The organism is Vibrio sp. ER1A (assembly GCF_000733315.1).
Taxonomy (GTDB): domain Bacteria; phylum Pseudomonadota; class Gammaproteobacteria; order Enterobacterales; family Vibrionaceae; genus Vibrio; species Vibrio mediterranei.
The window spans coordinates 732,545-790,215 of sequence record NZ_JPJA01000086.1 but is presented as its reverse complement, the minus strand read 5'-3'; the positions used below and the strand labels follow the sequence as shown (position 1 = coordinate 790,215).

Annotated in this window: 42 protein-coding genes and 2 pseudogenes (1 of these 44 cut by a window edge); 32 read left to right on the top strand and 12 right to left on the bottom strand. The window is 42.7% G+C overall.

The features are described 5' to 3' along the window. Positions 1 to 133 carry the 5' end (the start) of a multifunctional acyl-CoA thioesterase I/protease I/lysophospholipase L1 gene (tesA, locus tag HW45_RS10780; RefSeq protein WP_038226973.1) on the bottom strand. Its footprint begins 476 nt before the window's first position, so only the first 133 of its 609 coding nucleotides appear in the window; it begins with the start codon at positions 131 to 133; its stop codon lies off the left edge, out of view. Here tesA and HW45_RS10775 point away from each other — a divergent pair. The 7 genes from HW45_RS10775 to HW45_RS10745 all read left to right on the top strand — a co-directional run bounded on the left by HW45_RS10775 (position 132) and on the right by HW45_RS10745 (position 8,886). Further along, positions 132 to 806: an ABC transporter ATP-binding protein gene (locus HW45_RS10775; RefSeq protein WP_006071725.1), complete on the top strand. Its 675-nt coding sequence runs from the start codon at positions 132 to 134 to the stop codon at positions 804 to 806. The two genes, tesA and HW45_RS10775, sit on opposite strands and share 2 nt — an antisense overlap. Positions 807 to 809: 3 nt before the next feature. Further along, positions 810 to 3,242 carry an ABC transporter permease gene (locus HW45_RS10770; RefSeq protein ID WP_038226972.1) on the top strand — a complete coding sequence of 811 codons (2,433 nt, stop codon included), beginning with the start codon at positions 810 to 812 and terminating at the stop codon, positions 3,240 to 3,242. A gap of 253 nt (positions 3,243 to 3,495) precedes the next feature. Continuing rightward, positions 3,496 to 4,911 carry an FAD-dependent oxidoreductase gene (locus tag HW45_RS10765; RefSeq protein WP_038226971.1) on the top strand — a complete coding sequence of 472 codons (1,416 nt, stop codon included), beginning with the start codon at positions 3,496 to 3,498 and terminating at the stop codon, positions 4,909 to 4,911. A 101-nt stretch (positions 4,912 to 5,012) separates the two neighbouring features. After that, entirely contained in the window at positions 5,013 to 6,026 is a 1,014-nt protein-coding gene (gene galE, locus HW45_RS10760) for a UDP-glucose 4-epimerase GalE (protein WP_038226969.1), read from the top strand. Positions 6,027 to 6,518: 492 nt separating this feature from the next. Then, entirely contained in the window at positions 6,519 to 7,424 is a 906-nt protein-coding gene (gene rimK / locus HW45_RS10755; RefSeq protein ID WP_038226968.1) for a 30S ribosomal protein S6--L-glutamate ligase, read from the top strand. Further along, positions 7,425 to 8,444, top strand: coding sequence for a succinylglutamate desuccinylase/aspartoacylase family protein (locus HW45_RS10750; RefSeq protein ID WP_038226967.1), 1,020 nt, complete (start codon positions 7,425 to 7,427; stop codon positions 8,442 to 8,444). A gap of 4 nt (positions 8,445 to 8,448) precedes the next feature. Further along, positions 8,449 to 8,886, top strand: a complete 438-nt coding sequence (locus HW45_RS10745) for an ATP-dependent zinc protease family protein (RefSeq protein ID WP_031495458.1) — start codon at positions 8,449 to 8,451, stop codon at positions 8,884 to 8,886. A gap of 122 nt (positions 8,887 to 9,008) precedes the next feature. Here HW45_RS10745 and HW45_RS10740 read toward each other — a convergent pair whose 3' ends face one another. After that, positions 9,009 to 9,377 carry a DUF413 domain-containing protein gene (locus tag HW45_RS10740; protein ID WP_031495460.1) on the bottom strand — a complete coding sequence of 123 codons (369 nt, stop codon included), beginning with the start codon at positions 9,375 to 9,377 and terminating at the stop codon, positions 9,009 to 9,011. A gap of 257 nt (positions 9,378 to 9,634) precedes the next feature. Between HW45_RS10740 and HW45_RS10735 the strand changes: the two genes are divergently transcribed. Beyond that, on the top strand, positions 9,635 to 10,522 hold the full coding sequence (locus tag HW45_RS10735) for a LysR family transcriptional regulator (RefSeq protein WP_038226965.1): 888 nt from the start codon (positions 9,635 to 9,637) through the stop codon (positions 10,520 to 10,522). An 80-nt stretch (positions 10,523 to 10,602) separates the two neighbouring features. Here the strand turns inward: HW45_RS10735 and HW45_RS10730 are convergent, their stop codons facing one another. Further along, positions 10,603 to 11,985, bottom strand: coding sequence for an MATE family efflux transporter (locus tag HW45_RS10730; RefSeq protein WP_038226964.1), 1,383 nt, complete (start codon positions 11,983 to 11,985; stop codon positions 10,603 to 10,605). Between the two features lie 72 nt (positions 11,986 to 12,057). Between HW45_RS10730 and HW45_RS10725 the strand changes: the two genes are divergently transcribed. Further along, positions 12,058 to 12,960, top strand: coding sequence for a helix-turn-helix transcriptional regulator (locus tag HW45_RS10725; RefSeq protein WP_038226963.1), 903 nt, complete (start codon positions 12,058 to 12,060; stop codon positions 12,958 to 12,960). A 23-nt stretch (positions 12,961 to 12,983) separates the two neighbouring features. Here the strand turns inward: HW45_RS10725 and trxC are convergent, their stop codons facing one another. After that, positions 12,984 to 13,418 (bottom strand): thioredoxin TrxC, encoded by a 435-nt coding sequence (trxC, locus tag HW45_RS10720; protein WP_038226962.1) that lies wholly within the window; start codon positions 13,416 to 13,418, stop codon positions 12,984 to 12,986. Positions 13,419 to 13,598: 180 nt separating this feature from the next. Between trxC and HW45_RS10715 the strand changes: the two genes are divergently transcribed. Further along, on the top strand, positions 13,599 to 14,687 hold the full coding sequence (locus HW45_RS10715) for a ketoacyl-ACP synthase III (protein WP_038226961.1): 1,089 nt from the start codon (positions 13,599 to 13,601) through the stop codon (positions 14,685 to 14,687). A gap of 87 nt (positions 14,688 to 14,774) precedes the next feature. On the opposite strand, the gene HW45_RS10710 is transcribed toward HW45_RS10715, so the two are convergent. After that, positions 14,775 to 15,977 carry a potassium/proton antiporter gene (locus tag HW45_RS10710; RefSeq protein WP_006073575.1) on the bottom strand — a complete coding sequence of 401 codons (1,203 nt, stop codon included), beginning with the start codon at positions 15,975 to 15,977 and terminating at the stop codon, positions 14,775 to 14,777. 184 nt (positions 15,978 to 16,161) lie between these two features. Here HW45_RS10710 and HW45_RS10705 point away from each other — a divergent pair, with 184 nt between their 5' ends. Next, entirely contained in the window at positions 16,162 to 16,503 is a 342-nt protein-coding gene (locus HW45_RS10705; protein ID WP_038226960.1) for a cupin domain-containing protein, read from the top strand. Between the two features lie 162 nt (positions 16,504 to 16,665). Continuing rightward, positions 16,666 to 16,881: a DUF3820 family protein gene (locus tag HW45_RS10700; RefSeq protein ID WP_038226959.1), complete on the top strand. Its 216-nt coding sequence runs from the start codon at positions 16,666 to 16,668 to the stop codon at positions 16,879 to 16,881. A gap of 38 nt (positions 16,882 to 16,919) precedes the next feature. On the opposite strand, the gene HW45_RS28365 is transcribed toward HW45_RS10700, so the two are convergent. After that, entirely contained in the window at positions 16,920 to 17,567 is a 648-nt protein-coding gene (locus HW45_RS28365) for a hypothetical protein (protein WP_051868007.1), read from the bottom strand. A gap of 265 nt (positions 17,568 to 17,832) precedes the next feature. Here HW45_RS28365 and HW45_RS10690 point away from each other — a divergent pair, with 265 nt between their 5' ends. Genes HW45_RS10690 through HW45_RS10665 form a run of 6 tightly spaced genes read left to right on the top strand, consistent with a single transcriptional unit; the run spans position 17,833 to position 33,444 of the window. Further along, the gene (locus HW45_RS10690) at positions 17,833 to 27,111 is read left to right on the top strand and encodes a T1SS-143 repeat domain-containing protein (RefSeq protein ID WP_038226958.1); all 9,279 of its coding nucleotides are present in this window, start codon (positions 17,833 to 17,835) and stop codon (positions 27,109 to 27,111) included. 26 nt (positions 27,112 to 27,137) lie between these two features. Continuing rightward, positions 27,138 to 29,282 (top strand): type I secretion system permease/ATPase, encoded by a 2,145-nt coding sequence (locus tag HW45_RS10685; protein ID WP_038226957.1) that lies wholly within the window; start codon positions 27,138 to 27,140, stop codon positions 29,280 to 29,282. Continuing rightward, on the top strand, positions 29,272 to 30,585 hold the full coding sequence (locus HW45_RS10680) for an HlyD family type I secretion periplasmic adaptor subunit (RefSeq protein WP_038226956.1): 1,314 nt from the start codon (positions 29,272 to 29,274) through the stop codon (positions 30,583 to 30,585). The genes HW45_RS10685 and HW45_RS10680 overlap by 11 nt, the downstream gene beginning before the upstream one ends. 18 nt (positions 30,586 to 30,603) lie before the next feature. Next, positions 30,604 to 31,920 carry a TolC family outer membrane protein gene (locus HW45_RS10675; RefSeq protein ID WP_038226955.1) on the top strand — a complete coding sequence of 439 codons (1,317 nt, stop codon included), beginning with the start codon at positions 30,604 to 30,606 and terminating at the stop codon, positions 31,918 to 31,920. Then, a complete protein-coding gene (locus tag HW45_RS10670; protein WP_038226954.1) occupies positions 31,920 to 32,537 on the top strand; it encodes an OmpA family protein in 618 nt (205 codons plus the stop codon). The genes HW45_RS10675 and HW45_RS10670 overlap by 1 nt, the downstream gene beginning before the upstream one ends. A gap of 7 nt (positions 32,538 to 32,544) precedes the next feature. Further along, a complete protein-coding gene (locus tag HW45_RS10665; RefSeq protein WP_038227741.1) occupies positions 32,545 to 33,444 on the top strand; it encodes a PstS family phosphate ABC transporter substrate-binding protein in 900 nt (299 codons plus the stop codon). Positions 33,445 to 33,493: 49 nt separating this feature from the next. Here the strand turns inward: HW45_RS10665 and HW45_RS10660 are convergent, their stop codons facing one another. Then, positions 33,494 to 35,548 (bottom strand): alpha-amylase, encoded by a 2,055-nt coding sequence (locus HW45_RS10660; protein WP_038226952.1) that lies wholly within the window; start codon positions 35,546 to 35,548, stop codon positions 33,494 to 33,496. Positions 35,549 to 35,718: 170 nt separating this feature from the next. On the opposite strand from HW45_RS10660, the gene HW45_RS10655 reads away from it, so the two are divergent. From HW45_RS10655 to HW45_RS10615, 9 genes are all read left to right on the top strand, one after another. Then, on the top strand, positions 35,719 to 36,294 hold the full coding sequence (locus tag HW45_RS10655) for a hypothetical protein (RefSeq protein ID WP_038226951.1): 576 nt from the start codon (positions 35,719 to 35,721) through the stop codon (positions 36,292 to 36,294). A 468-nt stretch (positions 36,295 to 36,762) separates the two neighbouring features. After that, positions 36,763 to 37,716: a TerC/Alx family metal homeostasis membrane protein gene (locus HW45_RS10650; protein WP_006073600.1), complete on the top strand. Its 954-nt coding sequence runs from the start codon at positions 36,763 to 36,765 to the stop codon at positions 37,714 to 37,716. A gap of 286 nt (positions 37,717 to 38,002) precedes the next feature. Beyond that, positions 38,003 to 38,191, top strand: coding sequence for a hypothetical protein (locus tag HW45_RS10645; RefSeq protein WP_006073603.1), 189 nt, complete (start codon positions 38,003 to 38,005; stop codon positions 38,189 to 38,191). A 448-nt stretch (positions 38,192 to 38,639) separates the two neighbouring features. Then, on the top strand, positions 38,640 to 39,869 hold the full coding sequence (gene pepT / locus HW45_RS10640) for a peptidase T (RefSeq protein ID WP_038226949.1): 1,230 nt from the start codon (positions 38,640 to 38,642) through the stop codon (positions 39,867 to 39,869). A gap of 28 nt (positions 39,870 to 39,897) precedes the next feature. Next, positions 39,898 to 40,752 carry a mechanosensitive ion channel family protein gene (locus HW45_RS10635; RefSeq protein WP_038226948.1) on the top strand — a complete coding sequence of 285 codons (855 nt, stop codon included), beginning with the start codon at positions 39,898 to 39,900 and terminating at the stop codon, positions 40,750 to 40,752. Between the two features lie 124 nt (positions 40,753 to 40,876). After that, positions 40,877 to 42,010, top strand: a complete 1,134-nt coding sequence (locus HW45_RS10630; RefSeq protein ID WP_038226947.1) for an efflux RND transporter periplasmic adaptor subunit — start codon at positions 40,877 to 40,879, stop codon at positions 42,008 to 42,010. Between the two features lie 3 nt (positions 42,011 to 42,013). Continuing rightward, positions 42,014 to 45,169, top strand: a complete 3,156-nt coding sequence (locus HW45_RS10625) for an efflux RND transporter permease subunit (RefSeq protein WP_038226946.1) — start codon at positions 42,014 to 42,016, stop codon at positions 45,167 to 45,169. A 326-nt stretch (positions 45,170 to 45,495) separates the two neighbouring features. Then, on the top strand, positions 45,496 to 46,203 hold the full coding sequence (locus HW45_RS10620) for a response regulator transcription factor (RefSeq protein ID WP_038227740.1): 708 nt from the start codon (positions 45,496 to 45,498) through the stop codon (positions 46,201 to 46,203). A gap of 11 nt (positions 46,204 to 46,214) precedes the next feature. After that, positions 46,215 to 47,507: an ATP-binding protein gene (locus HW45_RS10615; protein ID WP_038226945.1), complete on the top strand. Its 1,293-nt coding sequence runs from the start codon at positions 46,215 to 46,217 to the stop codon at positions 47,505 to 47,507. 33 nt (positions 47,508 to 47,540) lie between these two features. Here the strand turns inward: HW45_RS10615 and HW45_RS10610 are convergent, their stop codons facing one another. Next, complete coding sequence (locus tag HW45_RS10610; protein WP_038226944.1) at positions 47,541 to 47,837, bottom strand: hypothetical protein; 297 nt, start codon at positions 47,835 to 47,837, stop codon at positions 47,541 to 47,543. Positions 47,838 to 48,279: 442 nt separating this feature from the next. Between HW45_RS10610 and HW45_RS10605 the strand changes: the two genes are divergently transcribed. From HW45_RS10605 to yqfB, 4 genes and pseudogenes are all read left to right on the top strand, one after another. Next, positions 48,280 to 49,425, top strand: a complete 1,146-nt coding sequence (locus tag HW45_RS10605) for an exonuclease SbcCD subunit D (RefSeq protein ID WP_038226942.1) — start codon at positions 48,280 to 48,282, stop codon at positions 49,423 to 49,425. A 6-nt stretch (positions 49,426 to 49,431) separates the two neighbouring features. Continuing rightward, positions 49,432 to 50,154: pseudogene (locus HW45_RS30340) on the top strand (AAA family ATPase); the annotation flags it as partial. A 1,695-nt stretch (positions 50,155 to 51,849) separates the two neighbouring features. After that, a pseudogene (locus HW45_RS30335) lies at positions 51,850 to 52,476 on the top strand (SbcC/MukB-like Walker B domain-containing protein); the annotation flags it as partial. Positions 52,477 to 52,485: 9 nt separating this feature from the next. Further along, complete coding sequence (yqfB, locus tag HW45_RS10595; RefSeq protein ID WP_038226938.1) at positions 52,486 to 52,794, top strand: N(4)-acetylcytidine aminohydrolase; 309 nt, start codon at positions 52,486 to 52,488, stop codon at positions 52,792 to 52,794. 36 nt (positions 52,795 to 52,830) lie between these two features. On the opposite strand, the gene HW45_RS10590 is transcribed toward yqfB, so the two are convergent. Then, positions 52,831 to 53,700 carry a patatin-like phospholipase family protein gene (locus HW45_RS10590; RefSeq protein WP_038226936.1) on the bottom strand — a complete coding sequence of 290 codons (870 nt, stop codon included), beginning with the start codon at positions 53,698 to 53,700 and terminating at the stop codon, positions 52,831 to 52,833. Between the two features lie 233 nt (positions 53,701 to 53,933). On the opposite strand from HW45_RS10590, the gene HW45_RS10585 reads away from it, so the two are divergent. After that, complete coding sequence (locus tag HW45_RS10585) at positions 53,934 to 55,202, top strand: O-acetylhomoserine aminocarboxypropyltransferase/cysteine synthase family protein (protein WP_038226934.1); 1,269 nt, start codon at positions 53,934 to 53,936, stop codon at positions 55,200 to 55,202. 47 nt (positions 55,203 to 55,249) lie between these two features. On the opposite strand, the gene HW45_RS10580 is transcribed toward HW45_RS10585, so the two are convergent. The 3 genes from HW45_RS10580 to HW45_RS10570 form a co-directional block, all read right to left on the bottom strand. Further along, positions 55,250 to 56,266: an OmpA family protein gene (locus HW45_RS10580; protein WP_038226933.1), complete on the bottom strand. Its 1,017-nt coding sequence runs from the start codon at positions 56,264 to 56,266 to the stop codon at positions 55,250 to 55,252. A 175-nt stretch (positions 56,267 to 56,441) separates the two neighbouring features. Beyond that, complete coding sequence (locus HW45_RS10575) at positions 56,442 to 57,260, bottom strand: LysR family transcriptional regulator (protein ID WP_038226931.1); 819 nt, start codon at positions 57,258 to 57,260, stop codon at positions 56,442 to 56,444. Between the two features lie 66 nt (positions 57,261 to 57,326). Beyond that, a partial coding sequence (locus tag HW45_RS10570) for an RNA polymerase subunit sigma (RefSeq protein ID WP_081875798.1) occupies positions 57,327 to 57,671 on the bottom strand: 345 nt, incomplete at its 5' end.

The window sequence follows — 57,671 nt, the reverse complement described above, 5'->3', positions numbered from 1 at the left end:
GCCAGCTCTGTTCTGCGCGCATGTTGTAACCTGCGCTTAAGCTGTCCCCGAGAATGAGTAACGTTGCCGCTTTTGCATGAAAAGAGGCCAAGGAAATAACAATTAAAACGAAATAGGAAAGTTGCCGAATCATGAGTTCTTCCATAATCAAAGCTGAATCAGTGACCAAAGTAGTGTCTACGAAAACGGAGCATTTAACAATCCTAGAGAATGTAAATCTGTCTATTCAAGAGGGTGAAAGCATCGCAATCGTGGGAACATCGGGTGCAGGTAAGTCAACCCTGATGACTTTGTTGGCTGGACTAGATGTACCTTCAAATGGGACGATTCAGCTGCTCGAACAAAACATATCCAGTCTTGATGATGAGGCTCGAGCCAAGATACGCAGTGACCATTTGGGTTTCGTTTTCCAAAGCTTTTTGTTGATTCCGAGTCTATCTGCTTTGGGTAATGTGACATTACCTTGCCTGTTGAAGGGAGAAGATGAGGATACTGAGAAAGCTAAAGCACTTTTAGAGTCGGTTGGTCTTGGTCATCGTATCGATCACTTGCCATCGCAATTGTCAGGGGGAGAACAACAACGTGTTGCTATTGCTAGAGCATTCATGACCAGTCCCAAAATCCTTTTCGCCGATGAGCCGACTGGAAACTTAGACCAAAATACAGCGCATAAGATCGTTGAGTTACTTTTTAATCTTAACAAAGAACATGGCACGACATTGGTGTTAGTGACCCATGATTTAACGCTAGCTAAACGTTGTGATCGCGTGTTCCACATGAATGCTGGAAAGTTGGAAGAGGAATAAGCGATGGCTCAAGGAAGACTTAACAAAAGGCTGGTTAGTTGGAGCACTGATGAAATTAGGCAAGGACAGCTTTGGCCGATTGCTATCTCACTCACTCTAATCATTGCTTGTATCTTTGGCTTAGCAGCACTGGCAGAGCGGATGGAACAAGTCATTGTCAAGCAGGGCAAAGATGCACTTACCGCTGATACGGTATACATCACAGCGAACCCGATAACGCCAATCAATCAACAATATATTGAGTCCTCTGGACTCAACGTTTCTTTTTATACTCGCTTTGCCACGATGTCTTTTAGTGATAATGGCATGCAGCTTATTACCGTTAAGGCGGTTGACGATAGATTCCCTTTGAGAGGAACATTAACCCTTGCAACCGATACGGGTACCCAGCATCGCGTAAAGCCTGGAGAATTATGGCTGGACAGCCGGATCGCTGAGCAGCTTGGCGTTAGTCAAGGTGACGTTGTCACTGTTGGTGACGCAGATTTAGCGGTGAGTGGGGTCATCTTGGAGGAACCCGGTATTAGTTTTAATCCGTTCCAGCAAATGCCTACTGCATACATTCATCAAGATTCCGTAGATGCGACGGGCGCGGTGCAATTGGGCAGTCGTGTACAATTCAGGACTTATCTAACGGGTGACGATGCCGCGATTACAACATTAAAAGACCAGATAGAGTTAACGCCAAGTGATCGATGGCGAGATCAAAGCTCTGGTAGTCGTACTAATGAAATATTCGACCGAACTACTCAGTACTTGTCTCTTACGGTCGCTATCATCATTATTATGGCGGCAACAACGTTAGTTCTGACTTGTCAAAATTACGTTCAGAGCAGAAGGCAAACAGTCGCTATGTTAAAAAGCTTAGGAGCAAGCAAAGCATGGTTAGTTCGCTGGCTTAGCATTCAAACTTTGTTGCTGGTGGTATTAGCGATCTTTGCGGGTTTGGTATTGGGTACGCTTCTCGAAACGTTATTGCGATTGCCACTTACTGACTTACTGCCCGATCCACTTCCGAGTTATGGCATGACACCAGCATTCATTGCTGTTGTTTCTAGCTTATGTATCGGTGTGCCAGCTCTGGGTATACCACTTTATAAACTTATCTCAGTCTCTTCTGTAGAGGTGTTACAAAGCGCGGATGAGAAGCGTGGTGGGTTCATCTACCTATTGATTCTCGTTCCCCTTATTCCTTTGCTTATTGCGTATCGTGACAACAACTTAGTGTGGATAGTTCTCGCAGGCATTGTTGGTCTGTTTTTAGTTCTAGGGGCGATTAGCGTTGTTTTCACCTTGCTTCTTTCAAAAGTGTCGCTGCCTGTCTCTATGAAATTAGCGGTCAGTCGCATCAACCGTAGTAAGCGCCATACTGGACTACAATATGGTGCGCTAGGTCTGTCATTAATGTTGTTAACGACCATCTGGTTAGTTCGAAGTGACTTATTAAGCGATTGGCAGCGTACACTGCCAGCAGACGCTCCTAATGCGTTCGCGCTTAATATAGGCGGGCATGAGAAGCAAACTTACCTAGATGCACTCGACGGCAACAACATCCAGCGTTCAGAGGCGTTTCCTATCTCTAGAGGCAGACTGACTGAGATTAATGGGGAAGACGCTCAGTCTCGACAAAAACAAGGGCTAGAACAAGAAGATGCCTTAAGTAGAGAGCTTAACTTTACTTACGCTGCATCTCTTCCGACCTATAACGAGGTTCTTGAGGGTGAATGGACTGAAACTAACGGTGTTTCAGTAGAGAAAGAGGTCGCTGAAAACCTGAATCTTAAGCTTGGGGATAAACTTGGATTCACTATCAACGGGCAAAAAGTAACGGCAAAAATCAATTCCATTCGCTTTGTTGAGTGGCGCGATATGAAACCAAACTTTTACTTCATCTTTACCCCTGATGTGTTGGCTGATATCCCAAGCGCGTGGTTAGTGAGCTTTCGACTAGAAGACAAAGATAATGCTCTGATTGGAGAATTATCACGAAATCATCCAACGGTGAGTTTAATGGATATTCGTTTGATGGGAGAGAAGATTCAAGGGTTACTTAGCCAAATAGTCTGGTCAATTACCGTATTAGCTGCATTGGGCGTTTTATCTGGGGTGTTACTCATCTTTACTTTACTCCGTTTGAGCTTATCTCAAAGACAGGCAGAGATTCGTCTGTACCGTACACTTGGCGCCAGTCGAAAACGAATTGTTCGGACAATATGGGCTGAGTACGGCATTATGGCGATAACAGCTGGTTTCGTCGCTACTTTTGGCGCAGAAGTCGTAGTTGGATCGATCATGAAGTTCGGTTTTGAATTGCCGTGGAGTTGGCATTTATCCACGTGGGTAATGGTACCTGCAATCGCTTTCGTCACGTTAGCACTAGTGTTATTTTCATTGATACGACAGATGCTTACTACAAGTCAGAAGCAGTTTGCTTAATAGTTAGCCACCGATTTTGATGAGTTATCCACAAAATCGGTGGATAAAGTCTTGGATAACTCGATAGTAAAATTATTGGCATAAAACTGTAACCATTGATTTATCGGTAATGGAAAGGAATTTTACTCAAAGTACACATTGATTTGAGTTATGCACTGAATTACTGTCAAGAAAAACATCACAAAAATAGTGATTTTTTTTAATAAATTAAAAGGCTAAAATTGACCTCCTTTATAACGCCGATAACTAAGCGATGAACAGAGATTTAGCGGTGGCAACCAGCGGTAAAAGAGTTGCAATCATTGGTGGAGGTGTGGCTGGTTCGACAGTGGCACTTTACCTAGCAAAGCAAGGGCTAAGTGTTTCGCTGTTTGACAAAAACAACAACCTAGTTAGCGGCCCACCAATTTGTCATCTGCATGCTGGTGGCAATCTGTATCGAGAGCTTTCCCAGCAACAATGTCTCGATTTGCTAGTGCAGTCGATAGACTTCGTGAAGTTCTTTCCCGCTACAGTCAATAAGCGTCCCACCGTTATAGCCGTCCCAAAAAATGATGATGGTACGCCGGAGTCCTTGTTACCTCGTTTAGAACTACTTCGAGAAAGCTACCTGCAATTAGTGAGAGCGAATCCAGCTAACCAAGTGCTGGGTAGTCCTGAAGACTATTTTCATGAGTTTAGCTTTGCGCGATTGAAAGCCTTGGCATCTCTTGAAGCTCCAAAAAAACCTTCCACGATCGATGAGTGGTTAATACCTTTCGCAAAGCATGCTGATTTGAACAAGCTTAAGTATCCGGTTTACGTAGTGCAGGAATACGGCCTAAGTCTATTTCGCGTGGCGGCATCAGTTGAGCTCTCTTCTAATAACTTAACAAACCTGGACATTCATACGGGTTGCTGCATTCAGTGTGTTTCTCAATTGGGTGAGGGGTATTCATTACAATTTGAAAATGGTCGTGAAGCTCATTTTGATTTTGTCATCAATGCCTGTGGCTTTAGAACAGGCATAATTGATGATCAACTGAGATTATCGCGAAAGCGTCTTGTTGAGTTTAAAGCCGCTTATGTTACTCAGTGGCAAAGTCATAAAAATGAAAAATGGCCAGAAATTATTTTTCATGGCAAACGTGGTACGCCACAAGGTATGGCTCAGCTGACGCCTTATCCTGGCGGGTACTTTCAACTTCATGGTATGACTAAGAACATTACTTTATTTAATGAAGGGCTTGTCCAGTCCACATCAGAGAGTGCACAGCCTCAATTGCCGCAAAACCTAATTAACAAAGTCGACAAAGGTTGGTCTTTGGAAGTTCAAACACAGCGAGCTTGCAACGCGATACAACACCTTAGTCAATATATTCCTTGCTTTGAGACAGCTCAGCCAGCTGGAACACCTTTGTACGGTGCGCAGCAAATTCCGGGCAACGACCCAAGCCTTCGAGCTGCAGATGTAAGCTTCGAAGGAGAACGTTACGCTCGACTGGAAATTGTGAAAGCCTCTTCTGCGCTGCTTGCCGGTAAGAAGATCGCTGAAAAATGGTTTGGTATCCCTGCCACTACAGTTAATGACGTGGACTCAATAATTGAGGACGTTGATGCTATTGAAGCTCGGGCGAAACAAATCGCGTTGAGTAGAGGGTACCCTGAAGAGCTGGCAATCGCCTATTAATCAATCAATTAAAGATAAATTAGAGTAATTCTCACCATTGATGGTCGTAATTTAGTTTCGATTGCATATAATCCTTTGTAGATTAGACATGGAGTTGGCAAATGAATGTTTTAGTTACTGGTGGGGCTGGTTACATAGGTAGCCACACCTGTGTACAGTTAATAAATGCAGGTATGACGCCTGTCATTTTCGATAACTTATACAATGCAAAAGCAGCTGTGCTAGACAGAATAGAAAAAGTGTCTGGTACACGACCTGCATTTATCCAAGGTGACGTACGCGATAAATCATCGCTACTGGAAGTTCTGAAAGCGTACAATATCAATTCAGTTATTCATTTTGCTGGATTAAAAGCGGTTGGTGAATCTGTTGAAAAGCCACTTGAGTATTACGATAACAACGTTAACGGAACGTTAGTTTTAGTCGACGCGATGAGAGAAGCCGGAGTTAAGCACTTAGTGTTCAGTTCATCTGCAACGGTTTATGGTGATCCAGCTTCTGTTCCTATCACAGAGAGTTTCCCAACAAGTGCGACTAACCCTTACGGCCGAAGTAAGTTAATGGTTGAAGAGTGTTTAACAGATTTTCAGAAAGCCAACCCAGACTGGACGATAACTTTGCTGCGTTATTTTAATCCAGTAGGGTCACATCCAACCGGAGAAATGGGTGAAGATCCTCAGGGCATCCCTAACAACTTAATGCCATTCGTCTCACAGGTTGCTGTTGGACGTCGTGAATTTCTTTCGGTATTCGGTAATGACTATCCGACGCCAGATGGTACCGGTGTTCGTGACTACATTCATGTTATGGATTTAGCAGATGGCCATATTGCGGCTCTCAAGACGCTGAATAATCAAAAAGGCTTGCACGTCTATAATCTTGGGACGGGCAATGGTTCGAGTGTATTAGATATGGTTAAGGCGTTTGAGTTAGCTTCAGGTAAACAAGTTCCTTACAAGATTGTAGAGCGTCGCCCTGGCGATATTGCGGAGTGCTGGGCAGACCCAAGTAAAGCTAATAAAGATTTAGGTTGGGTAGCTACACGATCATTACAAGATATGACAACTGACGGTTGGAAGTGGCAATCGCAAAACCCAGAAGGGTATCCGGAATAATGTTTTATTAACATTAAATTACCACTGATAACAATTGAGCGCATAATGCGCTCTTTTTTGATCTAGATCTCCTTAAGCAGTGAATAAAAAGTATGAAATTGTTGTAATTTTGATAAAATGGTACCAGCACTTAATTTTATGTATGAAATAACTTTTTAATCTAAGGGGAACTCAATGGAGTTAGCACTCATCATTACTTTCGTAGTTGCAGCAGTAGTAATGGTTAAGAAAGAAATGGCTAATAAGTAATATTCATTCTAACACTTTGATTACATACCTTTTATCTGAATGAATTTATTAACAAAAACCGGCGAAAGCCGGTTTTTTTATGCCCAAAATTTGCGTAATTAACGATAAAAATAAATTGTCGTAACGGTCAAAAACAATCGTTGTATTTTTATCGACTAAACTCTTAAGGTGCACGCTCTTTCCGGTCGTCCGATACCGGGGTTTCACACTCATAAAACTAAACATCTATAAGAGGATACTGCCATGCGCATTGCGATTCTATCTCGCAACGAAAACTTGTACTCAACTCGCCGCCTAAAAGAAGCAGGGGAAGCGAGGGGACATCAAGTGGATATCATTGATACCCTGCATTGCTATATGGATATTACTAGTAGTAACTCTAAAGTCCGTTATATGGGTGAGGAGTTACCTCAATACGATGCAGTCATTCCACGAATTGGGTCATCTATTACGTTCTATGGAACGGCAGTAGTGCGTCAGTTTGAAATGATGGGTACATTTTGTGTAAACGAGTCGGTTGCGATCAGCCGTTCACGTGACAAGCTGCGCTCATTGCAACTGCTATCACGCAAAGGCATCGGTCTGCCAAGAACTGGTTTCGCTAGTAAGCCAGATGATATTCCAGATCTTATCAAGAATGTTGGTGGCGCGCCGCTTGTCATTAAGCTGTTAGAGGGTACACAAGGTATCGGTGTGGTACTTGCAGAAACTCACAAAGCAGCTGAGAGTGTTATCGAAGCGTTCATGGGCCTTAAAGCTAACATCTTGGTACAAGAGTTCATTGAAGAAGCTAATGGCGCTGATATTCGTTGTTTTGTCGTCGGTGGCAAAGTGATTGCGGCGATGAAACGCCAAGCGGCAGAAGGTGAGTTTCGTTCAAATCTACATCGCGGTGGTAGTGCTCAGCTTATTAAGCTTTCTAAAGAAGAACGCGCGACTGCTGTAGCTGCGGCTAAAGCGATGGGACTGAACCTGTGTGGTGTTGATATTCTGCAATCGAAAAATGGCCCAGTAGTGATGGAAGTTAACTCATCACCAGGCCTAGAGGGAATTGAAAACGCGACAGGTAAAGATGTGGCGGGCTTAATTTACGAGTTTATCGAGAAAAATGCCAAGCCTAACAACAACAAAACAAAAGGACGTGGTTAAATGGCAAAAGAGCTTGTCATTGCGGGCGTAGAAATACGCCCGGGAGAGCGTAAAGAAATAGATATACCAGTAGCTAAGCTATATACCGATGCAGAAGTATCAATACCAGTACAGGTCATTCGTTCTAAAAAAGAAGGCCCAGTGGTGTTTGTCAGTGCAGCGGTACATGGTGACGAGTTGAATGGTATTGAAATCATCAGTCGTCTTATCGCAGAGAACCTAAAACTCCAGAATGGTACGTTAATTTATGTACCTATGGTGAATGTCTACGGCGTATTAAACCAAAGCCGTTACATGCCAGATCGCAGAGACCTCAATCGCTGTTTTCCCGGCTCGAAGAAAGGTTCTCTTGCTGGTCGACTAGCTCATACATTCTTAGAAAGCATTGTCGCACATTGTGATTATGGTATTGATTTACACACAGGCGCGATTCATCGTTCTAATTTGCCACAAATTCGTGCCAACCTTGAAGATGAAGAAACTAAGCGTCTAGCGGAAGCATTTGCAGTACCAGTATTGTTGAATGCCAATATCCGTGATGGCTCTTTACGCGAAGCGGCTGTAAATCATGGTGCTCGAGTGCTGCTTTATGAAGCCGGTGAAGCGTTACGTTTTGATGAACTATCGATTCAGACTGGCGTTAAAGGCGTTTTGAGAGTGCTCAAAGCACTTGGCATGATTCGTAAGCGTGTCTCTAAAGCGAAAACTGAGCCGTTTATCGCTAACCGCAGTGATTGGACTCGTGCAGATGCGAGTGGATTTGTTAAAGAGTACGTACAACTTGGCTCTATGGTTGAGAAAGGCGAAACATTGGCAGATATCAATGGCCCGCTAGGAAATAATATCAGCCAAGTAAAATCCAACCGTACGGGGATCATCATTGGTAAGCAGAACATTCCTTTAGTACAGGAAGGTGAAGCTATGTATCACATTGCGTATTTTGGAGATAGCGCAGAAGAGGTATTTGAACATATCGAAATCATGCAAGAATCGATTGTTCCTGTAGAACCGAGCATGTAACACTATGCCAAACACATATAATGACAGAATGATAATTGGTAACTTGGAAGTGTGCAGTCTTCCTGAGTTGGGAATCTTCGATCTCGAAGTTCGTATTGATACTGGGGCTAAAACCTCATCTCTTCATGTGGACAACCTTGAACGCTTCAAACGTGACGGGCGCATGTACGTTCAATACGATCTTCATCCAGATATCTATCATTTGGAAGAAATCGTACACTGTGAGTCACTTATCCACGACTCAAGGCGCATCAAATCATCCAACGGTGACTCAGAGCAACGTTGTGTGATTCAAACACTATTCCGATTAGGGGATAGAGAGTGGCCAATTGAAATTACATTAAGTAATCGTCAGGATATGTCATATATGATGTTATTAGGACGTGAAGCGATGGCCGACAAAGTCTATGTAGACCCTAGCAGAGCGTTTCTGATTGACTAATTAAACCGCCTTCGGGCGGTTTTTTGTGATTTGAGGTTAGGAAGAATGTGCGAGCGTTTACGGGGCAAAAAAAAGTAGAGCACTTGGCTCTACTTTGCGTTTAGGAGGAAAGATCACAATACTTATGCTGGCTCTAGAACGTCATCGTTATCCATATCATAATCATAGTCTTTCGAAGCTTCGTGATACTTCGATTTACTATTTAAAGTGTGGAACGCTCGTCTTCCGCGTGCTAAGCGAACGTATTTAAGCCAAGTATGTTCCAGTTTAGATTTCGCCTTACTCGGGTTAACGATCACTTTAGTGAAGTGTTTCTCTTCAGCGTTCTCTGGTGAAATATCACCGCGCTCAAGCGCAAGCATAGTTTCACCATAAGTCACTAAGATGTCCTCTTCCAAAAGTGTAAAATCTCCCGATTTAGCGAATCCGCGTGGAAACTTTACTGCATCATAAAAACGTTTCTTGCCGTGGCGAAATTGAGTTTCAGTCATAGAGACCTCAAAGCAAATAGGTAGTAAAGCAAGGTAATTCAGGTGGCTCCGCAACAATCCAAAGAAAAGTCGACTAAACCGTTGAATCCCGTGTTGGTTCGATGCTGAAAATAGTGTGAAACCGGAAAGAAAGGAAACGAATTGTTTTTGTCGAAATCACAAAATTTCTTTATGCTTAATACAGCATAACTGTGTAAGAATACTGAGCTAACTTTTTCGTTAGCTCAACTACTTAGAATCTGTTTAAGAGTCATTTTATGGACGTAAAAGTATTTCAAACTTTCCTCGAAGTCGCGAAGGAAAAGCACTTTGGCCGCGCATCAGAAAATCTCTATATAACTCAGGCCGCTGTGAGTGCTCGCATCAAACAACTAGAGGAATACTTTGATACTCGGCTGTTTACAAGGCACAGAAACAACATCCAACTAACGTCGGCTGGCCAAAGGCTAATAGGGTACGCAGAAGTAATGGTATCGACGCTAAAGCAAGCGACGTTTGACTTATCATTAGAGAGCAATAAAGCGTTGCAATTGACGATTGGCGGTACACCTAATATTTGGGACGCCTATCTGCAAAACTGTTTAAGTGTTGTCACTGATTCATTAACGGGTTATGGCTTTGTGGCTGAGTCTCTGGGGCGCGAGCAGCTAAATAGGAAACTACTTGAGCGTACACTAGATCTTGCGTTCTCATTCGACCCATTTAAAGTCGAGGAGTTTAAAAGCCATCAGATTGCTGAATTGACGTTAGTTCTGGTTTCAACAGAGCAACGCGAGCTTGATGATGCTTTTAAAGATAAATATGTATATGTGGACTGGGGTACACAATTTGCTTTTGAGCATGCGGACAGACATCCAAATATTCCAGCACCATATCTACGCACTTCAACAGGTCGAATTGCGTTGGACTTTATTCTTGAGAAGGGTGGTTGTGCGTATTTGCCATCTTCACTTGTAGAGCCTTTCTTAGACTCTGGACAGCTCTATCAAGTCGACGGGTCTGAGGTTTGGTCTCGTCCTTTATTTATCAGTTACCGCAAAAACAGCACGTCTATAGAGGCGATACTCCAAGTAGAAAAACTGATTAATACTATTGAACCAACGACAAGTTATTTGATGCAGCAGGCTGGGGAAAATACGGATTAAGTAACAGCTTTACGTACTCTAGTAACATATAGCAAAAGGCTTCACCTAAACAAGTGAAGCCTTTGTGCATTTACAGATTACTAAGCACTAACCACGGTTAAATTATTCATCCAATAGCGTTTTAAATAACGGTGGAAACACAAAGCAAACTTAACGACTTCTTCAAAAAGCATACAGGCATAGACAACCTGAAATTCAAGTCCGAATACAAACGCTGCGGTTGCGGTTAGCGGAAGTCCCACAGTCCACATTGCGATGAAGTCCATTCTTAAACAGAACTTATTATCTCCTCCGGCTCGCAGAATACCGTTGATAATAATAAGGTTCAGCATGCGTAACCATATTGCACAACATAGAATAAACATAGCAGGTGCAGCAAGCGGATAAAGTTCATCGGTGGTTAAGTTCAGCCACTCAAGAATGACTTCACGACCTAATAGTAGAATCGCTCCTGTGACGATGCCAAACAAGAATACCGCTTTAATAAAGAATTTAGACATAGTGAATGCATGTTCAAATTCGTCTCTGCCTAAGGATTGGCCAAGTAGTACAGAGCAGGCTACCGAAATACCAAAAAACAGCGAATAACACAGCGACTCAAATGGTCCCATCATGCTAAATACAGCGAGCTCGGTAGTGCCCATATGACCAAATATCACTTGGTACATAAGTGTACCCATTGCCCATAAAATAGCGTTAAGCGTGGTCGGCACCGCGAGTTTTTTATAAGAACCCCAGAGTCGTTCGGTATTCTCAAGTTTCGCTTCTTTAAGAAGCCAATGGTTACGATGGTTGAGATAAACCCAGATGAAAATTACCTGAAGTAATCTGGATATCGTTGTCGCTAATGCAGCACCGGCTACGCCCATTGGAGGGACACCCAGACCGCCTTTAATTAACCAGAAGTTGAGGGCAATGTTGATAAAGATTGTCATAGCCCCAAGAATTAAAGGCGTGACAGCGTCACCGGATGAGCGCATGGCTGATTCCGCTACAATCACCACGTGAGTTAATATAAGTACCGGAAACGCATACCATAAATAGGTAGCACCAAGCTCAATAACGGTAGCGTCGTTGGTTTGCAGCATCATAATAAAACTGGAGAAGAGCGTGATACCTAATGTCACGGGTACTAACAGCTTTGCACCGAACTCCATTGAAAGCTGGGTGATAGTTTTGGCGCTACGTTTGTCGTTACGTCCCCAATACTGAGCAACGAGTACACCGTTGGCTGAAGCCATTCCGGCCATGATCATAATAGCGACAAAGTGCCATTTAGAGGCAATGCCCACTGCAGCAGTTGCTTCCTTACCAAAATCACTAACCATCAGTACGTCCGCCAGTGCCAAAATTGCAACAAGTGCACTTTGAATTGCGACGGGGAAACCAAGCTTTACCACAGAAGACAGAAGATGGTTTTGAGAAGCCTTGTTAGATGACTTAAGATAGGTTTTAGTTGTCATAGCTGCCCTCCTGAAAGTGTGATTTGAATCATATAAACGGTGGTAATATAAGAAAATTGGGACATCAAAACCATGTTTAAAAATAGACAAAACCTGTGCGAATCCGTCATTGATGAATTTAACATCAAGTCTGAGTGGATAGATGAAGTCTTTTTATCGGAGGCATGTGAAGAACGCTTTCTTTCGTCTAATGATATCCCCGAGTTCATTCCTGAAGATATCTTCATGGCTGGAATGGCAAACTTGATTGAAGGCTACCATGTGGAGCGTAAGGGCATTGATGTACACACAGTCTTATTTACAATCGAAGGTGGTGGCGTGTTGATGACGGAGGATTTTGTTGCTCCTATCGAGCCGTACTCGATAGTCGTATTACCAGCACACACACCATATCGATTTGAGATCAACCCTCAATATAAACATTGGCGCATGATCTGGTTTCTACCTAAAGACCGACCACGCTGGCAAGCTTTATCTGATTTAGGACAGAAAGTACTGCCATTTCATGGTTGTGAACGGATTTGGGCCTTAATGACACTCCTGTATTTGGAAATTGGTGGCAGAGCAAGTTATCGAAAACTGCTAGTAGGGGAAGTGTGCCGTATTATTACTGGATTTGAGTCGCAGCCTACCGACTCGACAGTCCGAGTACAAGCTTTGTTCAGCCAAATTGAAGGTCAGCTTCATCTACCATGGACTGTTAAAACTATGGCGAATAAGACATTTTTAAGCGAAGAGCAACTCGCACGAATATGTAAACGGCTTTACAACGTGTCACCACGAGCAAGACTCATTAATCTACGTATGGAAAAAGCGTGTGATTTGCTAAGAAATAACGATTGGTCAATTGCCATGATTGCGGAGCGATTAGGATATCGTGATCCGTTCAATTTTACCCATAGGTTCACAAAACATATGGGTAGTTCGCCAAGTGCATATCGTAAACAAGTCATGCAATCGAATGAAGAAATATAGAGCGCTCCTGCGCTCTATATTAGTTATTTTGAAATAGCTTGCTCTAACCATTGGTCGAACTGACCTTTTGGCAGGGCACCATTGATGACGTCTACGCGCTGACCATTTTTAAACACCATAATGGTCGGAATACTTCTGATTTGAAATTGAGCTGCCAGTTGTTGCTGTTGCTCAGTATCAATTTTCACGAATCGTACTTGTCCTTTGCGCTCTTCAGCTGTTTGTTGGAACACGGGCGCAAAACCAACACAAGGATGGCACCACGTGGCCCAAAAATCGACAACAACAGGTTGGCTACTGTTCAAAAGCGCGGAGAAGTTGTCTACCGTCCCTTCAACCGGTTGGCCATCAAGAAGTGGTGCTTTACAACGACCACAATTAGGTGACTCGGTGATTCTTTCTGCGGGTAAACGATTAAGTCCATTGCATGATGGGCAACGGGTATTGATAGTTGACATGGTCTCTCCCAACCGTGAATTGAATTTATGAAATTAGGCTTCTGTGAGCCTTAGATTATGAGTATACTCGAAGCTCTTAGAGTCGGGATAGACAAGTCATTATTGAGGCTTATCATAGTGAGCTTATTGATATTATTTGTCTATCTCGATTGACGAAAACTATAAAAAAATAGGTACAGAATGACAACATTTTACGCCGAAATCACTGGTTGGGGTAAGTGCCTTCCACCAGCGATCTTATCTAACCACGATCTTAGCACTGTAATGGAAACATCAGATGAGTGGATTAGAACCCGTACTGGTATAGAAAATCGTCGCATTAGCCATGTGAACACCTCTGAAATGGCAACCGTTGCTGCTAAACATGCAATGGCATGTGCTGGAATCACGGCAGATGAAGTTGATTTGATTATCGTTGCTACGTGTTCTCCAGATTCTTTGATCCCCAATACAGCATCACGAGTTCAGCAAAACTTAGGTGTTCCAGCAGCCGCTGCGTTTGACTTAAATGCGGCTTGTACAGGTTTTGTGTATGGCCTTGAAACGGCCACAAAACTGATTCAGTCAGGTAACTATCGTAACGCCATCGTTATTGGTGCTGAGCGACTTTCGTTTTTTATTGACTGGAGTGAGCGTGATACCGCCGTACTATTTGGTGACGGGGCAGGTGCTGCAGTGCTCTCTCGTACTGAAAGTAAAGTCGGTCTTCAAGATGCGCAAATTGGTTGTGATGCAAAAGGTCGCGATATTCTCGCTGTGCCAAAATTTGGCACTTCAATGGAGAGATTCGCAGCAGATAACGGTTACTTTGAGTTCAATTTCATTGGCAAAGAGATCTTCAAACGAGCGGTAAAAGGAATGGGGGCGGCAGCGAATACCGTTTTGACTCGTTCTAACCTTACTAAAGAAGATATTGATGTTGTGATTCCGCATCAGGCTAATATCCGTATCATTCAAACCTTGTGTGATTTGTCTGGAATCGACCAAGATAAAGCATTCGTCAATATTCAAAAATATGGCAACACTTCCGCTGCGACTGTGCCAATCGCACTTTGTGAAGCAATGGAGCAAGGAAGAATTAAGCCAGGAGATAACTTGTTGCTAGCCGCATTTGGTGCGGGTCTGACGTGGGGCGCTAGCTACATCAAATGGGGCGAAAGAGTCGAGCCAATTGGCAGTAGCGATGCTGCATTGCCACCATGTGACAAGTCTGCGCTAGAGTTGATGAAAACGGCGATTGAGCATTGTCACAATAAACCCGCTAAATAAGGTTTTTGTGAACTAAAAGAGCCAGAGTTTCTCTGGCTCTTTTGTTTTACTCACTCTTAAACAATCGAGTGTATATAGAATAAGTGTTTAGTCCTCTGGTGTATTAACTTCTTTAAGGTTGAGTTTGTTTGCCAATACTTCAATCGCTCCACCTTGCACGAACACAGAAATGACAACAATAAAGAACACCATATGAACCATAGTAACCGCGTTTTCAACTCCTGCAGCTGCAGGAATTAGTGCAAATACAATAGGTGTTGCTCCTTTCAATCCGATAGAAGATATGAATAAACGCTTTTGCCAACTGGCTTTTCTGAAAGGTAGGTAACATAACTGTACTGCTATCGGTCTTGCTACAAGAATCAACAAGAAAGCAGGCAGCAAGGATTGCCAGAACACCTTGAAGAGTTCTTGAGGGAAGATCTGTAACCCTAAAGCAACAAACAGTATTGCTTGAGCTAACCACGAAAGACTATTAAAAAAGTGGCGACTGACTTCCATACCACGTTTTACGCCGTTGCCAATGACCACTCCAACGACATAGGAAGCGAGTAGAATATTGCCACCGAGCAAATCACTTCCATACATTGCTAGTACTGCGGAAGCTAAAATGAAAACCGGGATTAGCCCATATTCTTCAAGTTTGATGCTGTTTAACAGGTGAGTACATAGCTTACCGATAGAAATGGCTATAGCTAGTGCGACAAAGATCTGCAGTAATAACTCGATTCCGATACTTGTAACTGAAGGAACCGTATCGGGAGTAAGGGCAAGACTGGTCAGCAAGACGACTAGTATCAAAGCGACAGGGTCATTAGTTGCTGACTCGAATTCTAAGATAGTGTCAGTGTCTTCTTTGAGTTTTAGTTTCTTGGATTCAAGGATAGAGAAGACCGCAGCTGCATCTGTTGAGGAAACTATTGCCCCAAATAATAAACAATGCACCGGCGGGAGGCCAAAGAGAACATAGATAATACCCGCGAAGACAACAGTGGAAAATACAACTCCAAGAGAGGAAAGTACGCCACCTTCTTTGTAAGCCACTTTGATGCTTTGTGTCGAAGTACTCAAACCTCCGACAAAGACAATAATATTTAATGCAATCGCCCCGATTGCAGAAGTAAGTGTAAAGTTGTCATAGACGAAACCAAATTCACCGTTACCTATGACCAGACCTACCGCCATAAAGATCAAAAGAGAAGGTAAGCCAAGAGTACGAGAAGGGTGGTGTAACAGAATGCCTACGCAAATTAACGCCGCAAAACCTACGAGTCCAAACTCAAAGTTCATGTATGTCCTATTATCGTTGTTGTTTCAAATGACATAAATCAGAAACCAAAATGGAAAATGATTCGTAAACTCTATGTTTCTATTTGTTTAGATTATAGTATCTTATTAACGATAGAGCTTTAACTTACAAGCAAAAATTTTGTAAGTATTTTAGTTGGTTACATAACTAGAGTGAAATAGATAAATGGGATTGAAGAGAGGAAATATCTTTGGTGACATTCCAAAAGATTTAACCAATGAAGTATTTGAAGACATCATTGCTTCTGAGGGAGTGAGAATTGAACGTATCGTTTCAGATGGCCACTTTACACCAATTGGTGATTGGTATGATCAAGCCGAAAATGAATGGGTGACTGTTTTGAAAGGCGAAGGTGTTATTGAGTACTATGACGGTACTTTTGTGACTTTAGGGGTTGGTGATTACATTGATATACCAGCACACGTCAAGCATCGAGTAAAGTCCACCTCAGAGTCCTCATTGACAATTTGGTTGGCTGTGTTCTATCCGAAAGATGGGAGTGAGTAGAAATTCCGAACTTAAATCCTAGAGAAGTGTTTGACCTTGAGGTCTGCGATTCGCTGCTTAGTTTTTAACTATTGTCTTCTTCCTCTTTGTTTATATTGCTATTTGGTTGAACATCTTTAAGATTACTCACCATAAAAGAACCTGATTAGTCTCAAGAATAAAATGTTAGATAAAGAAAATTTAGTAAAGCTCGCTAGGGTTCAAATGCCGTTTGGTAAGTATGCGGGCAGGGTATTGATCGATTTACCTGAAGAGTACTTATTGTGGTTTGACAAAAAAGGTTGGCCTAATGGCGAGTTAGGGGAGTTGCTTCAGCTGTGCTTGGCACTGAAAATTGAAGGGCTAGATAGTGTCGTCAAGCCATTAAAGCGAATGTAGTAAAAAGCGACGCTATGTGCGTCGCTTGGTTGTATTCGTTAACCTGATAGAGACTCCCATTGAGTGGGGTTAAGAGCCTGAGGTTTTATCTGTACCCGGCCATCTCTAGCCCTGCAAATACCTTGATTCACATCCCATGCTCCTTCGCGAATGTACTTGTGTACGCCTTGCGTACCTTGTTTATAGTACGAATCAAGTTTTCCTCTGTATCCGTAATAGGTACATTTGTCATAACCCCATCCATACATGTAATCTGCCAGTGCTTGTGCAAAGCTTCGTTTGCCGTTAAGCCATGAGCCACTATTGCAGTTATAGCACTTTATCTTTCCTCTAAAGGACTTGGGTAAACCGTTTTCTCTCAATCTATCAACAACAAATCGATGTCCTAGCTCCTTACCCCCCTTTGAGGTTTTAATAAACTCGCTCCCAGGTTCGCCATGTCCTCGAATATAGATTTGGTCATCGTTAGAAATGGTTTTTAGTTCGTTTATAACGGTTTTTGGTTCATACCAAATTTGGATCGCTTCTTTATTCTTGGTGTTTAACAGGTATTCAATCCATTGATGGTTTTTTCGATGCCCTGCGTAAGTCGATAAATTGCCTTTGTCGTTAAGTTGATCGCCATATTCAATGTAAGACAGCAGATCAGTTGTTGGTGTGGGCATATACAAGATTATCTTTGCCATTGAAGTTCCCTTTCATTTATCCATTAAAAACATGTGGTTATATGAATCGCTACATCATACATAGCCTAGTAAATAGACAAGGTTCGTAATGTTTATCGGTAGGAAATGCGATCTTTAGCCCAAAATTTTTGTCATCAATGCAGTGATAAGAATATTGATAAGTATTTAAACTGAGAATAACGCCTTATTTTTACAACATTTCATGCAGAGATTGTAAGAAATACTATTCTTAATGAATAACTTAGTGTCGCATAAGGTTTTTACTATGGTCCCGGTTCTTTACATGCAGCTTGGCGATGTGGTTTGGAAAATATTCGCTGACGGCTCGTGGCAACGAGTAGCTGATGATGAGGAATTATTAGATGGAATTCAGCTTGTTAGACAAGAGATTCAGGAATTGGGGGAAGATGTGCAGTTATCTGAAACTCAGATTGCTGCTATTGAACGTGAGCTTTCTCAAACCTTAAATAACTTATCTAACAACATCGTTAATTCACAAGGGACTGTAGATACGATTTCATCCAGTTCTAGCAAAAGTGGTGGTTTTGTCATCGCCCTGAAAGCAACCTTGGATGAAACCATTGCGCGAGCGGGGTTTGATACCCGACCCGGATTATTCGATACACAAGAATCTAGGCCAGAAACGACAACGCTCGACATCCTATCAGACCAGGCGCAATTAACGGTTCAGATTCTCGACGGAGGTGATGGTTACGAAAATCAATTTGAAGTGCCAGATGTCACTATCCTAGGTAGCGCTGCCGATGTGCGAGATGGCCGTGTTGTTCTGATAACCATTACCGACCAAGATGGCAACACAGTCCAAGCCCAAGCGACTACTCAGGATGAACAATATTCTGTTTCAGGCGTGGTGTTAACAGAGCTAGTCGAAGGTCCGTTAGTGGTGACAGCCGTCATATCTGATGACTTTGGAAATAGTATTTCCGCCAATGACGGTACCATTAAAGATACCTTGGCGGGAATTACAGTGGAAGCTGACGGATTCGGCGACGATTACTTGAACGCTCAAGAGGTAGGTTCGAGTGTATATCTAGGAACGGTCACTAATGTTGAGTCGGGTCAGCCCATTAATTGGGTTATAACAGATGAGCAAGGCAATACGCTTTCTGGGACCTCAAATGTTGATGCTGTTGGTGTATGGGATGTTAATACACTTGATGTCACAGGTTTAGTCGACGGAGTATTAACCATTGAGGCTTCCACTATCGACATTGCCGGTAATCCTGCAACATCAACAGATACCATCATTAAGGATACGCAAGCTTCAATTACAGTTTCTTTTGAGGATGTTGATGGTGCAATCAATGAGAATGAGATTACAGCCTCGACGATCTCGGGAACAGTCACTGATGTTGAAGATGGTCAAACGGTCGAGATTACGATTACTGGACTAAATGGGAAGCCGATAAAACAAACTGCGACGATAGTAAACGGTGAATGGTCGATAACAGGTGTTGATCTTTCATCATTCGATGACGGTTCTGTTACGGTTATTGCGTCTACGGTCGATATTGCCGGAAACCCAGCCTCAGCATCGGATACATCGGTCATTGATACGGTTAAACCGATTATTGATATTGATACTCTACAAGGATTCAATATTCTTTCTTTTCGAGCGGGTAATCTTTCCACGCTACAAGGAACAACCAGTCTCGTAGAAGAAGGCTTGCCTGTTACAGTCGTAGTAAGCGATGGGACGACTACGTTAGAGTTCTTGGGAGACGTAGATAGTTCGGGAGCGTGGGTTGTCAGCAACATCGACATATCTGCACTCGATAAGAGTACCGAATGGACACTCGATGCAAAAGTATCGAACTTGGTAGGCAATACTGCACTTGACGATATGCCCACCATTGTGTTGCCCGAATCCGTTGCTTTTTCAGATACGATTATTGGTATTTTTGGTAACCAACAACAAGAATCCGATGTAAGAATTCAAGGAGCGGATTTTAAATTTTATAGTGATCAATCTTTGATTGATCAATTAACTTCCACTGGTTTGACGATCACTTTATCGATCACTGACACGTCAATAACCGGTATACGCAGTGACGGAAAAACGGTATTTGAAGCAACACTTTCTGGTGAAACGGTCAATATTGCCTTTAAAGAAGTTATAGACCAAGACCCATCTTTAAACGCAATTCAAACCGCAATATTGATACAAGGTACTCAAACTGATCTTGATGGCACTACTGAAGTTGTCATTGGCCATTTACCAATCAATATAGCCGACCTTGAACCACTTCTATTTGATGACTTCGCTTTTGTTACTGAAGGTGAAGTTAAATCTGGAAATGTACTGAACAATGATATCGACTTGGATGGTACGTTACTGATATCTCAAATAACCATTGATAATGTGGAATATGCTGTCAATGGTAGCACTCCTACTGTTGTAACTTTGGCAGAAGGTCAATTATCTGTATTTGCTAATGGCCACTACAATTTTTCCGCCAGCAGAAATCTTGATGATTCGACTAACCCAAAAATTCAGTTTGACTATATCGCTGGGGACCAAGAAAACGACTTTGGGCAGGCAACCGCGACTATATTTATTCGCGATGGTGAGGCCGGAGATGTTACTGACGGTTCTACTTCATTTATTGAAGCGGATGCTGATTTACGTCCGCAGACAATTAATGCACAGTTTTCGGTTGCTCCGGGCTCAGACAATCCCGACCCCGATAGCCTATTTTTCGAGAGTTCCACGCTTAATCTGCTCGATAGTTTATCGCTAACGAGCGGTTCAAGTTTAATGACTTTGGACTATAGCTTAAATGGTGATTCAACCGTCATTACGGCGAAATCAGGTAGTGAAACGGTTTTTACTATCACTTTGACAGGTTCTATAGCATCGGGCGACGCGACATTTGTCACTGGCAATATAGAAGTTATCTTAGAACGTCCATTAAATCACCCTAATAAAAATGACTTATTGAAGTTACCGTTGTTGATAGGCGGAAAAGATACTGATGGGACAGAATTGCAGCCAGGGGAATTTACTTTACTAATAGAAGATGGTTCCGATCCAGTATTAACGTCAAATAGTGATGCGTCGGTATCCGAAGCCGATGTAAGTAGTAATAGTGCTTCTGCAACAGGACAATTTGAAGTAGGGCTTGGTGCCGATGATCTAGATACGAACCAACAAAATGATGCCTCTGTTTACTTTCTAAAGGCAGAACAACCTCTTGTCTATAGTAATGGCGAGGAAGTGCTTTATACCATAAGTCCTTCAGGCTCGATTCTGACGGGGTATGTTGGGGATGTGTCTAATATCGTTTTTGTTTTATCGTTTGTGGCTCCGGACGCAACGACTGGAGGTACCGTTGATTATACCTTTGATCTCAAACAGCAACTTGATAACACCGCTGATCCTATGCAACTCCCGTTCGTAGTCACAGCGAGAGACTCTGATAACGATTTAACTAAACTGACTTTGAATGTCTCCGTTAGTGATTCGGGACAAGCAAATTTAGGTTCAACATCTTTAGCCGTAACTGAATTGCCAATAGGTGAGGCGCCTGATGGTACGTCAACAAGTGATAGTGGCACACTCACTTTAACTGCGTCTGTCGATAGTATTGTCGAAGTGGATTTAGGAGTGAGTGCCGGTGATGTAGTCGTCGATAGTGGAGGCTCTCCAATTACTACCAATGGGCTAAGTATTTTTTGGCGCGATAATGGAGACAAAACCTTTGATGGTATTGATGAAAATGGTGTCGTCGTATTCCGAGCAGCGTTACCTAACGATTACACGGTTGCGTCAGGCTTAACCTCTAGTTTCCAACTTTCATTCCGTGTATTTAAGGAGATTGATCACGGTGACGATGGAAGCCTAAATGAGTTATCGATAAAGCTTCCTATTGTTGCTAAAGATTTTGATGGTACTGAAACGACTGAAATATCTACAGTCAAAATCTACGATGGGGGAGATCCTTCTATTTCTACCACATCACTGGAGATCGACGAGGCGAACTTATCGGAATCACCGGAAGTAGAGGTGAAAAATACTGGAGCGCTTTCGTTTATTCGAGGTTCAGATACCATCGTTTCGTTTGATGTCGATATCGCAACATTTAACGGTTCAGGTTACCAAAGTGGTGGAGAAAATATCGTATTAGCTGCACGTGATATAAACGACTGGTTTATTGGGACACAAGCGAATTCTGGTGATGAAGTGTTTAGAATTCGGCTCAATGTAGATGGGTCTGCAGAATTTATCCTATCAAAGCCACTTGATCACCCAAGCGGTAACGGTGCCAACACTCTTGACGTAGATTTCCCTGTTTTTGCGACCGATGCAGATGGTGACCAATCAGCCTCTACTAATTTAACGGTCGTTGTCACTGATGATATTCCGACCTCAACAGATAACACGTTAGAGCTTACTGAGGGAGAAACATTTACTGGTAATCTGTTAAGTGCATCCGCGATGGGTGTTGATGGTGCGACGGTCACTTCATTTAAATACGAGTCCACGGATTATGATTTCTCTGGGGGAGAACCCGTTGTTATTACCCTTACTAACCAGTACGACTCTAATTCAAGTTACGGCACGTTTAGCTTGTATTCTGATGGGCGGTATACCATAACGACCGATAATAATGTCGATGCGACTCCTGCTTTGATCGATGACATCGAATTCATTGTCACTGATTTTGATGGTGATACCGTCACCAGCACAGCATCTTTGGTGCTGGATGACTCTTCAGGGGTTATTCGCGTTGCCAATACTGAAATCCGTGAAGATGAAACTGCTAGCTTAGATATCAAAGTTTATGTTGGTGACTTCGATCAGAACGAAAATGTCAGTGAAATTACGATTAGCAACCTACAAGGTGGTACTCTCTATCTTGGGAACGTAGCGTTGACACCTGATGGGAGTGGAATGGTCACCTTATCGGGTGGGCAAATTGTTAAGGCTACGGGGGATTATTTCGTTCCTAATGGCAATTTGACTTATGTTCCAAAACTTAATGAGTCAAACACGACGCTTACTGGGAGTATTGTCGCACTGGTTGTAGGGGCTACCATAACCAGAACTGGAGTTGCAGATGAAGACGTAACTAGTGCAAATCTCGAAGTTTCGGTTTTACCCGTCGCGGATGCCCCTGACTGGGCGAGTTCGCAATTTGAATACAATCTAACCGAAGATATTGGACGAACGTTTGCTCTTAATGTTGATGCTCAATTAACAGATACTGACACCTCTGAGAATCTTTCGTATCAAATATCTAACATACCTAGTGGCGTAACGATTAAGCTTGATGGTAGTAAAATCACCGAAGGAAAGAGCTATACGCAAAGCCAGTTAGACGATATGACCGTGACGATTCAAAAGAATTTAGCGGGCGAGTTTAGTTTCGATATCAAAGCTATTGCTACAGAGAAAGGTAATACCTTCTCAATTCCAGACGACAAAACGGAGGAAATTTCCAACTTAGTAGTAATTAAAGTCTCTCCCGATGCCGACGAACCAGAGCTAACGATAAAAGATATTCGAGGTTTAGAAGATAAAACGATTGATCTTAAAGATGTCATATTTGGTAATTTAACCGATACCGATGACTCGGAAACATTAAAATACGATATTGTCGTCCAAGATGGGTGGTCATTTACGGGGACTGGCTTTCAATTAATCTCTGCTAACACCTATCGTGTCGATTCTGATGCTATTGCCAATTCGCAAGCACTTTTGGTACCAAAAGAAGATATTAGCTCGGTTACCGAGTCGCTCTCAATTCAGGTTACTGCCGTTTCAATTGAGTCGACGATTGATGGGTTGACGCCAATAAATAACGAAGCTTTCAGCGAAACTCAGACAATCAATATTCATCTGAAAGGCGTCGTAGATGAGCCAATCGCACAGGATGCTGGCAATGGTCACTGGGGATTTGATAGCGGTACGAATACTATCACGACTGTCGGGAGCTTCCTTGAAGATGGTTTAGTCCCTCTGGATTTTGAGTTTGTTACAACCGATGATGATGTCTCTGAAACACTCAACATCCTAATAACCAATGTACCTAATGATGTATCAATCGTAGATAGTTCAGGCAATCCCGTAGCACTCACTATCGCGGGAATTGATCCAACATCGGGGAATATTTATCAAGTAAGTAATAGTGAATTGGCTTCACTGTTCATAAAACCGTTGGAGGACTTTAGTGGCCGTTTTACTTTTGATGCGACGGTTATTTCTACGGAGCCCGACGGCGACTCAGGTTCGTTCGACTACACAATCCAAGTTGATTTATTACCCGTCGTTGATCAAAGTGATGGATTATCTGTAGGTACTTCTGGTATTGAAGATGCTCAAATAGCTCTGGACCTAGAGCCTAAAATAAGTGGAGATAACGATAAGAGTGAATCTCTGACAGGGTATTATATTGATTCAGTGCCCAATGACCTCACGCTCTATTTTGACGGCGCGGCGATTACCATACCTTCATCAGGATTGGACCTTGAAACCCTACTAGACTCTACAACACCTACTTTAGATAGCTTACTAAACAGCGGGCGACTAAGTGTTGTCGCAACAGAAGATTTAAGTGGAACGTTCTCAATTCCTATTCGTTATGAGGTAACGGATACATCAGGATTGGGCGCTACAAGCGTTAAAATGATTTCAGGTAATTTAACCGTTGTTGTAGACGCAAGAGTTGAGATCGATACTCGTTTGGAAACGTCTGTCGACTTGTTTACTAGTGATGACGGGTCACCAGTGGATGTTTCCGCAGCGGTTAAATTTGTTGAAGAAGACATCGACGGATCAGAATATCTAGATTACATCATATTAGAAATACCTGATGGCTATGACCTAGTGGTAAAGAGTACCGGTAATGAACCTCAACAAACGCCAGATGGCAACTGGCTTATTTCTGCACAAGGGTTAACGAGTGAGAGTGTACAAGAGCTATCCAAGTTTATTCTCGATGGTGTGTCAATAGAGAGCAATGTGGATACACCGGTGCTAGATATAGTGGTTCGAGCTCGAGTGATCGACGGCGAAGACGCCAAATACATTGATGGGGTATTCCAAATACAAATTACCGGGCATAGTGGCGGTGGTGGAAAACCTTGTGACCCTGTCGGTCCTCCTGGTGAAATTGAAGCCAGTGACGATATCGAGTTTGATGAAGGGACCGAAATACTCGATCTATCGGGCCTTCTCAATCCTGACATCGCGAGTGACCCAAACAACGATATTTCATTTTATGTTCCTTCCTCGTCATTACCTGATGATGTTGAACTACAGGGCAATGGTGTTATTCCAGTATATGACGATGACGGAGAGCTAGTCGGCTATTCCATAAGCCAGAGCGGCTTAAGTAATTTGCAAATTAAAGGCTTAGATGAGGACTTTGCTGGGTGTTTATCTTTTACTGTTGAAACGACAGAAACTTCGGCTTGTGATGGGGCTTCTTTAACGACCAGTCAAACTATCAATATCGAAATTCGACCTGTGGTAGATGAAATTATTTTGTCTACTGCATTTACGGATATTGATGAAGACGTAACGACAGATATAGGCCTTACGTTGATATTGGGGGATTCAATCGAATTTGGTCAGACTGTGGTAGGTGAAGGGGATTCTGCGACTGGTAAAGAAACCGTTAATTCCTTCACGATAGCCGTTTCCAACGGAGCTCAAATTGTTGCAGATGGTAACCCGAGTTGGCTGGTGGACAATGGCGATGGCTCATGGACATTGACTGATGTGACCAAACTACCTGATGTGAAGCTTGTACCGCCAGAACATTACAGTGGTGACTTGTCATTAACTGCTAGTGTGTCGATTACCGATAAAACCGACTGTCTTGCGGAATCTGATACACAAACTAAAACGGTAACGAAGGTCATCTCCATCAACCCTATTGTGGATCCCGCCGACCTTGTGACTAGTGACATCTTAGGGGACGAAGATAGTTATATATCTCTTGCTGCGCTAGACGCTGATCTGATTGACAAAGATGGATCGGAAAACATGTCTCTGAGCGTCTCTGGAGTGCCCGAAGGGGCGGTGGTAGTGATTAAATCTGGTTCGAGCTATCAATTACTCCCTAACAACGGTTTAGATGGCGGCTCTTTCAATGGCTCACCTACTTATGAGTGGCAGTTAGATGTAGCGACTCTCAATGACACGTACATCTTACCTTCACTTGATTTCAGTGGTGATATTCCATTAGAACTCAAGGCCATTACACAAGAACTGGCTACTAATGATACTCGGGTTACGGAATCCAGTTTTACTCTGGGTGTTAAACCCGTTGGTGATGATATTGAATTCTTTGGGTTACCAGAATCGGTATCAGGAGATGAAGATGCCGTTATTGAAATTCCCGTAGAGATCACCAGCCTTGAGACCAACAGTGATGAGTCTCTAACGATAGTGGTAACCGTTAAAGGTACGACTGATCCGGATGCCATTGATGGAATAGAAAGTATTCGAATCGATGGAAAAACTGCCAAATTTGTCCAAGTGGGTAATATAGCAACGGCAACAATAATCGTAGGCGCAAGTTCCATCAGTAGTATTGAACTGTTTGCTGGCAACGCGTTTGGCGAAATGGATATGACCATCACCGCGGATACGTTAGATCAAAACACAGTACTGGGCAATCGAGTTTATGACCCCGGACCAATTAAGCAGGATACGGTTCACCTATCTATAACGCCTGAACCAGACGAGCCGATTCTAACTCTTGAGTACGACGCCATATATTCGAGTGCGGAAGGTAACATACCATTAGGTCTGAGTATGTCTTTGGTTAACCCTGCGGATGCAGAGACAGGAACACTTACCATTATTGGGCGACCAACAGACATTACCCTATCCAAAGGCCAGGCAAGCGGAAACGATTGGATCGTTGATTTGGCGGATGTAGCTGACCTATCAATCACTGGTTATCCAGCCATACCAACTGGTAATCCATTGGATTTCACCTTAACCCTTGAGCCGAGTGCAGAACTAAATGGAAATACGGCAGACGGTTTAAGCACAGAGCTCCAAATCACATTGTATGACGATGACACTGCTATCAATGACAGTGCAACTGCCGCTTCCGAAGACGACCGTTTTCTAGGAACTCATAAAGCCGATACTTTTGACGGAAGAGGTGGGGATGACTTTATCGATGGTGGTAATGGCAGTGACACTCTGTACGGTGGTTTGGGGGCCGACACATTCTATTTTGGTGCTGATGAATTGGGAATCATTGGACATACAGATACGATAAAAGACTTTGACACAGGGATAAATACAGACTCTATAGACCTCAGTGGTATTTTGTCAGGCGTATCAACAGCGACTCAGGCTGACCAACAGATGGACCTGATTCAAGACGGAGCTAACGTGCGAATCGACATCAAGCCAGATGGAACTAATGTTAAACACCATATCGTTTTAGAAAATACAACGTTAGACAGTTTATATGGTGGAACGAGCACCTCAGGTGTCGCAGAGGTCGACATAATCCAAAAAATGATAGACGACCAGAACTTAATTTTGTCATAGGTCGCTTTAAGCAGTAGGGACATGCGGTGGAGAGAAATAATAAGGATAATTGGTTAGAAGCGGTTCAATGGCTATGTCGGCATTTTGAAGTACGTTGTCATCCAGTAAAAATAAAATCAGGGTTACCTCTAGATGACGGTAAGCTATCAGAAAGTTTGTTTGTTCGAGCATTGGAACGACATGAAATTGATATTATGGAGCTGTCGACTAACGAGCTTACCAAAGCCTCTTTGCCGTGTGTTGTCATCGAAAGTAAAGAACGAACCCCGTTAATTATTACATGCATAGACGGGCAGCAAGTTACGTATCTTGAGGTGGCGAATGACTTTCAACAATCAACGGTTGATGTTTCAGAGTTCAGAACTCGTGTTGACAAGCCTTTATGGCAAATCAACGCAGCCAGTAAAGTCGATCAACGTGCTGAGGATTTAAAACAGCGAACTCCTACACACTGGTTGTTAATGACGCTCAAAGAAGTAAAGCCATGGTATCGTGATCTCCTAGTCGCTTCTTTTGTTATTAATGTCCTAGCTCTTGTCGTGCCTCTGTTTACGATGAACGTTTACGATCGAGTGGTACCTAATCAGGCCTTTAATACGCTATGGGTATTATCTGCCGGCGTCGCTATTGTTATTGTGTTTGATTGGATACTAAAGGATTCACGCAGTTCAGTAACCGATATGGCTAGTCGCTATGTTGACAACAAACTCTCCTCGCAACTATTCAGTAAAACAATGGGCATGAAGTTGGAAAACCGTCCTCAATCGGTTGGTGCGTTTTCGAGACAGCTTCAAGACTTTGATTCAGTCAAAGAGTTTTTGACTTCAGTGACGTTAGTGACCTTGGTCGATTTACCATTTACGGTCTTGTTTTTGGTGCTAATCGGTTGGTTGGGTGGAGCTATGATGCTGATCCCTATGGGGGTTATGTTGTTACTGGTCACTATTAGTATTGCTATGAAGTGCAAAGTGGAAAGTACGCTTGAAGAAACCTCTCGATTCTCAACTCAGCGTCAAGCACAGTTAATAGAAAGCCTAAACGCGCTTTCCGAAATAAAACAAAATAACGCTCAAGGATTACTCCAAAAGCGTTGGGAGCAAGTTGTCGCATCGCTTTCTACTTGGCAAACCCGCTCAAGAACCTACACCAATATCATTTCACATAGCATTCAATCTAGTCAACAGGTAGTGACGGTGTCACTTATTGTGTTTGGTGTTTATCAGATTTCGGAGGGGCTACTGACGATGGGAGGACTCATCGCCATTGTCATGCTTAGTGGTAGAGCTGGAAGTTCAATTAATCAGTTATCAATGCTGATGCTGAGATATCAGCAGTCGAAAACTGCAATGGAAGGGCTAAACCAAATCATGAGTTTGCCTCAAGAGGACACCAATCATCAGGTATTAGAAAGGGGAACGTTTAAAGGGAGAATTAAACTCGATAATGTTGGGTTTATTTATCCCGAAATGCAGTCTGAAGTTCTTTCTGGCATTGATCTTGAAATCCAGGCAGGAGAGCGGGTTGGCATAGTCGGTGCTGCGGGGGCGGGTAAATCGACGTTGATGTCTTTACTGTTAAAACAATATGCTCCTAGCAGTGGTCAGGTGTATTTTGAGGGGTTGGATTCAAAATTATGGCCGCATAGTGTCCTTCGTGAAACGACGGGCTGGGTAGCTCAACATAGCGTGCTGTTTTTCGGGTCTGTGTTCGAAAATATCACCTTTGGCGATACTCAGTTTGATGAGAAAAGACTAGCGTATGCTATTCAGTTCTCCGGTCTAAACGATTATATGCCACGTTTGATTAATGGGTTAGAAACGCAGGTAGGAGAAGGTGGACGGAACTTGTCCGGAGGACAACGACAAGCCGTCGCTTTAGCACGTGCATTATATCGTCAACCAAAACTGCTTGCTCTTGATGGACCAACTAGTGCTCTGGACAGTCAAGCAGAGCAACGCTTCTATCAAGCGCTGTTAAGGATGCCCAAAGATATCACCATGGTGATTAGTTCTCATAGACAGTCATTTTTGGCGTTGTGTGACCGTGTGCTCGTCCTTGAGAGAGGAAAGATTGTTTTAGAGGGCACTCCAAAAGAAATCTTCGAGCGTAGGTCTAGCAAACATAAAGTAAAGAATATCTCTGTCGTAAAAGGAGGTAATCATGAGCACTAGTCACATCGAATGGAATAATCGTCAATTGGCTTACCGTTCACGAAAACTCATTTGGATAATTGCAGTCTTGGTGGTCGTTATTGTTGCCTGGGCAGCATGGGCAACCCTTGACGAGGTAGTCGTTGGAGAAGGCTCTGTGGTACCAAGCCAATCGGTTCAGACAATACAATCCTTAGAGGGAGGGTTGATCGAGAATATTCTTGTCAGGCAGGGGGATTCGGTTATTAAGGGTCAACCGTTAGCTGTTTTGGATGACACTCGATTTCGGGCTTCGTTTCAAGAATCTGGTAAGCAATTTGATAGCCTAAGTGCGCAAAAGGTGAGATTAGAAGCTGAGTTGGCATCTGTAAAAGTCGATAACAAACAGAGCGTTACTATTACTCCTATCGACATCGTCACTAATGATAACTCAAGTGCAGCGTTGTTTAATGCCAAGGCCAATTACTATGAGCGACTTGAACAGGTGACATCTGAATTAGAAGAATCCAAGCTCCGTATTGAACAGCAGGCACAAGCATACAGTGATACCCAGTCTAGTGTCCGTACATTGCAGAGCAGCCTAACCATTGTAAGAAAAGAGCGTGATCTTCTTAAGTCTGTTGTGGAAAGCGGTGCGGTCGCTGAAGTGGAACTTTTGAAACTCAACCGCGACGTAATACGATTGGAAGGCGACTTATCGAGTGCAAAAGTGTCTGCTCAAAAACAACGTGCCGCGTATTCAGAAGCAATCGCGGACCATCGTGGTATCGCTCTCAACTTCAGAACTAAAGCGCAAGGACAACTCAATGAAGTTTCAGCAACGTTAGCCCAACTTAATGAAAGCCGACAAGCAATTGCTGACCAACTTCGAAGAACTCAAATTACCTCTCCTGTCGATGCAACTGTTAAAGATGTGTTCGTTCGAACCATTGGTGGTGTCGTTCGTCCAGGAGAACCCATTATGGAATTAGTGCCAAAAAACTCGGCCTTGATCGTAGAAGCCAAGATTGCTCCAAAAGATATTGCTTTTATTTCAGTAGGTTTGGAGGCAACAGTTAAATTTTCGGCCTATGATTTTGTTATATATGGTGGACAAAAAGGCAAAGTGACATATGTCAGTGCCGATGCGCTGCAAACTGAGGATGGTGCGGCTTACTATCGAGCTCACATTGAACTGGATCAGCAAGCACTCGAACAAAAATCCTTTACAGTCATTCCTGGGATGCAGGCAGCAGTGGACATCTTAACCGGGGAAAAAACAGTTTTGAGTTATTGGTTAAAACCAATACTGAGAGCGAAACAGAACTCTTTACGAGAACGATAATAACGACAAGGAAAAAGTATGCGTTGTTCAAAGCTCATGCTGTCTATGTGTGTGGCGTTTGCATCTCAAGCTCACGCGATCTCACTAGAAGAGTCAGTAGCATTTGCAATCGATTATAGTCCAGAAGTACTTGCCCAGTACTCTAGGTATCAATCGGTAATTAGAGATGGTGATGCAGCCAGTGGTTATCGCTTACCGCAAGTAAATCTGTATGCTGCGGCAGGTGTTGAAGAGACTCGTTATAACAACGGTAATTATATCGACCCAGATGATAGGCGACTAAACCGAACCGAATTAGGCGTTCGGGTATCGCAGCTGTTATTTGATGGATTCGGTACTAGTGCGAATGTAAAACGCCTTGGCTATGAGGCTGAAGCTGAGCGTCTAACCCTGATTTCAAGGGCTGAAAATGTATCGCTTGATGTTGTCAGAATATATTTGGAGCTATTAGAAGCAGAAACGTTACTGCAATTGGCTAATAGGAATGTGCTTGAGCACCAAGAAATATATCAAGACGTGTTAGACAAAAAACAGAAAGGGTTGGCAAGTAATTCAGATTTAGCACAGATCTCAGCACGTGTCGCGACGGCTCAGTCATCTCAAATATCGGCTCAAAACAACCTCTATGATTTGAAAACACAGTTTTTGCGCTTAGTAGGCAAGCCTGGAAGCGAATTGGTCTTTCCAAAATTCGACAGTGGATTGCTCCCAAGCACCCTTGATACAGCGATTCAGCAAGCAGTTGATAACCATCCTGAGATTCAAGCTGCAATGATTGATATGGACGCCGCAAGGCAAGAGATTCGACGTGAAAAAGGCGATTATTATCCGGAAGTTAAATTGGAGCTGCATGCAAACAAAAATCGTAACGTAGGAAACGTAGTGGGCCCAGATGAAGATATGCGCGCCATGGTGACGCTGGATTACGATATTTTCAGTGGCTTTTCAACCAATGCACGAGTGGAGTCTTCGGCGTGGCGTTTAGAGGAGGCACGTGCCATAAGAGTACGAACTGAACGTGAAGTAAGAGAGGGTACTGAACTAGCGTGGAATGCGTACTCAATGTTGGAACAACAAATTCGCCTGCTCCAACAAAATGTCGATGCGGCAAAAATTGCTGAACTTGGTTACATCCAGCAATTCAATGTAGGACGACGCAGTCTGCTTGATGTCTTGGATGCCAAAGTAGAGGTCTTTCTTGCTAGACAAAACTATATCCGAAGTAAGTATGATCGCACCTTTGCTGCATATCGACTACTAAACGCGATGGGCGTGCTGACGTATGCATTACGTGTTGAACATCCAGACGAGTGGCAAAAAGAAGGAGAGTCGTAATGAAGCGATTATTTATCATGGGGCTTCTTCCTTTTTTACTTATTGGTTGTGCTGAATCTCCAAACGTTCAAACTAATAGACATCAAATTGATGATTTACGTGATCAAGACCAAGATGGCGTTATTAATCAAAGAGACCGATGCCTTGATACTCCCAAGCATGTTGCGGTCGACAATACTGGCTGCGCAGATTGGCAAATTTCCGACAAACCAGTGGTTGTAAGTGTTGACTTTGATTTCGATAAATCAAAATTACGTTCCGACCAGACGTCTAAAGTGAAGCGACTTGTCGATATGTTGGAGCAATACCCTAACTCCAACGTGGTTCTAATAGGGGATACGAGCTCAGAAGGAACAGATACTTACAATAAAGCGCTTGCTAAGCGACGCACTGGTGCAATCCGTAATGAGCTTGAGCGAATGGGTATTGAATCAGAACGCATTTCGGAGCAGGAGTTCACGCAAACAACGTATTACACAGAACAGCTTCATAAACGTAAGCGTCGAACGATAGCGGTTTTTTATCGCCCTGAAATGAAAGTAACCGAGGAGTGGGATATCTTTACTTCGGAAAAAAACTTAAGCAGTGCGACTAAGGTGGAGGCTCCCAGTGAATAAACTGAGTATGGTAATTATCGGTAGCATGGCAGTTTCTCCGTTCGCCCTAGCAGAGCAGAAAATGACACCGCCTTCTATTGTTGCGGTTGAGCACAACTTAGTCCCGTTAATGCAGGCATTAGTTGAAGCAAAGCAATTAGATATCACTGTTAAGGGTAGTGCTGATGTTCCTTATAGCATCACCAATAACAAACTTGCCATGGGAATTAGCTCTCGTAAATGGAAAGACAGAGAGGTGGCAAAATTTGTTCAAGTACATGGTTATAAGCCAACGGAGTTGTTCTTTACGGCTGATGTGATAGCAATTGTCGCTAATAAAAGTAATCAAACCCAATCTATTTCTGTGGCGGAGCTAAAACGAGTCTTTGGCTGCCATTCACAACCAGATGTGGTGAGGTGGGCGGACGGTAATGGACAGAGTACTATCCCTATGGTTCCTTTTGCTATCGACAATCAATTAGTAATGCACAAGGAGTTTTCAAGTTGGGTGACATGTAAAGATGACGAATACGTTGCGACGCACTTTGTGTCTGACAAACCAACATTTTTAAATGAAATTTCCGGTGAGGAAGGGGCGCTCGGTTATACCGTTTATAGTGATGAACTGAAAGATACCAATATTTTAAAAGTCACCAACCGTTTTGGTGAGTCTTATGATGTCAATAAAGAAACGATATTGTCTGGACGTTATCCGCTAGCTAGCGTTTACTACATGTATCTAAATCTACCTCCGAATCGAGAGTATTTTAATGAGCAAGAAGAGTTCTTTATTGGCTTAACGTTGTCTGAAGAGCAGAAACCAGTGCTCAATCGATATGGGTTTATCAGTTTGCCGCCAGAAGCTATTCAACGTAATCGAATTAGACTAAAGCTAGATGAACCTTTGATAGAAGGGGGATATAAATGAGCTCTTAGGCTTATTGGCCTAAGAACTCTTGATTGAATGGCTCTAGCTGTTACTTTCCAAAATAGGCGATGACGACTTTGTCGTCGCCTAATTCTCTTGAAAATACGTAAGCGTTGTCATTCGGTAATACCGTATGTTTTCCTGCACCTATGGCTGGGTGTCGATCTCTAAATTGTCCAACTGTTTCCCAATGCTTCAACAGCTTTTGCTTATCATTTGAAAGCTCCCAAATCATGTCCGAGCGAGTACCTTGATGGAAATCATCTGCATAAGGACCGATGTTTCTTCCCACCTCATCGCCGTAGTAGACTTGAATCGCGCCAGGGCTTAGTAGCAGGGCGTTGGCCGCATTTCGTTGCATGTCATAATCTTTAAAGCGGCTAAAAAACAATTCTGTGTCATGAGAAGACATGTAGCTTACTGGATTGAAATCAGGTGAACTTTGAATGGAGTCAGCGTAATGCTGATAAGTGTCCGCCATCTGGCTAAAGCATGCAGCGCCTTTGTCGAGCTTCTTTTGCATATCAAAGTTAATTAAAGCATCAAACCCATCATCAAAGTAGGGGCTTCTGTAGGCGCTGTGCCCCCATACTTCACCCATCATCCAGAAAGGCTGTCCTTCAACGTTATTTTTTGAACGCCATAACTCAAGACTAGACGTTGCTTCAACTTTGAGTCTTTTCCAGACCTCGCCTTCAACGTGCTTGACGGTATCAACTCGATATCCATCTATACCGAAGCGTTTAACCCAATCAGTTTGCCATTCGATTAAGTAGTCCGCCACGGTATAATTGTCTCTAGCGACTACTCGTGTGCCTGGGTTATTTAATAGAAACTCTGGTGGTTGAACGGTTTTATTCGATTCTGTTTTGAAATCTGGCAGACCTGCAAGGGACAAGGTTGTGTCACTAGAGCCTGGCTTATCGTAGCCAGGTAGACCAGTTCTTACCCAATCAGGTCCCCACCAATCAGCCCAATGGTGTGAGTTGTAATTTATATTGATGTGATAACTGTGCCAATTTTCACCTTTCTTAGGTGCCCATTTTGTCCAGGTCTTTGGAAGTACATTGGTAGCTTTGGCAACATCAATGTCGTCGAATTGGAGGTCGGCAAGTGTTGAATAGCCTGGATGATTAATGACAGCGTCCAACAAAACCTTTATCCTACGCTTATGGGCTTCAGAAACAAGCTGCTTCAAATCATTATCATTACCAAAGCTCTGGTCAATTTTGGTGAAGTCGCGAGCCCAATAACCATGATAGGCATAAAATGGAAACGATCCGCTATCGCCACCCCCAACAAAACCATGTACCTGCTCTACGATGGGAGAAAGCCAGATCACGTTGGTACCAAGCGCTTTAATATAATCTAGCTTTTCAGTGACGCCTTTTAAGTCGCCACCATGAAATGTCCCGACCTCATCTTTACCATCTTTTTGACGTCCATAAGGTTGTATTGCCTCCGGGTTGGAATCTTTAAAACGATCGACCATGACGAAATAGATGTTGGCGTTTCTATAATCGAACTTGGTGTTCGATTGGACTGATTTAACTGACTCTAACAAGGTTAGACCGCCACTCGATGCGTTTGGTTGTAGTGAGACTTGACCATTATGTACAGTGACTACTGAACCTGAAAACACATCTTTCAACTGTGTCCCATCGGGGTAAGAGCTTCCTAGATCAATAGTCTGGAGTTGGTTAGGGAGCTGTTCGCACTTAACATTTGGTATTGGACGTTTAAACTCAGTTTTAGCCACTTTTTTAGGTTGTCGTTTAAAGGTCAACGTGTGAAGTTTTTCATCGTAGATAAAGGCGTAGTCTCCGGTGAACCTAATGTTCAAAGGCAAAGTGGATATTTTGCCGCATAGTAGAGGAACTGGAGTGTTGAACTTAACCTTATTGGGCAGCTCATTATTGCAGAGCGTGTCTATAGCGCTGATATCGAGCTGATACTTATCTTTATTAAGAGTGACGACTAATGGTGTTGTAGGGTCTAGTGGATAGTCTCTGCTCGTTGTGGAGGTAGAGATGGTTAAGTAGGGTGATGCAAATAGCGATGGCGAAGCCAACAGCATACAAGCAAGTAGGGTCTTATGTTTCATGCTCATTCCGTTGTTCTAATAATCCGAGGTTACTATAAGTTGCCTCAAGCGGTTTCACATCATTCTCATGCTCTACGCCTCAAAGTCAGAGTAAGCTCACATAACGGATTCTTAGGGATGAGTTATAGGGGGATGAGTTCGTAGAAAGAAATAATAGGTATTATCGAGAGATGAAATTAAGAATATTGTTGTTATCACTACTGATTCCCTCTATCTGCTTTGCTATGACTACATGGCCAACTCATTATGTGATGGGAGAGTTGCCATTAAGTGAGTTAAATCAGGTTAGGTCGCTGTCCGATGTATATGATTGTGCTGAAATAGAACATCAGCGTTTTTGTGGTTTTGACACAAACTACCGTGGCATTCCTATGGTGGCTGAGATCGATGTTGTGAATCAGTCAGTAGCGCGAGTCTCTTTTTTCATACCAATGACGGTTACAAATTACACCAGGCTGCAGACCTTACTACGTTCTGACGGCTACCAATTAAAAAGCGTTAAAATAGCGGGTAAGGAATTGATTGTTGAAGATTTAATCAATCAGGACTTACCTCATATAGCCGATAAGAAACTCATAGAATTTTTGAACTTATATCCCATTTCTGAGTCCAAACTATTTACCTGGATCCGTAAAAATGAGATTCAGAATACGTTAGCAACAGAAACGCTTTTAATGACAAGTGACAAAGAGCAAATCATGCTCACTTGGGATTTTCCCCAGCTTTCTAACACTGTCACACAATAGTCTTACGACTGTCATTTCAATGTTACATTCAAAAAGTAACTTGAATTGCGTAAAGTATAGAAGGAGTTAACCATGAAAAAAATGAGACGTGCACAGCTTCATCGTTGTCGTATTCAATACTGGAAAGAAACAAACCAGAAAACAACGGATAAAGTAAAAGCGTAATCAAGCTTTACAAACCAAGACGTGAAACCAGCATAAAAAGAAAGTGCTGGTTTTTTCGTTTTTAGCCCACAAAAAAGATAGACAACCTCAAATTTGAGGCATACAATCCGCTCGTTTTGGGGAGTAGTCACCCGTTTATTTGTCGTCATCTCGTTAAGTCTAGAGCTTATCCGGCAAATAAGAGCGCAGACAGCGCTTTGACGAGACCAACGCAATCAAATGCTCAGTATTTTGTTACTGAGTGAAGTATTTGTTTGTGGAAGGTCGACACCCATACTCTTCGTCCTTCCGCCTGGAGGACTTATGAGCCCATCTATTTATGTTTCTTTCTTTGTATTAACGCTAGCTTTGGTTGCGTTGGACATATATCAAACTCGCGGTGGTCAAATCTCTATACGCAAAGCAGCGATATGGAGTGTGTTTTGGTTTCTACTAGCGTTTGCTTTTTCTGCAACGATTTACTTATTTTGGGACTTTTACGCTCCAGCAAGTGATTACACTGCGGAAAAGGCGACGGTGTCTTTCTTAACGGGTTACTTATTAGAGAAATCGTTGAGCGTGGATAACTTGTTCGTGTTTGCAATTATCTTCCACCAGTACGCAGTACCTGAACATTTGCGACCTAGAGCTCTGCTTTGGGGTGTTATAGGTGCATTGGTTTTAAGAGCAATCATGATCAGTGTTGGAGCTCAGTTACTTGCTGAGTTCCATTGGGTAATGTACTTGTTCGCGGCGTTCTTGATCTGGACAGGTATTAAGCTTGCTAAAGACTCAGGTGAGGATGAAGTAAACCCATTACCTGAACGTGTAATTAGAAAGCTAGTGCCCGTTACAGATGATTTTCATGGTAACAAGTTATCTATTATCGAAAACGGCAAACGTGTATTTACGCCAATGTTAGTCGTAATCGGTGTGATTGCGTTTATGGATATTATGTTTGCTCTAGACTCAATTCCTGCGATTTTTGCAGTTACTAGAGAACCATTCTTAGTACTAGCGGCTAACGTATTTGCTCTGCTTGGGTTACGTTCTTTGTACTTTGTACTAGAGGGGATGATGAATCGTTTTGTTTACTTAAAACCAGCGTTGTCATTCATTATGATTTTCATCGGTGTGAAAATGGCATTAGTAGGTTCAGCTTGGGAAATTCCAACCTGGGTGTCGTTAAGTGTGATTCTTGTGACTATGACCGTAGCAACGGTTGCATCGCTCTATCGAGAAAAGCGCGAACCTCACATGGTGGATAAGAATAGCTAACGACAAATATCAAAAAACCTCTTAATTATAAGAGGTTTTTTGTTTAACAATAATACAACAACTATATTGTTGTTACGTATATGGTTTGCTATTTATGCATTTATTCGAGCATATTGTGACTATGTAGTCACCATTTTGGGATAACATTAACTGGCTGTTGTTAATGCCTTGTTTTATTAGAATAACTAATGCGAATGCCCAAATTTTGTCATTTTTTAAACAGCGTTTTTTTGCCTAATATTGTCACCAACAACAACGAGTTACCCAGTTTTTAAGAGAGGCAATCATGGCACAAGCAATGAACATCGAAACTATCGCTGTACCCTCTATGGAAAAGAAAACCTACGCGGTTAACTTCAAAGGATTGATTGCACATTTACTAGACATTATGTTCGGTAAAGGCGAAGTAGAGAACACTTACTACGCAAACGAATTATCTGGTCACATGCAGCGTGATATCGGTATAAACCGATAAACACAAAGAATTTGAAAAAGAGCACCTAGTTATCTAGGTGCTCTTTTTTTTGCTCGTTTTAATAATCTTAACCCTATCAGTGTTCTTCAAAACCACCTTTTTTCTGTAACGTTTTTACTAACTCAACTCTTTCTGATTCCCGAGATGTGTTTTCTGTAACTACTTCAGTAGCCTCACTAAGATCCTCTGGAGAAAACACGTAATGTTTATTGACCGTCATAAGGTAAGCCCACATTTAGATTGGTAAACGTAATTTATAAACTCATTATTTATCTAATGTCTCTAATCGTCATCAGCCCAAACTATCAAATTTAGGGCGTAGGGTAATAGGCGTATATTAATTGGCGTTTTTCTCACTCAATCTATATAAAACTGATTCATCGCAATTTACTGACAATGAGTTTACGTATGATGAGTACCAATATTCATAAGAACGTAAGGTGAAAAAATGACAAGTCTTATCGACCGGTTTCTCAATTATGTCACGTTTGACACGCAATCAGACCCGTCACAAAGTTGTTGTCCAAGTTCAAAAGGTCAAACGACATTCGCTGCGTTTCTCAGAGACGAACTTTTATCACTAGGTCTGCATGAAGTTGTTCTAGATGACAACGGATATGTAATGGCAACACTTCGTTCCAATGTTGACTACAACGTTCCAGCCATCGGTTTTGTTGCACATATGGACACAGCCCCTGATGCTTCAGGAGCTAACGTAAAACCTCAACTAGTAGAAAATTATCAAGGTGGTGATATTGCTTTGGGTAAGGGCGAGGAAGTCTTGTCTCCGATACAGTATCCAGATCTTCATGAGTTACATGGGCATGACATCATAACTACCGATGGCACGACGCTCTTAGGTGCAGATAATAAAGCAGGTATTGCAGAGATCATTTCTGCAGTAGAGTATCTGATCGAAAATGCAGATATCCCTCACGGCGACATCAAAATTGCCTTCACCCCAGATGAAGAGATAGGACGTGGCGCGGACTTGTTTAATGTTGAGAGGTTCGGGGCACAGTGGGCCTACACGATAGACGGTGGACCTGTCGGAGAGCTTGAATACGAGAACTTTAATGCAGCCGCCGCAATGGTGACGTTTCATGGTAACAATGTTCACCCTGGCACGGCGAAAGGCAAGATGGTGAACTCCATGACTTTCGCATCGCGATTCCAAGCAGAAATGCCTTCAGAAGAGGCGCCTGAAATGACAGAAGGCTATGAAGGCTTCTTCCACCTGACAACTGCAGAAATGTCAGTACCGAAATCTACGCTACATTATATTTTGCGAGACTTTGAGCAAGAAGGTCTGGAGAGACGAAAAGCTTACCTGGAGGATAAGGTCGCGACATTTAACCAAGGTAGCAAACAGAAACTTGTCACTTTAACGATCACTGATAACTACTCTAATATGAAGGAAATGGTTGAACCACATCCACATATTATCGATATTGCTAAACAAGCGATGATAGCTTGCGATGTTAAGCCAAACATCAAACCGATTCGTGGTGGTACGGATGGAGCACGATTATCGTTTATGGGCCTACCATGTCCAAACATCTTTACTGGTGGTTATAATTTCCACGGTATTCATGAATTTATTACCGTTCAAGGAATGGAATTAGCAGTAAACGTGATTGTGCAAATTGCGAAAGACACTGCAATTCGTTATCGTTAAGGAAAACAAAGTTATGCAGTAGGCGACCATGGAAGATTTTCAAAAAGTAATAGCGTTCTTATTAGAAAACAAACTGTTATTAAGCTTTCTGGTCGTCTTTGTTATCTTAGTCATTCGCCGAGTGACCCTTTCTGGTATCCGAGGGGATGTCGCTTTCTTATCTGAAGATCAGCGTAAATGGATGTCGAGAACTAAAAATGGTTCTTTTGCTATTATCGTTATCACGTTGTTTTTGGTTTGGAAGTCTGAAATCAGTGAGTTTGCACTGTCGGTTACGGCTATTGCCGTCGCTATTGTCGTTGCCTCCAAAGAAATTATCCTGTGCTTTACTGGTTCTATCCAAAGAGCTAGCTCTCGTTCATTTAGAATCGGAGATTGGATTGAGGTTGGCAAAACGAGTGGTGAGGTAATAGAGCACAACTTAATGGCGACTGTTATTCAAGAGATAGACTTGTATCACGGCCAATATCACTTCACTGGCAAAACGATCACTTTGCCAAACAGCATGTTCTTCACTTACGCGGTAAAAAACCTAAACTTCATGAAAAGGTATGTCTACCATAGCTTTTCTATTATTGTTCCTGGGTTTGACAACTTATTCCCATTATTACCTGAACTTACGAGTAAAATTGAACACCATAGTGAGAGCTTTATCGATGTTGCGCGGCGCTATAACAGTGTTATAGAGAAACATGCCGGCGTCGATCTCCCCGGTTCAGAGCCACATATCCACATTTCTAGTGGCGCGACGGGGGAACAAATTCTACATGTAATGATATTTTGTCCTACAGAATTAGCGACACATTTAGAGCAAGAAATTCGCGCTGATTTTATGAATATCTACCACCATGCATTTCCAAAAGATATAGAAAAAACTACGTAAAAACAGTTCGTTATATTTTGAAACACTTTCAACATAACTATTAATACTTCTCGGACATTCAGCTGACTTGTAATTTGCTAGTCTGCCAAAGCTTGTTCCAATTAGAAGATAAAATGGTGTTTCAATGCCTAAAAAACTACTCGTTGCTAGCCTAGTCTCTGCTGTTCTTTTAGCAGGGTGCGGTGAAACAACTAATACCCAACAAAACGCGCCAGCACCTCTAGTACAAACCCAAGCGGTGGAGGTGGTTCCTCATCAACAAAGTAAAATTTATATCGGACGCATGGATGCGGTAGAAGACACGGCTATTACAGCTCAAGTCTCAGGCTACTTACTGGAACGTCATTTCCAAGAAGGGCAAATTGTAGAAAAAGGACAGTTGCTCTATACCATTGAGCCTTCAACGTTTGAAGCTCAAGTAGCGAGCGCAAAAGCTATGGTTTCAGAAGCTCGCTCCTCGTTAAAGAAAGCAGAACTGGACTTCGAGCGTGGTAAAAACCTAGTTAAATCAAACAATATCTCTCAGGCCGAATTTGATGCATTAACTGCTTCACTAATGAGCGCTCGCGCGCAATTAGAAGCTGGAATTGCACAAGAGAAAGTTGCTGAAGTAAACCTATCGCATACTACGATCAGAGCACCATTCACAGGTCGAATTTCTGACAGTAAAGTAAGTACGGGTGACTTGTTATCACCGTCTTCAGGTGTGCTTACTACTCTCGTGAGTATGGATCCTATTTATGCCTCATTCAGTATTTCAGAGCGAGAACGACTTGCGTTAGGTATGGACCAAATTGAAGGTGATGGTTCTGATGAATCTAATGGCGTAGCAGTCAACGTTATCCTAGAAGATGGTCGCGTCTATGAACAACAAGGGAAAATCGACTTTTTAGGCAACCGAATTAATCTTAATACTGGCACATTAGCGATGCGTGCAGTGGTCGAAAACCCAAGTCAAAGACTGCTACCGGGTCAACATGTTCGCGTAGAGCTTATGGAAAAAGAGGCGAGTAACGTGGTTACTGTACCAAGACGAGCAGTACAAACTGACCTAGAAGGTGACTTTGTCATGATCGTTTCTGAAGGAAATGTGGCAGAGCGCCGCAATGTTGCACTAGGACCTCAGGTGGAAACGGGGGTTGTGATCCGCTCTGGTCTTAAAACTACTGATGTTGTTATCACTCAAGGTCTACAACGTGTAAGAAATGGAATCCCTGTACGTATTCAAGAGCCTAAGTCACAAGAACAGGGTGCCTAATACATGTTAAGTCGTTTCTTTATTCAAAGACCAAAGTTCGCTTTGGTCATTTCGATAATACTCACGCTCGCCGGTGCTATTTCTTTGATGGTTCTGCCAGTTGCTGAGTACCCTAAAATCAGTCCGCCATCGGTAAGTGTTACCGCTTATTATACCGGTGCAAGTGCGGAAGTCGTTGAAGAAGCTGTCGCCGATCCGATAGAGACGTCGGTGAATGGTGTAGAGAACATGATTTACATGTCCTCAAAGAGTGCTAACGATGGTTCATATAACCTAAACGTTACCTTTGACATTGGTACTGATCCGGACATGGCTCAGGTTAACGTTCAAAACCGAGTATCGCAGATAGAATCAAAACTTCCGCAAGAAGTTCGTATGGTCGGCGTGACGGTTAAAAAACGCTCGCCTGATCTGTTGATGGTACTCAACTTCTATTCTCCAGATGGTCGTTACGATGACCAGTTCCTGATTAACTACATTAATCTTAACGTTAAAGATCAGCTGGCTCGAGTTAAAGGCATTAGTGAAGTCAACGTTATTGGGGGCGGTGAATACGCGATGCGCGTGTGGTTAGACCCCGATAAGCTAGCGAATCTGAAAATGACTACCAGCGATGTCTATGCAGCGCTTGCGGAACAGAATGTTCAAGTTGCTGCAGGTAGGGTCGGTGCCGCGCCTTATGCTGATCCGCAAGAGGTTCAGTTTAACCTAGTAACTAAAGGTCGTCTTGAGTCAGTCAGCGAGTTTGAAAACGTCGTTCTTCGAGCAAACTCTGATGGTTCAACGGTCTACTTAAAAGATGTTGCTCGTGTTGAATTGGGTAAGAAGTTCTATGACGGTAGTGGTCAATTCCGTGGGGAGGACGCATCAATCGTTGCGCTAAACCTACAATCTGATGCTAATGCATTAGAAAGTGGACAGGCAGTGATGGATTTGCTGGAGCGTCTAAGTGCCAATTTCCCTGAGGGAATGGCATATGAAACCAGTTATGACACGACGGTGTTCGTTGCAGAATCGATCAAGGGCGTAGTTAAAACACTGGTGGAAGCTATTTTACTAGTAATCGCAGTAACTTATCTGTTTTTAGGTAGTGCGCGAGCAACATTAATTCCGGTTGTTGCTATCCCGGTATCTTTAATTGGTACGTTTGCCGTGATGAACATGACGGGCTTTACGATCAATACAGTAACCTTATTCGGGATCATTCTTGCAATTGGTATCGTGGTGGATGACGCCATCTTGGTTATCGAGAATGTGGATACCATCATGAAGCGCAATCCTCATATCTCGCCAAGAAAAGCAACCTTGATGGCGATGAAAGAGGTGACGGGGCCGATTATTACCTCGACGCTGGTTCTATTAGCTGTATTCATTCCTGTGACGTTGCTTCCGGGGATTACAGGGATCATGTACCGCCAGTTTGCGTTGACTATCTGTATCTCGGTAATCATCTCGTCGATCAATGCGTTAACACTATCACCAGCACTCTGTTCATTAGTATTGAAACAGGGCGGAGGAAACACAGCTCGTTGGTTCCAAACGTTTAACGGACTGTTAGAACGCATCACGATGCGATATGGGCAAGTTGCAGGGTTTTTGGTTAAAAAAGCCTTGCTGCTAATGACATTCTTTATTATCGCGGTAGGGGCAGTAACTTTCCTTTCGAAAAATACGTCAACAGCGTTTGTTCCTCAAGAAGATAAAGGCATTCTACTGGTAAACGTCCAACTTCCTGATTCTGCCTCGTTATCTCGTACTACTGAAACCACTGAAAAATTGGTGAATCTAGTGGAGCAGGAACCGGGAATCGACGGAATCACGGTTGCTAACGGATATGCGTTTATGACCGGAGCTGCGGCTTCCAATGGTGCTTCACTGTTTATCAAATTGAAAGACTGGAGCGAGCGAAACGGATTTGAAGGTGATCATTCTGCAAACGCGATTGCAGCACGAGTTAATGGAATGGCGGCTCAGCAGATTCCAGGAGCTGTTGTGTTTGCGATGGGACCACCAGCGGTTCCGGGTATGGGCGCAGCTTCGGGTTTTGAGTTTGTTCTAGAAGATACCTTAGGACGAAGCCGGACTGACCTAGCTCTGGTAATGCAAGATGTGATTCAGACGGCTAATCAACAACCAGAAATAGCCTACACGTTTAGTACTTTCCGAGCGAATGTCCCACACTACTATGTCGACATCGACCGAGAGAAAGCTCAACAGTTAGGTATCCCTCTTTCATCGATATTTCAAACGCTACAGGGTAACTTAGGTTCATTGTACGTCAATGACTTTACGATGTTTGGTAAGAACTTCCGTGTTACGGTACAAGCTGACGCCCAGTATCGAAGTGGAATGGAAGATTTACAATTGTTCCACGTGCGTTCTTCCAACGGTGAGATGATTCCATTAAGCACATTGGTTTCTTACGAACAAGTGTTTGAACCGGACGTGGCGTGGCGATACAACATGTACCGAAGTGCTGTTATTCAAGGACAACCAGCTCCTGGTTATTCTAGTGGTGACGCGATTGCTGCGATGGAAAGGGTAGCTGCTGAGGTACTCCCAATGGGTTACCAGTATGAATGGACAGGGATGGCATATCAAGAAGTACTAGCGGGTAACCAAGCGATTTACGCGTTTGCACTTGCGCTAATATTTATTTATCTGTTCATGGTTGCTCAATACGAGAGTTGGACAATTCCTTTAGCCATCATACTCGTTGTTCCGGTCGCGACATTGGGGTCGTTTATAGCTCTTAATCTCACAGGTACGCCACTTAACCTCTATGCGCAAATAGGTCTCGTCTTGCTCATAGCGTTGGCGGCGAAGAACGCGATATTGATTGTAGAATTCGCCAAATTAGAACGTGAAGATAAAGATGTGGCTATCGATGATGCAGCGGTTAGAGGCGGTATGTTGAGATTCCGAGCAGTGAACATGACGTCTTGGTCGTTTATCTTAGGTATATTCCCTTTGATTTTTGCATCTGGTGCAGGTCACGTAAGTCAAAACTCGTTAGGTATTTCATTAGTTGGTGGCTTGTTATGTGTGTTACTAGCCGGTACGTTCTTAATCCCGGGTTTCTACGCCATGATTCAGCATCGACGTGAAAAAATACGTGGTGGAAGTACTAAGTTAGTACCTCTAGAAGACGACGAATAATCTAAAAAAAAGCTAAATTCAAATCTAAAGCCCCTCTATCTAGAGGGGCTTTTTTATAAAATGTAATGTTCTGTCTTCTGGATTCTGACAAATCCATACAGTAGGATCTAAAAAAGAGACTAGCGCTGTATTTTGTACGGCGTTCAATTAATACTGATTAGAGTGATGGGATAAGTTATTGTATTATAGAGTTAATTTGTATAAATGTAGTTATATGCACCAACACGCGTGCTAAGAATAATCTGACGCACCTGTAAACAGGTCTGATTGTAGTATTATGTAAATTTATGTATTGTTGCGATCAATATAGATAAGAGTTGGACTCAATCATGGTAAATCAAAAATTGTTAATTGTAGAAGATGACACGAAGCTCAACGTGATGTTAGGCGATTACTTTAAAGCTCAAGGTTTTGAGGTAAAGACAGTTTTCGAAGGCAATGAAGCAGCTGAGCTAATTACCGAGTTCAATCCTGACATTACAATCTTAGACCTCATGCTTCCAGGCCAAGACGGCTTGTCTATATGTAGAGAGGTTCGAGACAGTTATCAGGGAAAAATATTAATGCTCACGGCCAGTGATGACGATTTTGATCACGTTGCTGCGTTAGAAACAGGGGCTGATGACTTCGTATCTAAACCGATTAAACCGCGTGTATTGCTAGCTCGTGTCCGTAATTTATTACGACGCCCAGCGGACGACCACGTACAAGTAGACGGAAATTCTATGTCCTTTGGCAGCTTAGTTATTTGCCAAAAAAGCAGAAGCTGTAAGTATGACAATGTTGATGTAGCTCTGACTGACAGTGAGTTTGACCTATTGTGGTTACTTGGAAAATCGGCTGGGGAGGTTCTCTCAAGAGACTACCTTACTCGCCAATTACGCGGTATAGACTATGATGGTATTGATCGTACTATCGACAACCGTATAGTGACGCTACGTAAAAAGCTTTCTGATGATGCGACAAATCCTAAAGGTATCATCACTGTGCGTGGAAAAGGCTATCTATTTGTTGCCGATGGTTGGAAACACTAAGGTAGCTTATTGTGTGGCGTATATTTGTAGAGTCTCTAGTAGGATTGATCTTACTGTTCGCAGCCAGTATCTATGGTTATGAATACTTAATTTACGGTAAGACGGATCCTGATTTAGTCGACGCTAACCTTCGTGTGGAAGCGTTTCGTGACATCATGAATCATGTGTCAACCAATGAAAGTGATGAGCAAGCCATTGAACTAATGGAGCTTTTCGCAAATAAAACACACCGTTTGTTAGAGCAATATCCGCAAGATAAGCTTCCAGAGCCCATCAGTGAATATTTCAAAGAAAACCAAGATACGCATTTTTTGTTAAATGATGACAGTCATTTATGGTTGAAGTTTGACAACAACCCTAATTACTTTGAGCTCTCTGATGACCCAGACTCTGAGCTGATTAAAGCTATTGAGTTTGGGAATCAAGTAGTGTGGCTGTTTTTCTTAGCAAGCTTTGTTGCATTCAGCTTTGTCCTCATTTGGTTCTTGAGCCGTCGTTTAAGGGTTTTGGAGAAAACAGCGATGGAATTTGCCAGTGGTAATTTTGCAGCGAGAGCCTCAGAGCGCCATTGGGTGAGGTTAGGCAAGCTTAATCGTACTTTTAATAGAATGGCGACCAAGATTGCTGACCTTATGATCAGTAATAAAGCATTAACTAATGCCGTTGCTCATGAACTGCGAACTCCAATATTTAGGATTCAATGGCAAAGCGAGATCCTGCTTGAACAGATACAAGACCCAGAAGCTAAAAAGCAGCTAACCAGTATTATTGAAGATACTGAAGACATGGAAAAGTTAGTTGATGAGTTGCTCTATTATGCCCGAGTGGAACGACCTGATGCTGCTATTAATTTAGAGAGTGTAAACCTAGTAGAATGGCTCAAAGAGAATCACACCAAATGGGAACATCACATTGGTCAAAAGTTTCTTCTGCAAACCTATCAGACCGAGTTACTAACACAGATTGATGGTTTTCTGTTATGCAGGGCATTAGTAAACCTTGTTGGTAATGCTAAACGCTATGCAAAAGATACGATTGTTGTAAAAGTAGTTCCAGATGCTGACCATATAGCAATCGAAGTTCATGATGATGGCATCGGGATTGAACCAGAGCATTGGAGTATGCTGTTTGAACCGTTTTATCGTGTCGATAAAGCAAGGGATAGGGCATCTGGGGGCTATGGACTAGGTCTTGCCATTGTGAAACACATTATGCTTCGCCATGGAGGAGATGTGGAAGTTAGTCACAGTGAGCTGGGCGGAGCCTGTTTTAGTTTGATTCTACCAATAAGAAAGGAGCCGTAAGGCTCCTTTCTTATTGGTAGCGGTTGTCGATTGTCAATGCACACAGGTACGGCTTCGATAGGTAACGCGGGACCCTACTTTTTTATACTCTACTTTACCTTGGTCTTGCAGCTTTCTCATAATGACGCTAAAGACCCAGCTTTTGGGCGTGTCATTTGAACACCCAATGGGATTACAATGATGCTTTAGACCAAGTTGTTTCTGAATCGTCACGGAAGAAACCCAACCATCGGAAGTTGAACGTCCGCATTCGTGAAGGTAGGCATGTACTTCTTTAGCGACCCCTTGCAGAAGGTCTTCAATTCTATCTTTTCGCTGTGGAGCTTTCATTTTCGTCTCCTTTATTATTGTTCTAGACATTGTTTGTCTGACGTATCTTTGAGTGGATTAAAAGTGCGGCCTGCCATCCATGAGTAGGCCGCGATAAGAGAAAATCAACCAATTGTGATATCAGCTAAGTTACAAAAAGCAAAGCTGATAACGTGACCACGGCATAATGAAACACACATGACCAACATCGCGAGTAATTACAGTTAAATCAACTGTGGTTGACTCTCATAAACCCTTTTACCCGTTTTTATTTTTGTCGGGGAGTAGTGATATTTATAACTAAACTGATATCAAAATTCATAAAACCCCCATTTTTTGGCAGTTATAGCTAAGAATATGGCAATTAAGGCTAAGTGGCTTCAGCGAGAAGTTTTTCGCAGGAATTTGAAGCGCTGATGATATACTTTGCTAAAAGGAAATCATCGATAACAAATTGAACCACATGAAATTTATCCATACCTCTGATTGGCATTTAGGGAGACAGTTTCACAATGTCTCTTTGCTTGAAGATCAAAAGCAAGTCTTGAACCAAATCACTCGATACGTTACTGAAAACCAAATTGACGCCATAGTCATTGCTGGTGATATCTATGATCGTTCAGTACCACCAACCGCAGCTATTGAAGTGCTCGATGGTTTTTTGAATCACATGGTTCAAGATTTGAACGTGCCGGTAATTATGATTTCCGGTAACCATGACGGGGCAAAGAGGCTGGGATTCGGTTCAAAGCAATTTGATAAAGCAGGCCTACACATTATTAGCTCACTTGAGCAACTCTGTACTCCTGTCGAGATTGTTTCCGATCAAGATAGAGTTGTTCACTTCTATGGTATGCCTTATAGCGACCCTGAAACGGTGAGGCACCATTATGATATCCAAATCAATAATCATGACGACGCTCATGCGTACCTTACCTCTCAGATCGGTAATGTCTTAGATAAAGATGTACATAATATAGTTATTAGCCATTGTTTTATTGATGGTGCTGAGACTTGTGAATCGGAGAGAACATTATCAATAGGGGGAGCCGATCGTGTTAGCTATGAACATTTTAAGTCGTTTGATTACGTCGCGTTAGGCCATCTTCATCAAGCTCAAAAACGAGGACTAGAAACCATTCGCTATTCAGGCTCGATCATGAAGTATTCGTTTTCAGAACAGCATCATAGAAAAAGCGTGACGTTGGTGGAAATCTGCGATGAGAGTGGCGAGATTACCACAAGAGCTTTGCCTTTAAACGCTCCGCACGATATGCGAGTGCTTGAAGGAGAGTTAGAGAACTTACTTGAACTAGGTCGAAGTGATGCAAATTTTGATGATTATCTATTGGTAAGACTGACGGATAAGCACGCGATTCTCGATCCTATGGCGAAGTTAAGAGAGGTCTACCCAAACGTACTTCATTTAGAAAAGCCTGGAATGTTGGTCGGTGTGAATAAAGAAATATCACAAGCCCGTTTAGGTCGTTCTGAAGTGGATATGTTCAGGGACTTTTTCCTGGAAGTCCAAGGTGACGAAATGACAGACAATCAAAAGGACATGTTATCAGAAGTTGTGATGTCGTTGAAAACGCAGTCTGAGGAGTAATCAATAGTGAAACCTTTAAAACTGACTTTGCAGGCGTTTGGTCCATTCTCTGGTAAAGAGATTATTGATTTTTCTCAACTAGGTGATTGTCCGCTTTTTCTTATCAATGGCCCCACAGGCTCTGGAAAAAGCTCAATACTGGATGCGATTTGCTACGCGCTTTATGGCGAGACCACTGGAAGCGAGCGTACTGGCGATCAAATGCGTTGTGATTATGCCGATAGCAAAACGCTGACCACCTTGGTATTTGAGTTTGAACTGTCGGGTGAGAAGTATGAGGTTACTCGTAGTCCCGATCAGGAAATTCCAAAACAGCGTGGAGAAGGTACAACAAAACGAAGCCATAGTGCTACATTACTTAAGCTTAGCGACAACACGCTTATTGCTAATAAACCTAAACAAGTAGGTGTCGCGATACAAGAACTGCTAGGACTTGACGTTAAGCAGTTTCGACAAGTGATGGTGATTCCTCAAGGAAAGTTTAGAGAGTTGCTAACCGCAAGTTCTAAAGAGAGGGAATCTATCTTTGGTCAGTTATTTCAAACACAAGTCTATACGGCGATAGAACGTACTCTTTTTGATAAAGCAGCAGGTATTCGCAAAGCGAAAGAGGAATTTGATAACCAAATTAAAGGCGCATTAGATGTAGCTTCTCTTGAATCTTTACAGCAGCTCAATGACTCTTTAGACATGTTATCTCCCAATGTTGAGCGAGCAAAGCAAGAATTACAGGTCGTTGAAAAGAGAAAAAACCAAGCTCAGCAAACATATGATCAAGCGCAGTCACTAGAAAAGAGATTCCAAGCTAAGAATAACTTAGAGGCTGAGGCGAAAACGCTAAACGACAAACGTGGAGAAATTGCACTAAACAAGCAAATTATGACGAGTCACAAGCAGGCAATAAAGATCAAACCTACTTTTGATGAAACCATAAAGCTTGCACAAAACATGTCAACTTTATCGGAACGTATTGATATTGGGCGTGGAAAAATCCAACAAGCGGAAAAGGAAAGAGATGCGTCTATTACTGCTTTGGAACAACAAAAAGTGGTTCATAAAAGAAGTGAAGCGCTCAATGAAGAAAGCTATTCCTTAAAGCAGTTAGAAAAAGCTCTGAACCAACTTGATGATAAAAGGCGAGAAGCTCAACATGCTGACAGTCAATTCAACACATATGTAGATCAGCATAAACAAATAGCCGATGAAGTCGAACGACTTCTGGCGCAAACTCTAACGCTTGAAAAATCGTTAAGTGACGCTGGAAAAGAGAAGCAGAAACTTAGTGAAGTGACAATGTCACTCAATGAGCAGCGAAAACAATGGCAAGGTATTGAAACACTTAAAACATTAGCCGCGAATATTGTAGCCTTGCAGAAACAGCGAAATGACACTCAATCTACGGTTGAAAACTTGTCAGCTTCGGCTCAAGCCGCCACTCGCAAGCGTACAGAATGTGAAATAGCTTGGCATTCTAGTCAAGCCTCGATACTGGCCGCGACTCTTGAAGAAGGTACCGCGTGTCCAGTTTGTGGTAGTGTTGAACACCCTAAACTAGCTGCACCATCACAGGAAACCGTTAGCTTACAACAATTGAATGACCTTAGAGCCAATGAAACGAGCGTAAATGCAGAGCTAAACCAGCAGCAACAAGAGCTAGTAAGACTAAATAGTGTTCTAGACAGTGCCGTATTACAGCGAAGCGACCTTATAAATTCATTAGAGTTGGATGAGGCGAAGTTAGATCAATCTGCTATTGAAACGCAAAATCAAATAACGATGCTTGAAAACAAAATCAGTGAGCTCAACAAGATTGATTTAAACGCTATGGAATCGCAGCTTAACAAACACGTTAGCGAAACATCAGCTAAGCAAGAGTTATTAAACACGTTAACGAATTCAGTCAATAAAGCGGCAATTTCAAAAGAGCAACTGAGAGCAGTGGTTGTACAATTGGAATCGAACAACAAGACTGGATACGCTAATGCGCAATTAGTCTTTCAGCGTCAAGCTTCAATCTCTGATGAACTAACACAGCTTTCTCAGGCGCTTGAAGCAGCACAGCGCTATGCTAATCAGACAGCAGAAACCTTGGTTAAATATCAGTCTCATTTGGACACATTAACTAAGCAATTGAATGACTTATCAAACGAACATGCGTCTTCAGTAGAGAGGTGGAAGACACTACTGTTGAGTAGTCATTTTTCTGACGAGGAAGCCTTCTTGTCCTCGATAGTAGACGAGCCACGTATCGCTGCACTTGAGCTTGAACTTGAGACGTTTGTTCGAGATGAGGTTAGAGTTAGTGAGCAGTTGAAACTATTAACTGAAGAGTTGAAAGGCGCTGAGCATCCGAACGTCCAGGACCTGCTTGTTGCCAAAAATGAAACAGATGCATCGTATCAACATATGTTAGGTCAGTACCAACAACAGCAATCTAAATTGGATAGCCTAAATAACGTATTAGCTAGAGTGAACTCGTTGATGTCGCAAAATGCAGAGCTTGATAAGCAATATCAAGTGGTTGGGACATTGAGTGACGTGGCTAATGGTAAGACGGGTAATAAAATTAGTCTTCATCGTTTTGTATTAGGTGTATTGCTTGACGACGTACTCATCCAAGCATCACAACGATTGAGATTGATGAGTAAAGGTCGATATGACCTAAAACGAAAAGAAACACGAAGTAAAGGTAATGCAGGGTCTGGCTTGGATTTGATAGTAGAGGATGCATATACAGGAAAATGGCGTGATGTGGCGACGCTCTCGGGTGGTGAGTCATTTATGGCAGCGCTTTCCTTGGCACTAGGCTTGTCAGATGTTGTTCAATCCTATAGTGGCGGCATTCGATTGGATACGCTGTTTATCGATGAAGGATTCGGTAGCTTAGATCCAGAGTCACTTGACCTTGCAGTTCAGACTCTAGTTGAACTTCAACAAAGCGGACGAACAATTGGGATTATTTCCCATGTCTCCGAATTAAAAGAACAAATGCCACTTCGTCTAGATGTCCATGCATCGCGAGTTGGTAGTACAGTAAGTTTGGTTAATTAAGGGTATTGTATGCTAGACCAAATCACGTTTTTCGAAAGGTTCGAAACTGATATTTTGTCAGGTAAGAAAACAATTACGATTCGCGACAAAACAGAAATTGATTTTGAATTAGGACGAGTTATTCCTGTTGCAACGTTTGAAACTGGTAGAAAGTTTGGAAATTTAAACATTGTTTCTATTGAGGCGATCCAATACGACGACATTAATGAGGCTCACGCTCATCAAGAGAACATGACTTTGCCTCAGCTAAAAGAGGTCATCCGTGACATCTATCCTAGTGAGAACGAATTGTACGTAATTACGTTTGAGCTAGCATAATCGCTTGATTAAAGTCTTTTCCTATAACACCGGTTGTTAGCAAAAAGGGCATTCTTCTTGTTGATAGACATGTTCACCTCTAAGGTGGTGAACATGCTTTCTTCCTTCGTCTCGTCCCATATCGTAACCTACATCCAGCAACTCTTTTTTCATTGTTAAACGTCGCACCGGGAAATGCTCTGGTGGAGAGATGACACGAATGACGCAGTCAAGTGGCGGGTTCTTGATAAAATCCAAAGACTCATTGTAGTTTTGAGCGCGTTTAGTGAGTGCTCGGCCTACATTTGGGTGTTTGACAAACATCTTTTTCATCAGCCAACCTGATTTAGGTTTGGGCATTTCATAGCTTAACGGATGAGACAGGATAACCGTTATGTCTCTGGCTCCTCGACGATAAGCCTCACGTACGGGAATAGAATCTGCTACGCCACCATCGGTATAACATCCACCATCAAAGCAAGGCGTTTCTTTATAGGCTAGAGGTAATGAAGCGGTTGCCTCTAATGCTTTAGCGATATTGGAGCGAGTGACTTCATAGTAATCCGGTAGACCTGTTGAAACATTTGTAGCTGCGGCAATAAAAGGTACTGAATTGAATACCGTGTCTTGGTCGAGTGGAAACTGTCTATTGGATTCTTCGTATAGCCATTTAACATCCACGAGATGTCCCCCAGATACAAATCGTCTAGGGTTGTAAAACTGCTTGCTAGTCGCGAGCTCTTTAATGACTTGATAGCTTCGACCAGGAGCATTCCCTAAATATCCCAGTAGGTTCGATGCTCCAGCAGAAACGCCGATAACGAAGTGGTATGGGTTGTGGGACTGCTCTAAAAATGCGTCCAATACACCTGCCGCAAATATGCCTCGCATTGCGCCACCTTCGACGATCAGTGCTTTGTCGATCATATGGATTTCTCTTCTCTTGGTTTATGTTACAACAATACTAGGATTGTTGAAGCACGTATAACTGGCTCTACTTATTTCATTAATTGGTAAAACCGATAAAACATCAGGTTTAAAAGCAAAACTCATGTTGGTTTTTTGGACTGATTCAAAGAATTCTCGATTTAGTAATGAAATACTGGAAGGCTGACGCTTAAAAACGTCCAGAAAGATAGGACTTTGTAAAAGGAACGACAATGAAAGACGAAACACTATCAATTCATCACGGATATGAAACGGACCCTACGACAAAATCAGTCGCGACGCCCATTTACCAAACGGTAGCGTACGAATTTGATAGCGCACAGCACGGAGCGGATCTATTCAATTTAGAAGTACCAGGTAATATTTATACTCGCATTATGAACCCAACGAATGATGTACTCGAACAGCGCATGGCTGCTTTAGAAGGGGGAATCGCTGGGTTGGTGGTTAGTGCTGGTAGTGCCGCGATTAACTATGCCATTCTGACTCTAGCTGAAGCGGGAGATAACATTGTCTCGACGCCTCAACTTTATGGCGGAACATACACATTATTTGCTCATATGTTGCCCAAGCAAGGGATTCAAGTAAAGTTTGCTAAAGATGACAAGCCAGAATCGATTGCCGAGTTAATTGACGAAAATACCAAAGCAGTTTACTGCGAATCGATTGGTAACCCAGCCGGAAATATCGTCGATCTAGAAGGTATTTCTTCGTTGGCACATCAACAAGGCGTTCCTGTCATTGTCGACAATACTGTTGCGACTCCGATACTTTGTAAACCCATCGAGTATGGTGCGGACATAGTGGTGCATTCTTTGACAAAGTATGTTGGCGGACATGGGACTTCGCTCGGCGGTGTGATTATCGATTCTGGGAAGTTTCCTTGGGACCAGCATAAAGCGCGATTCCCAGTTTTCAATCAACCAGAGCCATCTTATCATGGTGTGGTTTATACCGAGGCATTTGGTCCAGCAGCGTTTATAGGTCGAGCTAGAACCGTACCTTTGCGCAATACAGGGTCAGCGCTCTCTCCGATGAACGCATTTATGTTGTTACAAGGTTTAGAAACTCTCCCTTTACGTATGGAGCGCCATACTGAAAATGCCTTGAAAGTGGCGCAATATTTACAGCAACACGAGAAAGTGAGTTGGGTGTCTTATGCAGGTTTAGAAGATTCGGCGCACTATGAACTGGCGTGCAAATATATGAGTGGGAAACCCTCAGCAATTCTTTCTTTTGGCTTGAAAGACGGTTATGAAGCTAGTGTACGTTTTTATGACGCGTTACAAATATTTAAGAGATTGGTGAACATTGGCGATGCGAAATCGTTAGCGTGTCATCCTGCTTCTACAACTCATAGACAAATGAGTGAGTCTGAACAGTTAGAAGCGGGAGTGCGTCCTGAGATGATTAGGCTTTCAGTTGGTATTGAGCATATAGATGACATACTGGCCGACTTGGAACAAGCACTTAAAGCATAAAAAAAGAAACCGAGCTAAGCTCGGTTTCTTTTTGCTCTTAAAGATTACTATTGAGTTTTTTCTACCATTTCTTCTGTGGTGTATTCGAACTCAGGAACAGTAATTTCAACGCGACGGTTTTGCGCACGACCTTCCTTCGTTGAGTTGTCGGCAATTGGGTTAGCTTCGCCCATGCCACTAACCGTCATTCTCGAACGTTCTATACCTTGAAATTCCAAGTAAGCGGCGATGGATTCAGCGCGCTCTTCAGAAATTCGTTGATTGACCTCTTCGGGACCAGATGAATCAGTATAACCGGTGATGGTTACCGTTGACTCTGGGTGATCTTGCATTAGAGCGATAAGTGGATCAAAGTCAGACTTCTTACTCTCATCAAGCTCAGTACTGTTAAATGCAAAGTTCTCTTGACCAGACACTTGCTCAAATGTCTTAGTCATCACTACCGCTTCTACTACAGGTGGTTCTTCTGCAGGTGCTTGAGCTGCAGTAGCTGCCGCCGCAGTAGCCGCCGCTGCAGCTGCTGCATTACCAAACGAGTATGAAACGCCTAGCCAGAATGTATCGACATCTGTATTAAACCAATCGTCTTTAGCGTCGTTAATTCGTTGATACTCCAAGCGTCCAGACCAGGCGGTTGCGAAATCGTATTCAACACCAACGCCACCCATTAATGCTGTCGACGTTCTATCGCCGTAAGTTGTGTATGCCGCACCAACCTTACCGAACACTGACCAATCGTCAGTGAAAGGATAAGAGAATTTAGGCGCAAGTGTGAGAGCACTCATATTGGCATCTTGTTTATACCCAGTGCCGTCAATAAATGACGTTTCATAACTACCTAACCAATCATAAGCAAATTCGAGCGCGATATAGTCATTCCAATCGTAACCGGCAAAGAAGCCCGCACTGAAACCACTGTCTGTACAAGGTGCTCCTGAGATGTTACACGCATCAGAGAGTTGAGACCCCCCTAAACGGCCACCCAGATAAAGCCCTTCGTCGGCGATAACTGGCAAAGCTGTCATCGCTCCTATAATTGATGCTGCTACCACTGTTTTTCTCATAATGACGTCCTTTTTATCGTTAACTGTACGATGTATTACATCACTGCTAAAAATAGGTGAGGTCCGCTTTTTTTTCAAAGAAATAAAACTGGTTTCATATTAAAAAAGAGTGTTTTGTTCATTTATAAGAAATAACTGACGAAGATAACCAAAATATGTGAACTATGTCCAAGTATCAGTTGGGTGTGCTGCTGTAAGAGAGTGGGGTATAACGTCGCAGAATCGGCTCAACGATTTCTATTAGCCATTTTACCTTTTCTTCATTTTTACGCGACGCCTTGGTTAAGATAGCCATGTCTAAATGTAAGGGAGCTTTTTCTGGTGTTTCGGACGTGATATACCGCAATGTGTAACATTGTTCCATTAACTGTGTCATCAAGGCATGATTATCGACGAAAATGGTTGCTTGAGCGTCACTATCAAGTAGCTTGTACCAATCAATATGTTCATTTAGATCGGCAACCATATACTTAACGTATTCTCCGTCCGTATTGCCATATAACACACCAGTACCAGTATGAATATATTTCTGATAAATAGATTGCGGTTTGTCAGTCAAAGCATGGACTGCAAGATCGACTTCTTCCGTCAGAAGCAACGATTCTGAGCTTTTGTTCCATTGCCTGATTTCAATTGGCGTTGATGTATGCGAGCGAATGGCATCGATAATTTCTTTGCCACAACCGATTAAGTAAGGCTCGATGATGTGTAAAGTGATTTTATCCACAGACTTCGGATTGAAGGTATCTGGTTTTAAAGCATCGGTAATATCTGCGAGGGCACTTCTTAGTTTAGGCTCAATGTTTTGAGCATAACTAGTCGGAGATAAGCCTTCTGCACTGCGTACAAACAGCGGGTCCGCTAAGTCGATCCTTAATTGAGCCAGCGTTTTAGAGACGTAGGACTGAGAACGACCTAATGCTTTGGCTGTTTTTAACGTAGATTGCGTTTGCATCAAGGTTAGGAATACGCGTAGCGCATTGAGATCGTTCATCGGCAACTTGATACCATTTAGCTAATGTAAGGAAACTATAATTGTTGGGTAGGAACTTAGCAATTATTAGTTCAGTACCACATAACCACGGTTAGTCATGCAGTTTTTAACTACTGTCTGCTTGTCTTGGTTATATTGTTCTGAGTTTTCACGATTAGCGCGGTTACGGCCAAGAACGCCAGCCGCCATTCCCACTGCAGCACCTTTTTTCGCGCCTTCAGTACCCGATCCACCAGCGATTGCTACGCCAGCTGAACCTAAAGCAGCCCCTTTAGCTGCACCGCTTATTGCTCCACCTGATGATTTTTGCTTCTGTACTTGTCCAGACATCTCTTCGCACTGGTGTAGATCGTAGATGTAGTCTTTTTCGTCCACACCTTGCATATCAACGAGGCTTTGTTGCCGAAATCG

Bases quoted from the DNA above. Each gene is read 5' to 3' on its own strand.
- HW45_RS10585 (WP_038226934.1), top strand. From the start codon at position 53,934: ATGAAAGACGAAACACTATCAATTCATCACGGATATGAAACGGACCCT.
- HW45_RS10730 (WP_038226964.1), bottom strand. From the start codon at position 11,985: ATGACAACTAAAACCTATCTTAAGTCATCTAACAAGGCTTCTCAAAAC.
- HW45_RS10660 (WP_038226952.1), bottom strand. From the start codon at position 35,548: ATGAAACATAAGACCCTACTTGCTTGTATGCTGTTGGCTTCGCCATCG.
- HW45_RS10610 (WP_038226944.1), bottom strand. From the start codon at position 47,837: ATGAAAGCTCCACAGCGAAAAGATAGAATTGAAGACCTTCTGCAAGGG.
- HW45_RS10635 (WP_038226948.1), top strand. From the start codon at position 39,898: ATGGAAGATTTTCAAAAAGTAATAGCGTTCTTATTAGAAAACAAACTG.
- HW45_RS10765 (WP_038226971.1), top strand. From the start codon at position 3,496: ATGAACAGAGATTTAGCGGTGGCAACCAGCGGTAAAAGAGTTGCAATC.
- HW45_RS10590 (WP_038226936.1), bottom strand. From the start codon at position 53,700: ATGATCGACAAAGCACTGATCGTCGAAGGTGGCGCAATGCGAGGCATA.
- trxC (WP_038226962.1), bottom strand. From the start codon at position 13,418: ATGTCAACTATCAATACCCGTTGCCCATCATGCAATGGACTTAATCGT.
- HW45_RS10625 (WP_038226946.1), top strand. From the start codon at position 42,014: ATGTTAAGTCGTTTCTTTATTCAAAGACCAAAGTTCGCTTTGGTCATT.
- HW45_RS10605 (WP_038226942.1), top strand. From the start codon at position 48,280: ATGAAATTTATCCATACCTCTGATTGGCATTTAGGGAGACAGTTTCAC.
- HW45_RS10770 (WP_038226972.1), top strand. From the start codon at position 810: ATGGCTCAAGGAAGACTTAACAAAAGGCTGGTTAGTTGGAGCACTGAT.
- HW45_RS10630 (WP_038226947.1), top strand. From the start codon at position 40,877: ATGCCTAAAAAACTACTCGTTGCTAGCCTAGTCTCTGCTGTTCTTTTA.
- HW45_RS10580 (WP_038226933.1), bottom strand. From the start codon at position 56,266: ATGAGAAAAACAGTGGTAGCAGCATCAATTATAGGAGCGATGACAGCT.
- HW45_RS10645 (WP_006073603.1), top strand. From the start codon at position 38,003: ATGGCACAAGCAATGAACATCGAAACTATCGCTGTACCCTCTATGGAA.
- HW45_RS10690 (WP_038226958.1), top strand. From the start codon at position 17,833: ATGGTCCCGGTTCTTTACATGCAGCTTGGCGATGTGGTTTGGAAAATA.
- HW45_RS10650 (WP_006073600.1), top strand. From the start codon at position 36,763: ATGAGCCCATCTATTTATGTTTCTTTCTTTGTATTAACGCTAGCTTTG.
- HW45_RS10775 (WP_006071725.1), top strand. From the start codon at position 132: ATGAGTTCTTCCATAATCAAAGCTGAATCAGTGACCAAAGTAGTGTCT.
- HW45_RS10675 (WP_038226955.1), top strand. From the start codon at position 30,604: ATGCGTTGTTCAAAGCTCATGCTGTCTATGTGTGTGGCGTTTGCATCT.
- HW45_RS10735 (WP_038226965.1), top strand. From the start codon at position 9,635: ATGGACGTAAAAGTATTTCAAACTTTCCTCGAAGTCGCGAAGGAAAAG.
- yqfB (WP_038226938.1), top strand. From the start codon at position 52,486: ATGCTAGACCAAATCACGTTTTTCGAAAGGTTCGAAACTGATATTTTG.
- HW45_RS10745 (WP_031495458.1), top strand. From the start codon at position 8,449: ATGCCAAACACATATAATGACAGAATGATAATTGGTAACTTGGAAGTG.
- HW45_RS10710 (WP_006073575.1), bottom strand. From the start codon at position 15,977: ATGAACTTTGAGTTTGGACTCGTAGGTTTTGCGGCGTTAATTTGCGTA.
- HW45_RS10725 (WP_038226963.1), top strand. From the start codon at position 12,058: ATGTTTAAAAATAGACAAAACCTGTGCGAATCCGTCATTGATGAATTT.
- rimK (WP_038226968.1), top strand. From the start codon at position 6,519: ATGCGCATTGCGATTCTATCTCGCAACGAAAACTTGTACTCAACTCGC.
- HW45_RS10665 (WP_038227741.1), top strand. From the start codon at position 32,545: ATGGTAATTATCGGTAGCATGGCAGTTTCTCCGTTCGCCCTAGCAGAG.
- HW45_RS28365 (WP_051868007.1), bottom strand. From the start codon at position 17,567: ATGGCAAAGATAATCTTGTATATGCCCACACCAACAACTGATCTGCTG.
- galE (WP_038226969.1), top strand. From the start codon at position 5,013: ATGAATGTTTTAGTTACTGGTGGGGCTGGTTACATAGGTAGCCACACC.
- HW45_RS10740 (WP_031495460.1), bottom strand. From the start codon at position 9,377: ATGACTGAAACTCAATTTCGCCACGGCAAGAAACGTTTTTATGATGCA.
- HW45_RS10750 (WP_038226967.1), top strand. From the start codon at position 7,425: ATGGCAAAAGAGCTTGTCATTGCGGGCGTAGAAATACGCCCGGGAGAG.
- pepT (WP_038226949.1), top strand. From the start codon at position 38,640: ATGACAAGTCTTATCGACCGGTTTCTCAATTATGTCACGTTTGACACG.
- HW45_RS10700 (WP_038226959.1), top strand. From the start codon at position 16,666: ATGTTAGATAAAGAAAATTTAGTAAAGCTCGCTAGGGTTCAAATGCCG.
- HW45_RS10705 (WP_038226960.1), top strand. From the start codon at position 16,162: ATGGGATTGAAGAGAGGAAATATCTTTGGTGACATTCCAAAAGATTTA.
- HW45_RS10670 (WP_038226954.1), top strand. From the start codon at position 31,920: ATGAAGCGATTATTTATCATGGGGCTTCTTCCTTTTTTACTTATTGGT.
- HW45_RS10715 (WP_038226961.1), top strand. From the start codon at position 13,599: ATGACAACATTTTACGCCGAAATCACTGGTTGGGGTAAGTGCCTTCCA.
- HW45_RS10680 (WP_038226956.1), top strand. From the start codon at position 29,272: ATGAGCACTAGTCACATCGAATGGAATAATCGTCAATTGGCTTACCGT.
- HW45_RS10655 (WP_038226951.1), top strand. From the start codon at position 35,719: ATGAAATTAAGAATATTGTTGTTATCACTACTGATTCCCTCTATCTGC.
- HW45_RS10575 (WP_038226931.1), bottom strand. From the start codon at position 57,260: ATGAACGATCTCAATGCGCTACGCGTATTCCTAACCTTGATGCAAACG.